This is a genomic window from Poseidonibacter sp., assembly GCF_041821165.1.
Classification (GTDB): domain Bacteria; phylum Campylobacterota; class Campylobacteria; order Campylobacterales; family Arcobacteraceae; genus Poseidonibacter.
Window position 1 is genome coordinate 1 of sequence record NZ_JBGUES010000004.1, and the last position, 49797, is coordinate 49797.

Here is a 49797-nt window from a genome sequence, read left to right on the forward strand (position 1 = left end):
CGGTAATTTTTTCTATCTTTTCTCTTGATTGAATTAAATCTGTATTTAAAAGTACAATTTTATCATCATAGTCTTTTAAAATTGCAGTAACTTTTTTTACTTTTTCATCTGAGATTTTTAAATCTTTATCTTTTTTATCTAAATTTTCTGTTAAGTTCTGCGATAATTTTTTTGCTTCAATAAGTTCAAGATTTGTTTGATTATATAAGTTTTTTGATTTAGCTAATTCAAATGATAAATGTACTTTTTCATCTTGTACTTTTTTAAGTTTTGTATTTATTTCATTTAGTCTTTTCTTTTTACTTAATAGTTCTTCTTCACTTATATCTAATGCTTGTTTTTGTTCTTCTAAATCACTTTTAATTGTAAGTAAATCAGTTTGTGCATAAAGGTATTTTATAATTATTGCACCAATTACCAATATAAATACAAAAAGTAATCCAGCCATTAAATCAGCATAAGATATCCAAAAGTTTTCATCATTTTTTTGTTTATTATCATACATTTTTTGCTACTTTTATAGTTGTTTAAATTCTTTTAAATCTTCTATTATTTTTGCAGTTTCTTCATCTATTGATTCTAAAGAACTTTTTAGTTTATTTGAAAATTTAGTATCGTATTCATCAAGCTCTTTGTTGAATCTCCAACCAATTCTATCCATTTCATTTTTCATAGTTTCAATACTTTTTATGATATTTGTATAAATACTTTCTAAATTATCAGAACTTATATGCTGTAAAGTTTCATTTAGTTCTTGAATATTATCGTTTAAAAGTTTTGTGTATTGAGAGTGTAAATCTTTTTCTTCATTGAAATTTTCTATATTTGCTTGTATATTTGAATTTATAGTTTCAAGCATAGAAGATAGTTTTTTACCATGATTTATATTTTCACCAATTTGCAATGAAAGTTTTAACTCTTTTTCAACAATATCTTCAAGTAAATTTGCTCTTTGCTGTATAGATTCATTTACATTATCTAAAAGATTTTTCGATGTTAATTGTTCAAAAATATTAGTCATTTTTGCAAAGTTTTCTATATTACTTTTTATATGAAGTGATTCAATATCTATTTTTGTCCAAAAGAATGATTTTGTATGTTCTTTTATAGTAAAACAATCATGCTCAAACCTACTCATTCCAAATTTTTCAAAAAATGTCCACCAAATAGATAAAAAAATACCATAAATAGAAACATAAAAAGCAGTTCCAACACCACCTAAAAGTAATGATATCTCTTTTTCCAAAGCACTAGAAGTTCCAGAAGAAAAGTCAGGCATAGAAAAAGCAATAGATATAAAAGTACCAAGAATACCAAGTGTTGGAAATACACTTGAAGCAATTGATGAAAAGTTTGTATTTCTAATATTTGAAGTAAAATCTTTGATAAAATCATCAGCACTACCATTTGCTTTTGTAGTGTTTCCTATTGTTAGAAGGTTGTTGTTAATATAATCTTTTAAATATAAAGTCAATGTTTCATATGAAGTTCTAAATTTACAAGAAACATAATAAGCATTATGTCTAATAAAAAATAGGTAAATAATATAAATAAATCCAATTAAAATAACACTGTGAATCTCAACTTTTAAAGGAAAATGACCTAAATATCCTAATATAACAATTGCAAATAATGCACTAGGAATAGTAAGTAAAGTAAATATTCTTGATGTTGGTTTACATGATGTTTTGATTTTTGTATTTAAATCAATAAAGTCTTCGTTAGTTAACATAAAATACCCCTTATGATAGTAAGTTGTTTTATTATATTAGTTTAGCATAAGATATATACAAACTAGTTAGAATTTTAAAAAAATATACATTAACACTTAATATGTTAAAATCCCGAATGAATACAAAACAAGAAATCCTAAAAAATATATTTGGACATGATAACTTTAGAAGCTTCCAAGAAGAGGTTGTTGATAATATCTTAGAAAAAAGAGATGTTTTGACAATCCTTCCAACTGGTGGTGGAAAGTCTTTATGTTACCAACTTCCGACACTTCTTATGGATGGGGTTACTGTTGTAATTTCTCCTTTAATTGCACTTATGCAAGACCAAGTAAAAGCTTTAAATGATTTAGATATTTCTGCAGAAATGATATCTTCATCACAATCAAATGATGAAAATACATTTACAATGCAAAAACTTCTAGCAGGTGAATTAAAATTTGTTTATGTTGCACCTGAGAGATTTACATCAAATGAGTTTGTAGGGGTATTGCAAAGAATAAATATTAACTATTTTGTAATAGATGAAGCTCACTGTGTATCTGGTTGGGGTCATGAGTTTAGGGCTGAGTATAGAAATCTTAATAGACTTAAACAATTTTTTCCTGAAGTTAGTATTGCTGCATTTACAGCAACTGCAACTAAAAAAGTAGAAGCAGATATTGCAGAGTCTTTAAATCTTGTAAATGCCAAACACTTTAGAGCAAAAACACAAAGAGATAATCTAGAAATTAAAGTAGAACCACGTATTTCAAATGGTAAAACTCAAATACTAAACTTCCTAAAATCACATAAAGGTTTATGTGGAATCATATATACCTTTACAAGAAAAGAAGCAGAATCAACAGCACAATTTTTATGTGATAATGGATATAAGTCAAAAGCATACCATGCAGGATTAAGTGCTGATAGAAAAGATGAAGTATTTAATGACTTTGTATATGAAAATGTAGATATTGTAGTTGCTACTATTGCATTTGGTATGGGGATAGATAAATCAAATATTAGATTTGTAATACATACGAGTTTACCTAAAACACTAGAAAACTATTATCAAGAAATAGGACGAGCAGGAAGAGATGGTGCTATGTCTTATGTATATTTACTTTACTCAAAAGGTGATGAGGTAAAAAGAAAGATACAAATAGAAGAAGCAATAGATAATTCATATAAACAAACAGGACTTGATAAGTTAGAGTATATGTATAGATATTGTGTTTCTAATAAGTGTAGACATAAAATGATAGCTTCGTATTTTGAAGATGAAATATCTGATTGTGAAACTTTATGTGATAACTGTACTAAGGGTGAAATAGCTCAAATAGATGTAAGTGTAGATGCACAAAAGTTTCTAAGTGCAGTATATAGAAGTGAACAGAGATTTGGAACAAATCATATCATAGATATTTTAAGAGGTTCAAAAAATCAAAAGTTACTAGAGTTTGGACATGATAAACTAAAAGTATATGGTTTAGGGTCTAATAAGAGTAAAAATGAATGGGTAGCAATAGCAGATAAACTTATAGATATACAAGCAGTTAATTTAGGTGAATATAGAGTAATAAAACTAAATGCTTTAGGTATGGACATATTAAAAGGAAATCAAAAACTTTTAATAGATGAAGATAAACTAGGAATTGCTATAAAACAAGAACAAACAGATGAGGTATTATCTTTTGATGAGGAACTTTATGAAAAGTTTAGAACATTAAGACGTGAAATGGCACTTTCTTATGAAGTACCAGCTTATGTAATCTTTGGAGATAAAAGTTTAAAAGAGTTTTCTTCAAAACTTCCAACTACAAAAGAAGAGATGTTAGATATAAACGGAGTAGGTCTTGTAAAGTTTGAAAAATATGGAGAAGAGTTTTTAAATCTATGTAAAGATATAAAAGAAGAGTTTAAAGAAAAGATTGAAACAAGAGCACCATTAAAAAAACTAACAAAAACATATACTGATACCTATGAGTTAATACAAGAAGGTCTTAGCTTAGAAAATATTGCTATGAAAAGAGATTTAGGACTTACAAGTGTTTTATCTCATGTGACATTATTAGAAGAACATGGTAAAATACAAAAATCAAAAAAAGAAGAACTTTTAAAACCTCTTGAAATTCCAGATGAAATAAAACAATGGATTGAATCAGGTTTACAACAGACAAGTTTAAAAGAATTAAGACAATACTTGTATTTATATGAGTATATGAAGAAGGAAAGCAATTGAAACAATATTTAGATTTACTAGACCACATCTTAAGTAAAGGTGTAAAAAAAGAAGATAGAACAGGTACAGGAACTACATCTGTATTTGGATACCAAATGAGATTTGATTTAAATGAAGGCTTTCCTTTAGTAACTACAAAAAAAACGCATTTAAAAGCGATTATCTCTGAACTATTATGGTTTATAGAAGGTAGTACAGATGAAAGAAGATTAGCAGAACTTCATTTTGGCGATAAAGCTTCTAATTTAATTGGTAAAAAAACAGTATGGACAGCAAACGCAGATGCACAAGGTAAAGACTTAGGATATGAAAATAGCGATACTGTAAAAGAGTTAGGACCTGTATATGGAGCTCAATGGAGATCATGGATGGGAACTGATGGTAAAGCAATTGACCAATTAGCTGAGTTAATTGAACAAATTAAAACAAACCCAGATTCAAGAAGATTGATATTATCAGCTTGGAATGTAGGTGAATTAGAAAAAATGGCATTACCACCATGTCATACATTCTTTCAGTTTTATGTAGCTGAGGGTAAACTATCTTGTCAGTTATACCAAAGATCTGCAGATTCATTTTTAGGAGTTCCTTTTAATATTGCTTCTTATGCACTACTAACTATGATGATTGCACAAGTATGTGATTTAGAACTAGGGGATTTTGTACATACGTTTGGTGATGCGCATATATACTCTAATCATGAGACTCAAGTAAAGTTACAACTAACAAGAGAACCATTAGCTCTTCCTACTATGAAAATAAATCCTGATATTAAAAATATTGAAGATTTTAAAATGGAAGATTTTGAGTTAATTGGATATGAGTCACACGAAGCAATAAAAGGCCAAATGGCAGTATAAATAAAGGTATTAAAATGAAAATTTCAATGATTGTAGCTTATGGAAAAAATTGGGAAATTGGTTTAGATAATGAAATGTTATGGCATATAAGTGAAGATTTTAAAAACTTCAAAGCTATAACTTCAGGTCATCATATATTAATGGGAAGAAAAACATTTGAATCTATTGGTAAACCTTTACCAAATAGAACATCATTAGTTTTATCAAATAGTGGTTTTGAACATGATGGTGTTCATACATTTAATGATGTTCAAAAAGCCTTTGATTTTGCAAGAGCTTCAGCAGAAGAAGAGTTATTTATAATTGGTGGTGCTAATATATATGAAACTCTATTTCCTTATGTTGATAAGATGTATTTATCAGAAGTAGATTTTGAAGGTAAAGCAGATGCCTTTTTAAAAGAGATTGATTTTTCAACTTGGGATTTAACACAAGAGAAATCTTATGATGCAATTATTGAAAATGAAAAGGTAAAAAGTCCAGCTTGGAAATTTAAAGTTTGGATTAAAAAAGACTAAATTATTTAATTTAGTCTATATCTATGATTTGGAAAGAGTAAGTTTTTTTATCTTTTTTAGGTGTGTTTAAAATTATTTGTTTCTCTTTTTTATTTAAGTTTTGTTCTAAAAATAGTGATTTTCTTAATTTATCAAAGAAATAGTTATAAAGTTCATTATATTCTAAAATAGAAGTATCATCATTGTCTCTGATATTTACACTTATTCTTATATCAAAATCTTGACTACTAATATGATTTATTGAACTAACAATATTTATATTAAGATCTTCTTTTTTTCCTGTTGCACTAATAATTCCTGTGTCATTATCTTAAAAAGTTATATAAAATAACTCATCTTGCATAGTATTAACTATTACTTTTATTAGTTCATTTTGATTTGTATTAAAAAATCTTTTTGTTTGAGCTTGTCTAACTTGTAATTGTGATTTTTCACTAGATATTTTTTTTATATCAGAAAAAGCCAAATTTCTTGAGTTATGACTAGAACAACCAGTTAATATACCAACTATTGAAACTATACATAGTGTTTTTAAATATGATTTCATATTAATTCTTTAAAAAGATGAATACATATAAGAGAAGTCTTTTAACTCTTCATTCTTATTAAAGTCAAGAATTACAGTTAATGTTTTTTGTTGTGTTTCAATAGTTTCATTACTATTAGAACTTAAGAATGTTAATGCACCTACTGAAGCAATTGTTGCAAATAAAATCCCACTACCAGCTGTTGCTGCTACACCACCTGCTGCTGCGATTCCTCCAGCTATTGCAAAGTCATTATTATTCATTCTTACAAAATCCAATTGAACTTTTCCAACAGTTAACTTATTTGTATTATCAATTTTCTCTTGATTTGCACAAGCTGTTAATAATAGTGGTAACGTTGCAATAGCAATACCCTTCATACACGAGTTAATTGTAATTGACATATTCCATTCCTAATTAATTTTTTTATAATGTATATTTTTTTAAAAGAAAAAGATTTTCTAATCTTTTTCTTTTCTATTATTTTTTAATGAAAGGGGATAAAATCTATGTTTAGGAATATTATTAACAATTAAAGCAATAGTTAATAATATAAAAGCGCCAGAAGCAACAGGAGCTATAATATACATAAATCCTAAGTCATGAATCTGATTACTCCCAATTACAGCGATTAAAGCAGTAGCACCACCTGGAGGATGAAGTGTTAAAGTTAATTGCATAAGTAAAATTGAAGTAGCAACAGCAAAAGCAGAACAAAATAAAATATTTCCAGAAAAACATTTAAATGAAACTACACCAACAATTGCAGATAAAATATGCCCACCAATTAAATTTCTAGGTTGTGATAAAGGAGAGTTTACAGCACCATAAACAAGTACAGCACTAGCACCAAATGAGCCAACAAAAAGAGTTAAATCTGCATCGTTTAAAATATCACGATGAAAATATGTAATAGCAAGAATCCCTAAAAATGAACCAATCCAAGACCAAATAATATTTGACTTTTCCATTGGTTCAGAATTTACTTTTTTAAACTGTTTAAAAAATTTTTTCATAATAGCATCTTTTTTTTTAATAAAGTCGAATACTATCAAAAAAAGAAAATTTTATTTTTGACCTAAATCAATACAAGACATTAAATGTCTTATATTTTATAAAATATTTAATTGATGTGCTAAATCAGCAGCAATTCTTTTGTAATTTCTTACATCTAAAAGTCTTCTTTGACCACTTTCTCCAACTTGTGTAATTTCATCTTTTGAAAGATTTATAATATATTCAAGTTTATTTTTTATAGAATCATGAGTAAAATCACATAACCAACCACTTTCATCATCTGTAAAAATTGAAGCATTATTTTCATTATTTGTCATAACACATGGAATTGCACTAGAATAATAATCTAAAATTTTCATAGGAGTTGAACTATTAAATAACTCAATATTTGGTAAAGGTGCAAGACCAATATCAGCTTTTGCGATTAATTGTAATAACTCTTGTTTAGTTTTTGCATCATAAACTTCAATAGAATCTTTTAAGTTTGGATATTTTTCAAACATTTCATTTGCATATTGGGGATCTTTTGTAGAAATCATAAGTTTAAACTTATCATTGTTTATATCGCTAAATGCTTTTAAAACTGTATCAAACTCTCTTAATTTATCTAAAGTTCCTGCATAGAAAAATCTTTTTTCTTCTCCATCATGATGTACATTATGATGCATCACATCAGGGTCGATTGCAGATGGTATAACAAATGTACGAGTTTTAACTGATTTTAAATAATCATCTCTCATTTGTCTTGATGTTGGAAGGAAAATATCACATTCATTTATAAGTGAAGTTTCTTTATATGTTTGGATTTTATTATTTAAAACATCAAAAAAGCTTTTTTTATTATTTGCTTCATCAATTTGCAGTTTAGCAACTCTTTTTGGAAAAGACAATCTAAACCCAACTTTAAATCCATCTTTTGTTTTTTTACCTAAAACTTCTTTTAAAATTGAAGTATCATTTCTTACAACAATATATTCATATTCATTAATATCAATATTGTTTTTATCTAACTCATCTAAGATATTATTTCTTGACTTAATTGGAATAATAAACTTTTTATTATCAATATTTTCAAACTCTTCTTTTGATTTAGAAAAATAAATTATATTAATATGAAAATGTTCATTTAAATATTTTTCAAATAATGGTCCAATAAAACTATGATCAGTATTTTCATTTTGATCTGTTATGTATAAAAATTTTTGCATCTATTAAATCTCCTAAATTTTTTCTTGAAAATAGTAGCATTCAATAGTTGCAATAAAAAAGCATTTTATTTTTTAATAACACTTTATGTTACACTAGACTCTTTTTTAAAGTTCAGTTCTGCAACTAAAGTGGCAAAAACAATTAATATAGCACCATATATTTGAGTAGTTGTTAAAATCTCATTTGCAGCAAAATAAGCAAATACAGAAGCACTTACAGGTTCCATAGTAAAGATAATGGCAGTTTTTGTTGCTGTTGTAAATTGTTGCATATATGTTTGAATTAAAAAAGCATAAACTGTTGCAAAAACAGCAGTTACAAGAACAGCTTTAAAAAATGTATAGTCATACTGCAAATTAAATGTAGTATCATCTAAAATCAATGAAAATGCTAAAGATAAAATTGAAACTGTAATTAACTGAAATAATACAAGAACAAAAACATTAACTTCTTTAGAAAATTTTCCAGTAAATATAATATGTAAAGCAAATAAAAATGCACATATTAAAGTTAAAAATTCACCTTTTCCTAATGTTAAAACACCTGACATTGTAAGTAAATATAAACCTGCAACTGCAACAATAGAAGCTATAAATACATTTTTTCTAACCTTATCTTTAAATATAAAATAGGCTAAAAATGGAACACAAATTACATTAAGTCCTGTAATAAAAGCAACTATTGAACTTTTTGTATAAGCTAAACCAAATGTTTGTGTAGCAAAAGCAGAAAATAAAAATGAGCCTAGAACTACCCCATATAATAGTGTTTTTAAGTTAGTTTCTTTTAAATATTTATAAGCAATAAAAAACATTAAAAATGAAGCTAAAGTAAATCTAAAAAATAAAAATGCATAAACTGGTGTTGAATCAATAGCTTCTTGAACCATTAAAAAAGTAACACCCCATGCAATAGCAACAGATAAAAGTAATAAATCTGCTCTATATTCGTACATCTTTTTTTTAATCATAAATTTGTGTCCTTAAAAGTAAAAGGCGGAATTATATCACAGAATTTGTAAATACAAAAATTATATTTTAATTGCATAATAATTATGAAACTTTTATCAATAAGTTATGGTTAATTTAACTTTAAATAAGTTTTCAGTAAAATTTAAGCTTGATTCTAAAAAAAGAGAGAAAATGAATAATAATATAATCTCAATGACAAATATAAATAAGTTTTATGACGATTTTCATGTACTAAAAAATATAGATTTTAGTGTAAAAAAAGGTGAAATTGTTGTAATTTGTGGACCAAGTGGATCTGGAAAATCAACTTTAATTAGATGTATCAATGGCTTAGAAGATATTGATGATGGACAAATTATTGTTGATGAACTTGATATTCATGAAAGTAAAAAAAACTTAAAAGAAATTAGAAGTGAAGTTGGAATGGTATTTCAACACTTTAATCTTTTTCCTCATTTAACAATTTTAGAAAATATAACACTTGCACAAAATTTAGTTAAAAAAAGAACTAAAGATGAAGCAACTAAAATTGCAAAAGAACTACTTGAAAAAGTAAAACTTGCAGATAAGGCAAACTCTTATCCAAGTGATTTATCAGGTGGACAAAAACAAAGAGTTGCAATCGCAAGATCTTTGGCTATGAAACCAAAAATAATATTATTTGATGAACCAACATCTGCACTTGATCCTGAAACAATTGGTGATGTTTTATCAGTTATGAAAGATTTAGCACAAGAAAACTTTACAATAGTTTGTGTTACTCATGAAATGGGATTTGCAAAAGAAGTAGGTGATAGAATCGTATTTATGGATCATGGAGTAATTGTAGAAGAAAATTCTCCAGAAGAATTTTTCAAAAATCCAAAAAGCGAAAGAGCAAAAAAATTCTTAAATGAAATATTAGTTCACTAAAAACAAGGAAATATTAAAAAAATGATAAAAAAACTTTTACTAGCAATTGTATTAATTATAAATACAAATATTTTTGCTGATGATATAAATTTATGGAAAAATTCTACATTAAATAAAATCTTAGAAAGAGGTGAGTTAAGAGTTGGTTTAGAACCAGGTTACTTACCATTTGAAATGAAAGATAAAAAGGGTAGATTAATCGGTTATGACGTTGATATTGCAAAAGCAATGGCAAAAGCAATGGGTGTAAAATTAGTTATTGAAGAGACTGTTTTTGATGGAATTATTGCTAGTTTATTAACAAATAAATTTGATATTATCATTTCTGGTATGACAATTACACAACAAAGAAATTTAAAAGTTAATTTCTCTGATTCATATATTGTAGTTGGTCAAACTGTATTACTAAGTAAAAAATTAGAAAATACAATTACAGATGCAAAGCAACTTGATTCAAGTGAATATACAATTTCTGCAATTTTAGGTCAAACAAGTGAAATTGCAGCAAAAAAATTCTTTAAAAATGCAAAAGTAATTACATTTGAAACAGAAGGGGAAGCTGTTTCAGAAGTATTAAATGGAAATGCAAGTGCATTTATTAATGACCAACCATTTAACACTGTATTTATGGATGGAAAAGGAAAAGATGCTTTAGTTCATCTTGATAAACCGCTAACTTATGAGCCTTTAGCATTTGCTATTAGAAAAGGTGACCCTGATTTTCTTAACTGGTTAAATAATTTCCTAAGACAAATCAGAGAAGATAAAGTAATAAATTTACAAGACAGATTATATGAAAAATGGTTTGTAGATACGAAGTGGTTAAAGAAAGTTCAATAATAAATTTATAGAAGTTTAATCAAAAAAAAGGAGATGGGAATGAAGAAATTAGTTTTAGCATTTTTAATGCTGTTTACAACTGCAATTTTTGCCGATGATATTAACCTTTGGAAAAAATCAACATTAAATGAGATTTTAGAAAGAGGTGAATTAAGAGTTGGTATGGAACCTGGATATATGCCATTTGAAATGAAAGACAAAAAAGGTCGAATCATTGGTTATGACGTAGATATGGCTAAAAAGATGGCAAAAGATATGGGTGTTAAACTAAAACTTGTTCCTACTTCTTGGGATGGAATAATCGCTGGTTTAGTTACTGGTAAATATGACATTATTATGTCTGGTATGACAATTACTCAGCAAAGAAACTTAAAAGTTAATTTTGCAGACCCTTATGTTGTTGTAGGTCAAACTATGATGATTAGAAAAGAGTTAGCAGGAAAAATTAAAACTGCAAAAGATTTAGATAAAGCTGGTTATACAGTTGTAACTAAATTAGGTGTTACAGGTGAAATTGTAACTAGAAAATTTTTCCAAAATGCAAAAATTATTACATTTGAAACAGAATCAGATGCAGCAAGTGAAGTATTAAATGGTAAAGCAGATGCTATGATTTATGATCAACCATATAATATTTTATTTATGTCAGATAAAGGAAAGAATAGATTAGTTCATCTTGATGATCCTTTAAGTTATGAGCCTTTAGGTTGGGCTATTAGAAAAGGTGATCCTGATTTTCTTAATTGGTTAAATAACTTCTTAAGACAAGTTAAGGGTGATAAAGTTGTCGACTTCCATGAAAAATTAAATAATAAATGGTTAAGAGACACTTCATGGTTAAAAAGAGTTCAATAATACATGGCTAAAAAACAATCATTAGCACAAAATAAAACAGTAGGGCATTTTCTTGCCGTATTGTTTTTTATTGTAGTAGGATACGCATTCTACACAGCAGCAGCAAATATGAATTATGTTTGGAAATGGAATAGTGTTCCAAAATATTTTGCTTACGAAGAGACGAAATCAGTTGAAGCACCTATTGATGGAAAACTAATATTTGAGAATAACAAATACTTTGTTCAAGGTGATGAAAAAGTAGAAGTTAAAAATTTAGATAGTAGTTTTTTATTTGAATATGAAGTTGGTGAAAATCTTTATTCAGGTGATTATATTGCCTCAAAAACAGAGTATAAAGCAGGTCCTGTACTTTCAGGTCTTTGGATTACTTTAAAAATATCATTTTTTGCAATGATATTAACACTAATAATTGGAATAATAGTCGCACTAATGAAACTATCTTCAATGGTAGTATTAAGAGATATTGCAACTGTTTATATTACGATTATTAGAGGAACACCTTTACTTGTTCAAATATTTTTATTCTATTTTATTGTTGCAAATATTTTTGAATTAGAAAGATTTGTTGCAGGTATTTTATCACTTGGAATATTCTTTGGTGCATATATGGCAGAAATTTTAAGAGGTGCAATTCAGTCAATTGACAAAGGTCAACTTGAAGCTGCAAAATCTTTAGGTATTTCTAATTATCAAGCTATGAGATATATTATTTTACCTCAAGCATTTAAAAGAGCTTTACCTACACTTGTTGGTGAAACTATTGCTTTAGTAAAAGATTCATCTTTAGTATCTGTTATTTCAATTACAGATTTAACAAAAGTTGGAAAAGAAATAGTTGCAAATACATTCTCTCCATTTGAAACATGGATTGTTATTGCACTTTTATATTTATGTATAACTTCAACTTTAAGTTATATTGGACATAGAATAGAGAAGAAAATGGCCGCAAAAGGTGGAATATCCTAAGTGGAGAGTTTCTTTTCTAACTTCTTACAACAAGGGATTACATTTTTTGCTATTATGGATCCCATTGGTGTAAGTGCTATGGCTTTATCACTACTTAGTCATGATATAACAAAATCTGAGATAAATAGGGTTGCTAGAAAATCTACAATGACTATTATTATTGCATTTTTTGTTGTACTTATTGGTGGTGATTTTATACTTAAACTATTTGGAATTGGTGAAAATTCACTTAAAGTTATGGGTGGAATTATTCTACTTCTAATGGCAATTTCAATGGTAAATGGTTCAACAGAAGGTAAAAAACCTACAAAAGAAGAGGGTAAAGATCTTAAAGCTCATGAAGATTTATCTGTAATTCCTATTGGAATTCCAATTGCTTTTGGAACTGGTTTATTTACAACTATTGTAATTTTTAAACATCAAGTTGAAACAGCTAGTGATTTATTATCTATTTCACTAGCATTTTTAGTTAATGCTTTTTTATTTTACATAACACTAAAAAACTCTATTTATATAAAAAAATATTTAGGACTTACTGGTCAAAATATTATTACTAAACTTATGGGACTAATAGTTGGGGCTATATCTGTACAATTTATTGTTTCAGGTTTAATCAAACTTTCACAAAGCTATATGTAATGCCAATTGAAATTTTGATAAAAGGTTTTATTGTAACTATCTCTTTGATAGTTGCAATTGGTGCACAAAATGCCTATGTATTAAAACTAGGACTTCTAAAACAGCATGTTTTACTTGCTGTTAGTTTATGTGTATTATTTGATATGCTTTTAATCTCAGCTGGTATTTTTGGTCTTGGATTTTTTATTCAAGGTAATCAACTACTTATAAACTCAATTGCTATTATTGGTATTGTATTTTTATTTGTATATGCAATATTATCTTTTAAATCTGCTTTTAAAAATGAAAGTCTAAAAATTGATAATGAAGTAAAAATAAATCCTTTAAAACAAGTTGTTACACTTATCTTAGTTTTTACATTTTTAAATCCTCATACTTATCTTGATACAGTTTTACTAATTGGTGGAATTGGAGCAAATATTCAAAATGATTTAAAGATTTATTTTTTAATTGGTGCTGTTTGTGCATCTGCTTTTTGGTTTACATTATTAGGCTTTGGTGCAAGATTTTTAATTCCTTTATTTAAAAAACCAATTACATGGAAAATCTTAGATATTTCAATTGGATTTATTATGCTTTTGATTGCTTATACTCTATTAGATTTAATAAAATATTAGTTATCATAAATCCTATAAAGGTTTAAATATGAACAATACAAGTATAGAAATAATAGGCTGTTTTAAGACAGTTTTAGACCCATATAATGGTATTACAATCTCTACAAAAGATTTACCAAACTCAAGTGAAGAGTTTGAACTAAATCTTGACTATCTAATAGAAAATACAAAAAATAGAAGAAACTTAATCTGGATTTATATAGATATAAAAAAATCTGACTTTATACCAATTGCAACAAAAAGAGGATTTATATTTCATTCATGTGATGAAGAGTATGTTTTAATTGTAAGAAGATTACAAAATAATGCAATAATTCCAACTGCTGCAAATCATACTTTAGGAGTAGGTGCAGTTGTTATAAATGAAAAAAATGAATTATTAGTAATCAAAGAAAAGATTTCAACAATTGGATATAAATTGCCAGGTGGACATATAGATAATGGCGAAATGATTTCAACAGCAGCACAAAGAGAAGTTTTTGAAGAAACAGGAATAAAAGTAAAATTTGAATCAATAATTTCATTAGGACATTTTTATCCTCATCAGTTTCATAAATCAAATTTATATATATTATGTATTTGTAAAGCTTTATCATCAAAAATTGATATTCAAGATATTGATGAAATTGCTGATGCAAAATGGATAGATGTGAATAAGTATTTAGAAGATGAAAAAGTATTAGCTTACTCAAAAGCAGTTGTTCTTTCAGCTTTAGAATACAAAGGTTTTAAACTTGCTAATCATGAAACTTTATGTCACATAAAAAAAGATTTTGAGCTATTTTTTCCTATTGAAAATAAATAATTTGACATCAACTTTAAATTGTATATAATACGTCTTTATAATTAAAGGAAGAAAATGAAAGAAATAATATCAACTACAAAAGCACCAAGTGCAATTGGACCATATAATCAAGCTACATCTTTTGAGAAATTAGTATTTTTATCAGGACAAATTCCATTAGATCCTCAATCAATGGAAATTATTGAAGGTGGAGTTTCTGAGCAAACTAAACAAGTTATGGAAAACTTAAAAGCAGTATTAGAAGAAGCAAACTCTTCATTTGATAATGTTTTAAAAACTACTTGTTATTTATCTGATATGGATAATTTTGTAGCATTTAACGAAGTTTATTCACAATATTTTACAGCAGAAGATGCACCTGCACGTGCTACAGTTGCAGTAAAAACTTTACCTAAAAATGTTTTAGTTGAAGTAGATGCAATCGCTTTTAAAAACTAGAGAATTTTTCTCTAGTTTTACTCTTTTTATTTAAACTACAAATATAAATTTCATAATTACTATTTATTAGCTATATTTCACTTTTTAATATAAAAAATGAAATATATCTATTTATATTGAATATATTTCACTTTTATAGTATACTTTATGAAATATTATTAAAATGGATCAATTATGATAGGACGAATCAAAGAATTAAAATTATTATCAAATGCTTGTGAATCAAATAAAAGTGAATTAATTTCAGTATACGGACGAAGACGAATTGGTAAAACTTATTTGATTAATTATATGTTTAAAGAACATAGAAAAGAGTGTCTATTTTTTAGATTTACTGGTTCTTATTTACTTGATTCTAATACACAAAGAGAAAATTTTATTGAATCTATTTATGATTGGTTTGGAGTTGAACCAACAAAAGAGATTAATTCTTGGATGAATGCCTTTAATTTTTTAAAAAGAACAATTGATTCAGAATTTAAAAATAAAAAAGTGAATGAAAAAGTTGTTATTTTTCTTGATGAAGTTCCATGGATTGATAAAAAAAATACTAATGGTTTTTTAGGAGCATTAGGTCACTTTTGGAATGATTATTGTGAAATAAAAGAAAATGTAATTTTAATAATATGTGGTTCAAACTCTTCATGGATTAAAAATAAAATTTTTGAAGATACTCAAGGTCCACTTTATCAAAGACTAACTCATAAAATACATTTAAAACCTTTTACTTTAAAAGAAACTGCATCTTATCTTATTGATGAAAAGAATTTTGACATTGATTCCAAGACTATATTTGAAGTTTATATGGTTTTTGGAGGAGTTGCAAAATACTTAAGTTTTTTAAACCCTAAGTTATCTCTTTCTGAGAATATTGATAATTTATTTTTTAATATAGACGGACATTTATACAAAGAGTATGATGATATTTTCAAATCTCTTTTTCAAGATAAATCAAAGTTTTATACTTCAATAATTCAATACCTTTGCACTAAACAATCAGGATTTACACAAACGCAAATAGCTTCAGGTTTAGATATTAGTATGGGTGCAAAACTAAAAGATGGAATAAATGATTTAATTGAATGTGGTTTTATTCAAGGCTTATCAAAATATAATCAAAAAACAAATGCAAAATATATCATAAGTGACCCATATTGTTTATTTCATAATAAATGGGTAAAAGAACATAGTAAAAATGATATTGCAAATCTTTCAAAACCATATTGGACAAGTATTCAATCATCTTCACAATATTCAATTTGGACAGGTTTTATATTTGAAATAGTTTGTTTAACTAATATTGAAATGTATTTAGACGCAAGAAATACAAAAGGTTTATCAAAAAGTCATAGTTATTGGAATTTTGTATCATCAAATGAAAATGAGAAAGGTGCACAAATTGATATTTTGGTTGAATATCAAAATAATGTATACGATATAGTTGAGTGTAAGTTTTATAATGATGAGTTTGTTATCTCAAAAGATTATAAAGACAATTTACAAAATAAACTTAGTATGTTTAAAAAGTATGGATTAAAAGGCAAGTATGAAATAAAACTAATCATGCTTACAACTTATGGCTGTAAACATAATTCTCATTATAATAGTTTGAATATTGCTGATGATATTACTATTGATGATTTGTTATTTAGGTATTGATTAGTTCAAACTTTTTATTATTTAAACATATAATTAGTATATAAATTTATATAATATTAATATTTTTTAAGTATAATTGAAGTACTTAAAAGCTGACTAGATGTAAATCAGTCCATTGTATGTCTTTTAGGTCTCAAAAGGCTTATACTTAAATTACATATCTCTAAGTTTTATAATTTAGGGTATTTGTAAACTTAGGATTTTTACTTGAATAAAAAAAACTTTCAACAAGTATTCGAATCTTACTTTCATAAAAAATATACATTCAATGATTTTCTTAATACTTTACCACAAGAATCTATAAATTTTAAAACTAATAGATTTGAATCATACTCTTTTATATCATATTTAAAAGATTCGAATAGAGAATTGACTTCTGAAGCTAAGAAACTAAAAGATTTTCATTCATTTTTAAATGTATTGTTATTTAAAGAAATGAAAACACATAATAAAGTTTTTTCATATAGAGAAAATAAAAATATATTCGATGCAGTTTATCTTCATAAAGATAGCAAAAATTATTTTAAAACAGATATTAAAAGCTTTTTCACTTCAATTGATAAAAAATTAATTATGAGAACTTTAAAAGATAATTTAGAAGAATTTGATGTTTTTATTGATAAAAAATATGTTGAACACATAATAAATTTAATAATAATAAACAATCAACTACCTATAGGTTTTATTACCTCTCCTACTATAAGTAATGCTGTATTGTATAATTTTGATAAATATTTTGAAAAATATTCAATAGATAAAAAAATGATATATTCTAGATATTCTGATGATCTTATTTTTTCATCTAATGATTATAAAGTTTTAATAGAATTAGAAAATAAACTTACTAATTATTTTGATAGTTATTATGATGGCTTATTTAAATTAAATTCAAAAAAGACTAAATTTTTGGATAAAACTAGAAAAATTGTAATTTTAGGTTTAGTTATTACTCCAAATGGTCACATAACAGTAGATAAAGAAAGAAGAAATAATATACAAAAATTGATTTATTTTTATAAAACTGATAAACATAAATTTTCAAAACTTTTAGAATTAAAATATGATAATCAATTGAGTAAAGCATATGGTAGTCTAAATTACATTAATTATATAGATAAAAATTTTATAATTAAATTAAGAAGTAAATACGGTAATTACATCATTGATAAATTTTTACATGGAGTTAAACCTAGATGAATACTTTTAAAGTAGTTATAAAAAATATACAACACATAAAATCTTTGGAATATGAGATTGATTTATCATCAAATAAACTACATTGTTTAGTTGGTAAAAATGGAATAGGTAAAACTACATTAATAAAAATAATTCAAAATTTTAAAGAGACAAATACTCTTGATAAAATGTCAAGAGTTAATATTATTAATGATAATAGTAAATTAACTTATACAATAGATAGCAATGATTATAAATTTGATCCTTTTAAAGATGATAGTAGATTTATATTAGACTGCAATAAAGCAATGGATGAAGTTACAAAAAAGGAAATTTATACAGAGTTTCCTATTCCTCTAGGAAGAAGATTTAGTCAATATTCACGATTAGGGGAATATACAGATGATGTTGCAGCTAAATTTTCATCTAATACATATGAAGAAAATCCAAATGAATTAATTGCAATATTAAATAATATTTATCAAGATAATAGATTTAATAATTTAAAAAAAGTAAATGTTAAATCAGAAGATATTTATTTAATACCTTTAAATGATGAAAATTATATAAGAGAAGATGATTTTAGTTCTGGTGAATACATGCTACTTCAGATTTATAAATTAATTAAAACTGGAGCAAAATTTATTGTAATTGATGAGTTAGATATTTCTTTAGATAGTTCAGCTCAAGTAAATTTGATTGAACAACTAAGAATGTTAACAGGGAAATATAAAGTAAATATTTTATTTACTACACATTCTCTTGCCATTATGAAAACAATGAATGATGATGAATTATTTTATATGGAAACTATTGGAGATGAAACTACTGTTAAAAATATGTCGTATAGTTATATAAAGAGTTCATTATTCAAATTTGAAGGTAATGATAAAATCATATTAACTGAAGATAAAATGATTATTGATTATCTAAAAACATTTCTTGATAGTGATAATATATTTTCAAAATATTCAATCATTGATATTGCAGGACATAGTCAAACTGTAGATATAATGGAAAAAAATAAACAAGTTCAATTTTTAGGTACGAATAAAATTCTTACTATATTAGATGGTGATCAACAAAATCATACTAATTATAAAAATAAAACAGATATAAAATTTATTCCATTTGAAAGTATAGAAAAAGACTTATTAACAGCTTACGAGTTAGGAGAATTGGATATATATATAATAGGTGATATTGATAAAGATGATATTAATAGAGCAAATGGACGCGGGAAAAAATCTAAAGCTTTATATTATAGCATTACTCAGAGAGGATATATGAATTTTTCTAGTATTATTACCTTTCTTGAAAATAAATGTCCCTCAAACACACTAACTTTTAAAAATGAAGTTAAATCTTTTTTAAAAAGTTAATATCATTTCAAACTCAAGCCAACTCTCTGTTTATCCAAATCAACACTTAAAACCTTCACTTTTTCCAAATTCTGATTTATACTCAAAACTTCACTTGGGTGATTGATTCTTTTTGCTGATATTTGTGAAATATGAAGTAGGGCGTCATTTTTTAGACCAATATCTACAAAAGCTCCGAAGTCTGTGATATTTCGCACGATTCCACTTAGTGTAAAACCAACTTTAAGATCTTCTATTTTTGTAATATCACTTGCAAATTTTACTTGATTAAATTCACTTCTTACATCATATCCTGGTTTTTTTAGCTCTTGGATAATGTCTTTTATTTTTACTTCACTTGTATTTAATGAAGTAGCTATTTGTGATATCTGATTATCTGTGATTTCTTCAATATTATAGTTTTTTTGTAAGTTTTTTGTAACACTATAATCTTCTGGATGAATTGCTGTATTATCTAAGATTGATTTTCCATCTTTGATTCTTAAAAATCCTACTGCTTGCTCATATGCTTTTGCTCCTAAACCTTTTACTTTTAGTAGTTCATTTTTACTTTTAAATGTTTTAATACTACTTCTATATTCAACAATATTCATAGCTAATTTTTCAGAAATTCCTGAAATAAAAGATAATAGTTTATAAGAAGCTGAGTTTAAATCTACTCCTACTTTATTTACTAAATCCACAGTAGTGTTTTCAAGTTTTAGTGCTAAATCTTTTTGATTTACATCATGTTGGTATTGCCCAATTCCAAGTGATTTTGGGTCTATTTTTACTAAAGTAGCCATTGGGTCACGAAGTCGTCCTGCAATTGAAATAGCACCTCTTATTGTTACATCTAAGTTTGGATACTCTTCTTGTGCTATTTTTGAAGCTGAGTATACACTAGCTCCTATTTCACTTACTATTGCATAGTTTATATCAAGATTATTATCTTTGATTAGATTTGTGATAAATTCAGCTGTTTCTCTTGAAGCTGTTCCATTTCCAATTGCAATAGATGTGATTTTGTATTTTTTGATTAATTCTAATACTTTTTTATTTGAATTTACAATATCTTGCTTTGGTTTTGTTGGATAAATTACACATGAATCTAAATATATACCATTTTCATCAATTACGGCTAATTTACATCCGGATACAAATCCTGGATCCATTCCTAAAATCACTTGATTAACTAAAGGTGCTGTTAAAAGTAGTTCTTTTAAGTTTTTACCAAAAAGGTTAATTGCTTCTTCTGAAGCTTTTTCTTTTAGTTTTGTAAGAGCTTCTCTTTTTAATGTAGGAAGTAATAATCTCTTTAATCCATCTTTATATGCTTCAAAAACAATATCTTTTGATGAATTAGCACTTGATGGAATTTTGTATTTTTTTATATTTTCTAAAATATGATTTTCATCAACTACAAGTTTTATACTTAGTTGTTTTTCATTTACAGCACGATTAATTGCTAAAAATCTATATGATTTAATATATTTTATTTTTTCACTTAAATCAACGAAATTTGCATAAACACCATTTTTGTCAAAAGTTTTCGTAGCTTTTGTTTCTAAAACTGCATAATTAGTAATAATATTTCTAATAGCCTCTTTTGTTCTAAAATCATCAGCATATCTTTGAGCAATAATATCACTAGCACCTGCTATTGCATCTTCTATATTTTTGATATTTTTATTGAAAAAGTTTTTTGCTTTTTGATTTATTTCATCTTTTGAGTATCTAAAAGATTGAATAATATTTGCAAGTGGTTCAAGATTATTATCAATTGCTTCACTTGTTCTTGATGATTTTTTATCTTTAAATGGTGAATAAATATCTTCTAATATTTGTAATGTTTTTGCTTCATTTATTAATGTTTGTACTTTTTCATTTAAGAAGTTTCGCTCTTTTAAAATATTTAGAATTTCTTCTTTTCTTTGAAGCAATTTTACAGAATATGAATGAATTTGTTCAAACTCTCTTAAATCTTCATCACTAGCATTTCCTGTTGCTTCTTTTCTATATCTAGCAATAAAAGGAATTGTTGAACCTTCTTCTATAAGAGTTAGGATATTCTTGATATTTTCTTTTGATAAATTTGTTTTACTTTGAATTAGTTCTATTAAATTATTAGTCAAGAATAACTTCTTTAAAATCACTTCTTGTTTTTTCTAATGATTTATTTTTTGATGCTCTAACTGTATAAACAAATGATATTTTTGCATTATTTGTTTGATTTTACTTGCATGATGAAGTGTTTTACAATGGAAAAGTACGACATCACCTTTTTGTAAATTTTGATGAACTTTTGTTTGAATTAATTTTCTATTCTCTTCATTTTCATCTAAAAAGTTTGAGTGTTCATCAAATCTATCTTTTGAAAACTCTATTTTATGTGATTTAGGAATAAACTCTAAAAGTCCATTTTCTAAAAACTCATCTCCTAAACTTAACCAAACAGATACAAGATTGTCATTTTCAAAATGCCAATATCTTCTATCTTGATGCCAAAAAGTTCTAGTACTTTCATGAGGCATTTTAGTCATAATAGAGTTATGATGAGCTAGAGTTAAAACAGGAGTATCATTTAGAACTTGCTTTAAAATAGGTCTAATATCACTATTAGTCATCCACTCTTTAAAGATTTCTTCTCTATCATAAACTTGTCTTAATCGTCTAACAGTAATAGCACTATCATCAACTTGCATATACTCTTGTTCACTCTCAATTGGTGCTTGTTTTTTTTCTAAATGCTCTTTTGCTTTTTGTAAAATTTCATCACAAAGTTCAGAATTTGCAAAGTTTTTTAAAACTAAAAAGCCATCATTGTTAAACTGTTCTAGTTGTTTTTCATCTAATTTCATGGATACTCTTATGTATTTATTATTTTTCGTATTATAGTAAAATTTGCTTATTATTCACATTATTTTAAACTTAAGTAATTAAATTAAATTTAGTGTATAATTCGTATTAAAATTAAAAAAAGGATATTAAAATGCACATTGCATTTATTATTGAAGATTGGGCTAAAATTGACCCTGTAAATAGTTCTACACTAGCTATTGTAAAAGAGTGTATGCTAAGAGGTTATAAAGTATCAATTTTATACACAACAAATTTAACTGTAAGAAACAATACTGTTAATGGATTTGCAAAAACTCTAAAAATTGAAGGTAAGATTCCAGAATCAATTATTGCTTTTTATAAAAAATGTACTTATGATATAAAACTTATAGCTTTACATGCATTTGATTGTATTATGGTTAGAAAAGATCCTCCAATTTCTCCACTTGTTTTTAATTTTTTAGATTCTGTAAAAAACGAAACTGTTATTATAAATGATGTAGATGGAATAAGAAAAGCAAATAATAAGCTTTATACAACAACATTTCATGACCCAGGAAATACATACTTACCCAAAACTCATGTATCAGGAAGTAAAAAATATATTCACAAAATTATTGAAGAATCAAATGATGAAAAGATGATTTTAAAACCTCTTGATGGTTCAGGTGGTAGAGGTGTTATTGTATTAGAAAAAAATGCTACTTCAAATTTAAATTCATTACTTGATTTTTATATTGATGATTCAGGTGAAAATTATGTAATTCTTCAAGAGTATATTGAAGGTGCACAAAATGGTGATGTTAGAGTTATGATGTTAAATGGTAAAGCAATTGGTGCATATCATAGAAAACCAGCTGATGGTGAACATAGAGCAAATATTCAAACAGGTGGAAGTGCTCATAAATATAGATTAACAGAATCACAAAAAAAGATTTGTGCAAAAGTTGGTAAAAGACTTGTTTCTGATGGATTATACTTTGTTGGTCTTGATATGATTGGAGATAAAATTTTAGAAGTGAATGTTTTAAATCCAGGTGGAATTACAAATATAAATAAATTATCTAAGTTAAAACTTCATAAAGATGTAGTTGATTTTATTGAAGAAAAAGTTCATGAAAAAGTTGAAAAAAGAGTTGAACTTGAGTATTTATTAAAAAGACTTAGTGATTTAAGAGAATAAATTATGAATATTGTAGTAATTGGTGCAGGTGGAATTGGTGCATTTTATGGAATGATTTTACATGATGTTGGCTGTAATGTAAAGTTTGTAGCACGTGGTGAAAATTTAGAGTATTTAAAAAATAATAGTATGAAAATAACTCACCCAAATTATATAATTGAAGATAAAATTGATACTTTAAGTATTGAAGAATTATTAGAATTAAATCCAGAAGATTTTGATGCGATTATAATTGCAACAAAAGCAATGAGTACTCAATCAATTAGTAAATCACTTGCTTTATGGACTAAAGATGCTAAAAAAATTCCATACTATATATCTTTACAAAATGGTGTACAAAATGAAGATGTAATGCTTAAATATTATAATAATGATTATGTAATAGGTGGACTTACAAGACTTATTGTATCTCATACTGTATCTTTAGGTCATGTTCATTGTGAAGGTGAAGTTCAAACTTTAATAGGTGCTTTAAATCATACAAAAGAAAATTCTGAGTTTTTAAATAGATTAAAAGATGTATTAGATAAAACTCAAACTACTACTATTTTATGTGAAAATATAAAATTAGAACTTTGGAATAAATTAATTATAAATAATGGTGTAAATGCTATTTGTGCTTTATTACAAGAGGAATCTGGGCCTTTAATAAGAGATGAAAAAACTTCTAAATTAGTATATGGACTTATGAGTGAAGCAGCATATGCATCAAATGCAGTTGGTATAAATCTAAGTCAAGAAGATGCAAATAAAATGTTTGAACTTATGACGACATTTCAATCTGTAAAACCATCTATGTGGGTTGACACTGAAAATAATAGAGATTTAGAGTTAGATGATATTTGTGGAGTTGTTATAAAAAATTGTGAAAAGTTAGGAGTTGATGCTCCATATACAAGAGCAATTTCTACAATATTAGAGTTTTCTTATAATAAAAAGAGAAAAAGTAAATAGTAAAAAGAAATTAAGATAAAGTTCCTTTATCTTAATTATTTATCTTCTTACTCTATTGTTTCTTCTTTATTTAATTCTTGAAATTCACTTTCTAAGATAGCATTTTCATTAAAATATTCAACTTTATTTTCTGCTGTTTCTAAATTTTTAAATCTAGCAATATGAAAAATTGCATCACCTTCTTGAATTAATGGAATTTCAGATTTACCTATAATTACACCATCAAATTCTGCTTTTATTTCAAAGCTATCATCTCCAAGTGGTTCATCTATATAAGCAATTATTTCATCAGTTTTAACAGTATCTCCTAAAGCTTTGATTGTTCTAATCATTCCACTTTCAGTTGATCTTATCCATTGACTACTTTTTGTAATAATTGGAAGTTTTTTGATTTTTTTAGTGTTTTTTGGAATCATATCTAATTCTCTTAAGACATTTACAATTCCTTTTACTCCAATACGAATAGAAGTTTCATCAAATCTTAATGCTTCTCCTGCTTCATAAAGTAATATTGAAACACCTTTTTCTTGAGCTACACTTCTTAGTGAACCATCTCTTAGTTCAGAGTGTAAAACAACTGGTGCTTCAAAGGCTTTTGCTAGATTATAAGTAAATTCATTATTGATATCAGTTCTAACTTGTGGCAAGTTAGACTTATGAATTGAGGCTGTATGTAAATCTATTCCCAAAACACATTTACTAACAATTTCATCAAAAAAGATTTTTGCAACTCTACTTGCAAGAGAACCTTTTTTTGTACCAGGAAAAGACCTATTTAAATCTCTTCTATCAGGCATATATCTAGATAATGTCATTACTCCATAAGTATTTACAATAGGAATAAGAATGATTGTACCTTTTAGTTTTTTTAAAATATTTAATTTTCTAAATCTTCGAACAATCTCTATTCCATTTAATTCATCACCGTGAATTGCAGCACTTACAAAAATAGTTGGTCCATCTTTTTTACCTCTTAATACTCTAACAGGTAATGATGTTGGAGTATTATAAAGTTTAGGTAATTCAATATTAATAGTTATATTTGTATCTCTTGGTATATTTACACCAGCTAAGACAAAGTTATCACTTATATTACTTGAGTTATGCACCAATATTATCTTTTCTTATTTTTCTTTTTTTCAATGTATCTTTTGGATGAACATTATTTTGGATTAAATCCATTATTTTACCTGCAATATCAATTTGAGTAGATTTCTCAATACCTTCTAAACCAGGAGATGAATTTACTTCCATAACTAATGGACCTCTACTAGATGGAATCATATCAACTCCACAAACACCAAGTCCCATAGCTTTTGCTGCTGCTAATGCTGTTGCTTTTTCTTTTCTTGTTAATTTATGGGCTGTTGCACTTCCGCCTTGATGTAAGTTTGACCTAAAGTCACCCTCAGCACCTTGTCTTTTCATAGCACCAACAACTTCACCACCAACAATTAAAACTCTAATATCAGCACCACCTGCTTCTTCAATGAATTCTTGAACTAATAAGTTTACATCCATTCCGTAAAATGCATCTAAAACAGATTTAGCAGCTTTTTCACTATCAACTAATACTACACCAACACCTTGCGTACCTTCTAAAATCTTAAGTACTAATGGCGCTCCACCACTTAGGGCAATAACATCTTTTGCACTTGATTTATTTGATGCAAATACTGTTTTTGGCATATCAACTTCATGTTTTGATAAAATTTGTAGACTTCTTAATTTATCTCTACTTCTAGAAACGGCTAAACTTCCAGTTACTGTAAAGACATCCATCATTTCAAAGTGTCTAATCATAGCAGTTCCATAGAAAGTTCTACTTGCACCAATTCTTGGAATAATAGCATCAGGAATAGGTAACTCTTCACCAAGATAATTAATCTTTAGTTCACCTTTCATAATTTCAATACTACATTTTAAATAGTCAATTACTCTAACATCCCAATTTCTTTCTTGTGCTGATTCTACTAACCTTTTTGTTGAATATAAATTCGGGTTTCTTGATAATATATAAACTTTCATTTTAAGCCTTTTTCGATAAATTTTCTTTTGATACGTCTACTAGGAATCGGTCTTTTAAAAATCTTCGGCCTATTAACATCGGAAATTTCATATCCGCTCTATTTGTTAATGAAATTACACTTTTATATTTTTTACCAAAAAAATTAACAGTTACTTTTATTGAGGCTCTTTCTTGAACTTCTCCATTAGAACTTTTAACTCTTTTAACTTTATAAAGAGGCATAGTCATTTTCTTGCCATGATAAGAAGGATGAACTTCATCTAATAATCTAAAATGAACATTATTCCCATCTATTACAATATCATCACAATGTAAAGCATTTGAATCAGCACCAGTATCAACTTTTGCATCCAAATCATACAATTCTAAATCTATTATAGAAATAATCTCTCTTCGACCTACAATCTTCATATCATCCATTACTTACCTTTTTTATTAAAATTATTATCTAAATATCCTTACGAAAGTTGTTTTGTAAGAGTATTTAAATCACCCAATACCCAGATGTCAATTATTTTACCATTATTAAATTTAAAAAATGATGCACCATTATATAAAATCTTATTTTGACTTGCTTTATATTCAAATAACTGACCTGTATGTCTTCCATTATACAAAGTTCTAACAGCGATACTATCATTGTTATCCACTAAATGAATTATACTATGAAATAAATTTGGAATACCAGTTAAAATAGTATCCATATATTCACTAAACTCTTTTTTTCCAGTAGTTGAAATATTTAAAGAACCATGAAAAGTAATATCATCATCAAAAAGAATATCAATATACTCTTTTTTTTGTTTATTCCATAACTCTTCATAATATAGTGTAACCAGTTCTTTATTAGTCATCTTTTTCATTGTGTTGCTTCTTCTCACTTATATATTCAATATCAATAAATGCATACTCATCGTATTCATCATAATCAACAGTAAAAATTTTGTTATAACCCATTTTTACTAACTCTATATCAATATTTTCTTCTGTTAGTCTATTTTTTACTTTTTCCATTAAAATATCAATATCTTCTTCTTTTACGCTATTTGCTCTAAGCTCGTAAATAATCGATAAATTCATAATTTATTTCCCATAAATTTATATCTATTTAATATCGTTATCTATATACAATTTTCTAAGCATAAATAAAATTGCTTTTACAGATTTTATTGATGCTGTTTCTTCAACTGTATGATAACCTGTTGTTGGTATTTGAAGCGTAGTTCCTTGAATCTTCTTATTTGATTCTTTTACCAATCTTCCTAATTCTGTACTTCCTAAAGTCATTAATGGAAGGTTTTGCTCTTTTAATAACTTATTTTGCTTTTGTATAAACTCATCTTTACAAGAGTATTTTATATTATTTTTATGACAAAAATTCTTAAGCATTTTTAATAATGGCGATTTAAACTTAGCATTTGCATCTCTATTTCTTAATACAATATCTTGAACATCAGCCTCTGGTCTTGTATTATAAGGGCTTGTATCCAATACTAAAAGTTCACTTGTTGATAAATGTTGTTTTTTAAACCATTCATTAACATATCTCCATGATTTTCCAGCTTCTTCTTGTGCTGTAAAAAATGCAGTTCCTTGATAACCATTTTGGTAAAGATAAATAATAATTGCAGCTGATAAAACATTATCTAATTGTGCTGAAATTAAATCATTATTCTTCTTAAGTTTATCACTAAAAGCAATTGGCGTTCCTGGTAATAAATGCTTAAAACCATCAACTTTAAATATTAAGTTATTGATTTCTTCACATAAATAAACATCTGTTATTTTCCCAATTCCTAAATAACTTCCACCCCAAGGTTCATATGCCTGAACTTGTTGATTTATATATCTTGAGGCAATTGATTCAAACATCTGTTCTGATAAAGAATTTCCATTTAAATCACTTTTATTTTTTTCTAGAAAAGCTGCAAATTGAAACTCATTTGGTCCAGTACAAATTAAACCATGTCGGTCAATATGAGCACTAAACATTCCTCTTGTAGGATTATTTCCTTGTGCAACTAATAGTCCATCATAATATGATGTTTGAATTCCTAATTCCTCCAACTCTCTTTTTAAATATAAAAAGAAAGAGTGTTCTGCTCCCGTTACAGAAGGAATTCTAATTAGTTGTTTTAATAAATCCAAAAAAGGAATAAAGTTCTCAATTTGTTTATCTAGTGTTTTAATAGACAAATCATTCTCCTATGTAAAATAGAATAAGAAGCTTAAAATGTATATTTAACTATTGATTATTACTTTCTTCTTGCTCTTTTAGTTCTTTATCAATTTGACATTTGTCATATAACATTTCACATTTAGCAAAACATGTTTCATTATTAGTCGCTTCATTTGATTCACATTTTAGGCTACATTCATCATATACTGCATCACATGCATTGATTTCTTCTTTATATTCATTTGCAAATAATGCACAAGATAAGATTACTAATGTAATCATGATTTTTTTTAACATTTATACTCCTGTTTAACTTTGAGATAAGTTTCATTTGTTAGTATAAAGGAACTCTATATTTTAGAGCTCAACAATTTACAGAAATTTTCTTTTTATAACGCACGCCACATGCAAAAAACAATTTCTGTAAAGACTTAAAGACGATCCTCTTATTCTATATCGGAATTATAAACTATAAAAAAAGAAAATTTCTTAAAAATTTCTTAAAAAATATTCTTAACCCCAAAAGTCCGAAAAAATCGATATTTTTGCTATATAATTTTAAATATTTTGTATTATAAATTTTTTAAAAAAGCTTATTTATTACAAACATTTTTTTAAAAAAACTAAATAATAATATAATTATTATTTTTAATGCTAAAAACTGATATTATACAAGTTCTAAATACTTGATTAAAATACTATATATTAATATTAGACTTGTAAAACTCTAAAATATGGTAATAGTTTATAATTGATTAAATTAATCAAGATTAATATAATTTATTTCTTAGTAAAAAATGATATAATTATAAAAATTTTTGAAATGTAATAAAATTAAGATATTATAAGTATTTAAACTATTAGGAGTAGAGTATGGCAGAAAACGAATTATCAGCAGTTGAACAATTAAAAGCTTCAAGAAACCCATTAAAAGTTATTGAAGATATATATAAAGAAGCACAAGAAGGAATCCCTTTAAGTGCTGATTATATAGGACTATTAAAATGGTATGGTATGTATCCACATATTAATGGTGATGAAACTGAAGATAAAAAATATTTTATGAAAAGAATCAAATTAGTTGATACTAAGATGAACTTAGAACAACTAGAAGTAATGGCTAAAATAGGGCAAGAATATGCTCAAGGTTTAGTTGATTTTACAGATAGACAAAATGTTCAATTTCACTTTATTCAAATAAAAGATATGCCTGCAATTTTAGATTTATTAGAATCTGTTGGATTAACATCAAGAATGGCATCAGGTGATGGTCCAAGACCAATTATGACATCTGCTATTGGTGGAATTGACCCTGAAGAGATTATTGATGCTTCATATTTAGTAAAAGAAGTTGATACATATTTTGATGCAAATGAAGATAGATTCTGTAACTTCCCAAGAAAATATAAAATTGGTATTTCAGGATGTGGAAGACATACAGCTGCTCATGAAATTCAAGATGTTGCATTTACAGCTTTTAAAAATAAAAATGATGAAGTATTATTTGATTTAACACTTGCAGGTGGACTTTCAAAATCAAAACAAATTGCATATAGAGCAAATAGATATGTTAAAGCTGAGCAAGTAAAAGATGTAGCTGTTGTTTGTGCTGAAATATTTAGAGATCATGGAAATAGAGCTAATAGAAATAAAGCAAGAGTTAGACACTTAGTAAATGAGTGGGGATTAGAAAAATTTGTTGCTGAAATTGAAACAAGATTAGGTTATGAATTACAAGAAGGTTTAGTTGAACCAAAAATTACATCTTTTGAAAATAGAAACCATTTTGGAATTCATGCTGCAAAACAAGAGGGTGAATCATTTATTGGATTTGCTACAAACTCAGGAAGAGTTGCTGGTGAAGACTTTAAAGCTATGAGTGATATTTGTAATAAATATAATGCTGCTGGATTATCTTTAACTTCTACTCAAAACTTTATTATTTATGGTGTAAAAACGCAAGATGCTCAAGCACTTGCAGATGAAATTGATGCATTAGGTTACCCATATAATCCATCACCTTTTAGAGCAAGATTACAATCATGTACAGGAAGAGAATTCTGTAAATTTGGTATTACTGAAACTAAAGAGTATGCTAAAAAGGTTGTTTTAGAACTTGAAGAAAAGAATCCTGATTTTAAAGAGAACCTAATGATTGCAATTTCTGGTTGTGGAAATGGTTGTTCTCATCCTCAAATTTCTGATATTGGTTTTGTAGGAACTAAAGTAAGAGATGAAGAAGGTAATAGAGTTGAAGGTTATGACGTTATCTTAGGTGGACATTTACAAGGTGAAAAAGGAAGTAGAATTGCACATAAAACTGGTGTTAAAGTAACTGCTACTAAACTTGTTGATTTTGTAGGTGATTTAATCGCTTCATACCAAGCTGATAACTTAGGTCAAACTACATTTAAAGATTATTTAAACACTGTTGAATTATCAAAATAGTTTTTAATTCTTAAATCTTTTAAAATTTATAAAAAGAGAATTTCTCTTTTTATAAAGACTTCTTTTATAGACATTTAGCTATTAATTTTATCCCTTTTTTTATATCTTCAAAACTAGAATGTGTAAAGTTAAATCTAATCTCTCCATTTGTTTGTTTATTAATATAAAATTGATTTCCTGGTACAAATACAACTTTTTGTTTTATACATTTTTGAACTAATTCAAATGAATCAATATTTTCAAATCCTCCATAAATAAACATACCACCTTTTGGTTTTTTGTATTTAAATGAAGGAAGATGTTTATCTAACATTTTACAAAAGTAGTCTGCTTTTTGTTTATAATCATCTCTAATATCTTGTAAGTGTTTTTCATACTTTTTTCTATCATTTAGATATTCATCTAAAATATATTGCGAAATTCCACAAGAGTGTAAATCAATACTCTCTTTTATAATCATAAGAGAATCTATTAACTCTTTACTTGCTCTAATCCAACCAATTCTAAGACTTGGAACTAATGTTTTTGAAAAACTTCCTAAGTGAAAACTATTATTTGGAATCTGTGAACTTATACTATTTGGTTTTTTATCAAAAAACAGTTGAGTATATGGACTATCTTCAATTAAAATTCCATTTTGTTTTTTTACAATTTTTGCTATTTGTTCTCTTTTTTTATTTGAGTAAGTTGATGTATATGGATTTTGAAAATCTGGAATTAAATATGCTAGTTTTGTTTCTTTAAAACTCTTTTTAAAATCACTTATATGAACTCCATCATTTTCAAGTTTAATACCTTTCATATTTAAATGATTTAATCTAAATATATTCATAGCACCTAAATATGATGGTTCTTCAATTGTAATATCTTTAGATTCAAAATACTTAGCAATAATATACATAGCTTGTTGGCTTCCTGTAGTAATAAGTATTTCATCTTCATTTGTAGTAAAGCCATCATTTGTATACTCTTGCGCTATTTTAGCTCTTAATTGTTTAATGCCATTACTAAGACCATATTGAAATACTTTTTGTTGACTCATTATTTTATTTGATGCTTTTTGTAAATCTTTAATTGGAAATAGTTTTTCACTTGGTAAACCACCTGCAAATGAAATTGTTTCTTCATCAATTGATTCAAGTATCTCTCTAATAAATGATCTTTTCATAATTAATCCTTTTTTTGTGCTAATAATACTAGAAGTCTATTTTTTATTCTTTACATAAAATGCTTAAATAACTATCTATAATTGCTAATTTTATTTACATAAAATGCTATAATTTTATTATGAAAAATGAAACAATAAAAAAAAGAAGTAAAATTGCAAATGATGTGATGAATTATATTTATCAATATATTGATACTGATATAAATATTGATGAATTAAGTATTGAAATGAATGTAAGTAAATTTCATCTTCACAGAATATTTAAAGATGAATTTGGAAAAAATATTTATGAGTGTATAAAATCAATTCGTTTACAAAAAGCTTCAAATTTATTAATTTCAAATCCATATTCAACTATTACAGATATTTCTAAAATATGTGGATATAGCTCACAAACTTCTTTTTTAAGAGCATTTAAACAAAGATTTGAAATGACTCCAAAAATGTGGAAAAATGGTGGGAATAAAATATATTCAAATAAGATATTAGAAAATTTAATAGATACTTCTGCTAATAAAATAGATTTTTTACAAATAGAACCTACAATAGTAAAAATGCCAAAGATTGAAGGTTTTTATATAAGACATCAAGGTTATGATAAAAGTATTAAAAAAACATGGCAAAAACTTCAAACATGGATATATACAAATGATATTACAAACTATGAACAAATAGCTTTACATCATGATAATCCAATTGTTACACCTCTAAATGAATGCCAATATATTGCAATTATAAAATGTGAAGATAAAGAGATTAATTTACAAAATTCTTCGCTTCCTATTTTAACAATACCTCAAGGTATTTATGCAAAGTTTTCATTAAGTGGAAAATATGGTGATGTTATTAAATTAATACAATGGGTTTATCATACTTGGCTTATAAATAGTGGATATGAAACAACAACAAATCCATCTTATGCTATTTATCATAAAAACCATTTTTTAAGTCAAGATGGAATATTTGAGCTTGATTATTATTTACCTATTAAGTATGTTTAATATAATTTTCCATATAAATCTAAGTGAAGTAAATAAACTCTTAAATCAAACTCTACTTGATGATAATCATCTTGAATAAAAGTACATAGATTGTAAAAAGCCTTGTTATGTTCTTTTTCTTTAAAGTGTGCTAATTCATGAACTACAATCATTTCAAGAAACTTTTCAGGAGCATTTTTAAATATAGAAGCAACTCTTATTTCATTTTTAGATTTTAGTTTACTTCCTTGAACTCTTGATACAAAGGTATGCATTCCTAGTGCATTACTAATTACATTTATTTTTCCATCATATATAACTTTTGAAACCTGAAATTTTTTAAAGTATTCGTTTTTATAATCCATTACATAAGAATATAAAGCTTTATCTGTTTTAATATTATGAGTTTTAGGATACTTTTTTTGTAAATAAGATGTTAGTTTTTTCTTATCAATTAATGTTTGTATTTGGTCTTGAATATGTTGTGGGTAGTGTTGTAAGTATTTCATTTTGTATTATATTTAAAAAGTTTTGTAATGATGCTTTAAAAATTTATGAAAAAGAAGAGTTTAAATCTCTTCTTTTATCTTTTCTAATTCCATAACTTTTTCTAAGTATTGTTCTTTTGTTGATTCAACAAATTTTATTCTATCTTCATTTAATTCTAAATATTGCTCTTTTGAATATTTTGAAATTTTAAATAAGTAGTTTCTTTTTGAAGTTAAGAAATCTTCAATTTTTTCAAATCCAAAATTTGCTTTTAATTTTGTAAGAATTTCATCTTCTCTTGGATGTTGAACAGAAAATCTTGTTGGTTCTTTTTTGTATAACTCTTCTGATTCAAAAATTTGTTGTTCAAAATGAGAAATTGTAGCTTGTGTTGTTTGAATATATGAATATGATAATGCACCATTAAAATATGCAAACTTTTTTCTTAAAGCAGAAATGTTTTCTAAAATAGCTCTATGGAAAGTTCTTAATACATTTTCATAAACTTTTGCAGCAAAGTGTCTTGTATTTGAAAACTCTCTATCTGAAGCAATTTCTCTATGTTTTTTAATTAATTCATATGGTTCTTGCCATTTTTCAACTTCATTTTGAATATTTTTATATACTTCTCTAAATGCATCATCTGCACTTAATTCAATATTTTTTAGAAGTTTAATTGATCTTTTAAACATTTTATCAATTGTTTGGTCATCATAAAATAGATTTTTATAAATACTATCAGAATCAATCCAAAAAGTTTGAAATTCAATTTTTTGAATTTTTTCAGATTTTAAGAAAGAACCTTTTGACTCTTCAAATCTAAATGAAGTTTTTCTTTTTATATTTTTAAATGTTTCATTCGCGATTTTTTCCATAATAGTTTCAAGTGAATTATAAATAGTGAATAACTCTTTTGAATATTTCTTTTGAATATTATCAAATGCACTAACTACTGTTGGTTCACATGATTTAAGAACATTCACAAGTGCATCATAAACTGCGATGATTGTTTCATACTCTTTAATTAAAATATCACAGATACCTTTTAAATCTTTTTTAATTGCATACTCTTTTGATTCTTCTGCTTTTGGTCTTATTGTATTTTCAATAAAATCTAAAACATCTTGGATATTTGAATCATGTAATAGTTTCATATTTGATGTAATATCTTTATATTTTATTTCCATTAAGTTTTTTTGGAAAGAATCAAATTTATCTTTAAAGAAATCAAGTGAATTAGCATCAAGGTTATCATTTAAATCTTTTTTGAAATTTTTCAATATATCATCAACAGAATTTTCAATTAAAACAGATTTATGATGTGCTCTTGAGTCAAGTGCCATTTTTGCTGAAATTGGTGTAACTTGTGCGAAATATTTACCAAATTTTTCAGATACATATTTAGTTGTTGTTTCAACTTGTTCAGGTGTAAATTTATCTTTTTGATTAAGTACACAAAGTGATTTATCTTTAAAGTGTTCCATATACTCTTCTAATACTTCTGCTTCTGATAACTTACCTGCATTATCAATTAGCGTAAGCCAAATAATACCACCTACATCTCTTAAAACACTTCTTGTAGTATCTGTATCCCCTTGTGATTGTGAATTAAGTCCTGGTGTATCTACAAAAGATATATCTTTTAAAATATCCATAGGTGCATATAATGTAAGATATTTAATATCTTTCATTTCATCTTGTCTTTGGTCTGTAAAATCTGAAATTGATTCTATTGGTGCATACTCTTGTGCACCTGAATAATAAGTGATTTTTAGTTTATACTCTTCACCATAGTTAATAAAGTTTACTTTTGATGTTACTGGTGTAATACCTGTTGGTAATATATTTCTAGAAAGTAGGGCATTTAAGAAAGTTGATTTACCAGCTGAAAATTGTCCAGTAATTGCAACTTCCATTGGGTATCTTGCTTTTCTTAATTGTTTATTTAAAATATTTTCTAATTGTCTTGATGGTAAAAATTTTTCATTAAGTAATTTATCTTGAACTTTTTTAATTTCACCAGCTAATGTATCATCATAAACTACTTCTTTTGTTGTATACGTTTCATTAAACTCTTTTATAAAACTTTTTAATATTTTAATATTTTTACTCATTAGTTTAATCCTTTCACATTATCAACAATTAAGTTAAGTTTTTTTATTTTTTTATGAATATCAATTGATAAACTAGCTCTATTTTCATTATTTTGCTCAAATGAAGAAATTTGATTTTGTAATAATTCTTCATCATTTTTTAGTTTTTGTTCAAATGCTTTTAATGGTGCATTTAATGTATCAAAAAATGATTCAATTAAAATATTTGAAATTTTATTAGCTTTATCTTTTATATTATTTTCAATACTAGTAAATTCATTTTTGATATAAGTTTCTATTTCTCTATCTAATTCATTTAGTTTATTTGCTTTTGATTTTGATACAGCACTTGTAATCTGATTTATTAATACTTCATTATTAGAAGTTAAGAAACCTGCTTTAAAATCATCTTGAAAGAATCCTCTTGCATCAAAGTTATCATTTTTATGTCCAATAGAAAATCCAAAATCATGATATTTTTGCTCACATTGTTCACCAATAGTTTGAGATTTTTTAATAAATTTATATCTATAATCTCTAATTACATCAATAATCCCATCTTTTATAGCAGTTTCAACAATAACTTTGATTCTTGCATTTTCAGGTTTTCTTTTTGTTTTTTCAAAAGAGTATCTAACATCTGAAATAACTCTTTGTTTTATAATATTTTGAAGATCTATTAGCTCACTTTGAACAAATGTTTCTAATGATTCTATATAATTTTTTGCATCTTTTTTATAGTAAATAATATCTTCTTTCATTGCTGTAAAGATTCTTTCATTTACTGATTTTTTCTTATTAAATTCTACAAGTTCTTGGTCTAACTCTTCTTTTGATTTTGATAAAAGTTTTAGTTCATAATTTAGTGAAGAAGTCTCTTTTTCAATTGTTTTAATTAATTGTGACTTTCCTGATTGAATAATTAATTCACCTTTTTGTGAATTTGAACCAAATAAAGTTTCATTTAAATAACTCTCAATTTCTAAAATACCTGTATCTTCAAGAGTAAATCCTGCATCTAAGGCTTCTTGTTCTCTTCCTGTTCTATGAAGTAATGCCATTTTTCCAGAGATTGGAATAAACTTGATAGTTTTTAAAATATAGTCAAGTTGAGAATCTTTATTTTGTGCTTTTAGTTGTCGCTCTATTGAAGATTTTGTATAGTTAATAACTTCTTCTAATTGCTCTTTTGAAACAGTATCAGCTCTTGTAATTACAATTAAAAGTTTTGATATATTTTGGTAAAGTAGGGCATCAATAATAAATTCAACATCTTTTAGAGTTGCACTTTGTGATACATTCATTAAATGAAGCATCATATCACAAGCTGAAATATACTCTTTTGTAATCTCTTCTCTTTGAATAACAGGGTCATCAAGTCCTGGAGTATCAACAATTTCAATACCATCAGATAAGAAATCTAAATTTGAACCTAGTTCTACATATTTAACTAAGTTACATTTTTTTCCACTTGCTTCTGCTGATGTATATGAAGATAAATCATTTATATCAACTTCATCAAATCTTGATTCTTCTTTTATATAAGAGCTTAATTCATTTCCAAATATTTTATTTGTTTCATTAACATAATCTCTCATAGATTCTAATTGTTCAGCTGATTTTACAATTCTATCCCATTCAGATTTATTCCAATAAAATACTTTTGCATTTTCACTAGGATTATGTTTAACAATTGTTAAGTTAGCAGTCTCAGGAACAACAGCACTTCCAAGAATTTCTCTTCCCATTAAAGCATTTAACATTGTAGATTTACCAGCATTCATAACACCAGTAATTCCAATAGAGAACTTTTGATTATTTAGATAGTTAGTAACTTCATCTAAATCATTTATAGTTGTAGTATTTGAAGAATCTTCTTTTAATTCATTTACAATATTCTCAAGAGAGTTCTTTAAATCTTTAAATGATGATTTATTTAAGTCCTCACTAATATCAGATTCTACTTGTTCTAAAGTTTCATAATTAACATTTAATTCTTGATGATCAAATAATGAAATTAACTTATCATAGTTTTCAAAGTTTAAAATTGAAGTCTCTTTTAAATAATCAAATGACTCATGTAAAACATCAATATATTGTTTTGACTTATGTTCATTTATTGACTCAACAATATTATGTTGTAAGTGATTTAATTCACTTAAATTGCTAGGTGTTTTAACATTAATTTGTCTACATAAAGTAACAAAAGAACCTAAAGGTAAGAATTTTTCATAATCTTTTCTACTTGCACTTAAGATTAAGGCATAAATAGAAAATGTCTCATTATTAATTGTTGTATCAATTGGTTCTACATCAAGATTTTGCTCAAATGTAATACCGTGATAAAGTAAAAAGTAATCATTAGCTAAACTCATTATATTTCTCCTTGAAATAAAAAAAGTTAAATACCCACACAAAGTAGATACTTAACTTTTTTTATTTATATAATGTTACAAAGGGATAAAATCCCTTCGTAATTATCTTAATGCTACTAGTTTTCTTCTTAAGTAAGCAATTTTATTTTGTAATGGCAAGTGTTTTGGACAGTGATCTTCACAAGCTAGTAAAGACATACAACCAAAAATTCCATCATCATCACCGATTAACTCATAGAAGTCTTCAGCAGTTCTTTTATCATGAGGATCTACTTCAAATCTTGCAACTCTGTTAAGTCCAACAGGTCCAACGAAGTCAGGTCTCATTAATTTTGTACCACAAGAAGCAACACAAATACCACACTCAATACATCTATCTAATTCAAATGTTTGGTCAGCAATATCTGGATCAATTCTTTCTTCTAATTTAGTGATATCATTTTCTTCACCATTATCAACAATCCAAGATTCAACTCTTTTTGACATTGCATCCATCCATTTACCAGTATTAACTGATAAATCTTTGATTAATTCAAATGCTGGCATTGGCATTAATTGTAATGTACCTTCTGGGTAGTTTGCAATTAGTGTTCTACAAGCAAGTGCTGGTTTACCATTTACTACCATTCCACAAGAACCACAGATTCCTGCTCTACAAACGAAGTCAAAAGATAAATCTGGATCATACTCTTCTCTAATTTTCATTAAAGCAATAAAAAGAGTCATCCCTGGAGTTTCTTCTAATTTATAATCAACGAAGTGAGGTTTTGAAACCTTACTTCTTGGATTAAATTTAAGAACTGATATAGTTATTTCTCTACCTTTTTCAATACTCATTATAAATCTCCTGCTCTTTCGTTTTTCTCTCTATAGTTCATTGGTAAATCAAATGGCATTAATGCATCTTGAATTTCATGTCTATCTTTACCTTCTGCTTGCATTTTCTCAGTAATCTCATCAACTTCTGCTTGTCTTTTTTCAGATAATTCATGCTCAATAATCATACCCTTAGCACCATAACCTCTAAATGCTGGAGGCATTTCCATAGTCATAATATCTAATGCTTCATATGTTACTGTTGGTTGAGTTGCATTTGCATCTGGCCAAGAAGTAAGTGTTCTATTTAACCAGTTTGCATCATCTCTTTTTAAGAAGTCTTCTCTGTAGTGAGCACCTCTTGATTCAGTTCTTTCTCTTCCACCTTTAGCAACACAAAGTGCAACTTTAAGCATTCTTGGAACTCTATATGCTTCTTCTAATTCAGGGTTACCAACTCTTTCTTTAGATTTAACATTGATTTGTTTAGTTTTCTTTAATAAGTCTTCTAATTCATCAACTGCTTCAGAAAGTCCAGTTCCATCTCTAAAGATACCAACTTTTTGATCCATTAGGTTTTGCATTCTGTTTTTGATTCTGAAAATATCTTCAGTACCATTGTATGCTAAAATTTCATCAATGTATTTATCTTGAATATCTAAGAATTTTTGAACAGTTTTTGTACCAATTGTAACATCATTAGCTAAACAGTAATCAGCAAAGTAGTTACCAATAATCATACCAGCAACAACTGTTTCAGATACTGAGTTTCCACCAAGTCTGTTAAATCCGTGCATATCCCAACAAGCAGCTTCACCACATGCGAATAAACCATTTAAGTTTTGAGATTCACCAGTTGGTTTAGTTCTAATTCCACCCATAGAGTAATGTTGCATAGGAAGAACTGGAGCCCAACCTTTTTTACCCTCATCAGCAGGATCAATACCATTAAAGATTTGACAAATTTCTTGAACATCTCTTAAGTTCTTTTCAATATGTTCTCTACCTAAAATAGAAATATCTAACCAAATGTGATCACCATATGGAGAAGGTACACCTTTACCATTTCTAATGTGCTCAATCATTCTTCTTGAAACAACGTCTCTTGAAGCAAGTTCTTTCTTTTCTGGTTCGTAATCTGGCATAAATCTATGACCATCAACGTCTCTTAAGATTCCACCATCACCTCTACAACCTTCAGTTAATAAAATCCCTGATGGTACGATTGGTGTTGGGTGGAATTGTACAGCTTCCATATTTCCTAAAGTTGCAATTCCAGTTTCAAGTGCAATAGCAGCACCGATACCTTCACAAATTACAGCATTAGTAGTTTGTTTAAATACTCTTCCGTATCCACCAGTTGCGATACAAGTACCTTTTGCAACATAAGCTTCTAATTCACCAGTAATTAAATCTCTTACGATTGCTCCATAACATCTTCCATCTTCATGGATTAATGATAAAGCTTCTTTTCTATCTCTAATATCAACGTCATGTTTTAATGCTTCATTAGCCACACCAAATAACATAGTATGTCCAGTTGCATCAGCTGTATAACATGTTCTCCATTTTTTAGTACCACCAAAGTCTCTAGACATAATTAAACCATGTCTATCAGCATCTTCAGTAATAGTAGTTTTCTTAGCATTGATTACAGCTTCTCTTGAACCTTCTCTAACTCTAGTCCAAGGCACACCCCATCCTGCTAATTCTCTAATTGCTTTTGGTGCAGTATGTACGAACATTCTTGCAACTTCTTGATCACATCCCCAGTCAGAACCTTTTACAGTATCAGCAAAGTGTAAATCTTCATTATCACCATCAGACATTTTAGAGTTACCTAAAGATGCTTGCATACCACCTTGTGCAGCAGCACTGTGAGATCTTTTAACAGGTACTAAAGATAATACTACTGTATTTAAACCTTTTTTTTGTGCAGCAACTGCAGCTCTTAGACCTGCAAGTCCTCCACCAATAACTAATGCATCACAGTAATTAATTTTCATTATGCAATTCCTCCAACAGTTTTGTTTGTTAATTTATATTCCATTATTTGAGCAGTTGGTACATATTTTTCACCAGCTTTATCAGCGTGCTCGATACCAATTTTCATATATGCAACTAAAGTAGCAAAACCTAATGCAAGGAAGAATATTGTTAATGCCCATTTAACTTGTTTTAATTTTTTTCTAGTTTCTCTTGGATTTTCTCCATCAAACCATCCCCATTTAACACATAATCTATATAGACCAATTGTTCCATGGAACTCAACTGCTAATAATAAAAGAATGTATAACGGCCACATCCACTCAGACCAAATTCTATCTGCACTTGCGTAAGGACCAATATCTGCTGAGTTTGTCATAATAATATATAAATGAACAGAACCTAAGAAGAACATTACAAAACCAGTAAATGCTTGTGTAATCCATAGTTTTGTATCATCATGATTCATACTTTTAGAATGAGCTCTCATAACTTGATACTGTTTAAAGTTACCTGGTAATTTTCTCATACCTAAACCAGCATGTGTGATAAACACAATGAAAATTATTGCAGCAAAAATAGTAACTAATAATGGATTACCACCTTCAAAAATAAAACTTCCCTCTAAAAGTTTCGTAACTGTATACATGAAGTCTTTAGATACTAATATCGAAGATACTAATAACATATGTCCCCACATAAATAATGCTAAGAAACCACCTGTCGCACTTTGAAGGTAATCAAGTTTAGCTGGTAATCTACTCTTTTTTCCCTCAACTGTTTTCCCTAAATAACCTTCTATTAGGTCACTCATATTTTATCCTTTCTTATGCTTAAGATTATTTGATTAATAGCGTGATAATAGCTTAAGTGAGCTTTGCTTTTGTTTATAATTTATATTATATATTTGTATATGAAGTATTACTAAGAGTAAAAGATGATAGTTCTAAAGCCCAAGTAACGGGCTTTAATTATAAAATTTGCTTTAGAAAAAATTTATTTCATTATTAAAAAAATGTTACTTATTAACACATATTATTTTAAAAATAATGATTGAACTGCTGTTTGTGTTAGGATAATAATTTCATCAATATTCATAGCTGGAATAAAGAATACAATAGCTGAGCCAACTCCACCTAAAATTGTTAATATTGCAACAAATGCAATAGCATATGTTGAAACTCTTCTATCATTAAATTCAACAGATATACACTCATCTTTAGTAGGGTAAAAATACATTACTGCAATTAGTTTAAAGTAATAGTAAATTGATACGATAGTAGCTAATACTGCTAATATTGTAAGTTCTGTATAACCTGCGTTTATTGCTTCTGTAAATACATAAAATTTACCAATAAAACCAATTGTTGAAGGAATTCCTGCAAGTGAGAATAAAAATATAGTCATCATTGCAGCTAAAAATGGTCTTTCTTTTGCTAAACCTTTAAAGTCATCATATGTAACTCTTACATTAGTTTCTGAAATAATATGAGAAGCTAAACCAAATGCTCCAAGTGCAGAGAAAAGATAAGCAATTAAATAAAACATAGTTGCATATGCAGAATCAATATTTATAACTTCACCATCTTTATAAGATAAAGCTATAAATGCTAATAATAAATATCCTGTATGAACAATAGATGATGCTGCTAACATTCTTTTTACAATATTTTGAGTTATAGCTAACCATGTTCCAAATACTAAAGTAAATACAATAATTACTGAAATAATAGTATCCCAAAAATCAATAATAGGAGCTAGGTCTTGTAATATTGCACGCATAAAGAATGAGAATATCGCAATTTTAAATGTTGATGCCATATATGCAGTAATAACCATAGGTGCACCTCTATATACATCAAGAACCCATGATTGAAATGGAAATGCTGCAATTTTGAAAAGGAAAGTAAATAAGATTAAAGTTAATCCAATATAAACTAAAATCATATCATCACCACTATGAGTTGTAATATATGTTCCTATTTCACTTAAATTTGTAGTTGCAGTTGCACCATAAACTAAAACAACACCTAATAAATAAAATGCTCCAATAAATGAACCTAATACTAAGTATTTAAATATTGCTTCAACTCTTTTAGAATTTTCAGTATTAAAACCAACCATAATATAAACAGCAAATGAGGCAATTTCAAGTGCAATATAAGCAGTTACAAGTTCATTTGCATGAGCTAATAACATCATTCCAAATAGTGCAAAAAGTAAAATTGAGAAAAATTCACCTTTAAAATATGATCTATGTTGAAAATAGTGTTCACCTATTAATAAAGTTAATATAGTTCCTAAAATAAGTAATATATTAAAGAAATTTGAGAAAGTATCAAATATTAATACATTATTTATAAGATCATTAAATGGTCGTACAGAATAAGATTCTGTAAAATCTGCTAATGAAAATCCTAAGGCAATAAATAAAAATATTGTTGCTATAACAATAAAGTTTTTAACTGTAAACTTTTCATACATACTCATAAACATAAGTACAAGTGCACCAATAAGTACAGTTAATGCTGGAATTAAATAGAAAAATTCACTCATTTTGTAGCTCCAATATGTAAGATGTCATTTATATAATGTGTAACAGTAGGCTCAAATTTATTAATAAAAATATCTGGATATAAACCCATTAAAAATACTAAAATAACCCATGGAGCTAATCCAATAATTTCTTTAATTTTTAAATCTCTCATTATTAAAGTACTTGAACCTTCTGGTCTATCTTGTAATATTGCTCTTTGAAACATCCATAACATATAAGATGCACCAATAACAACTGTTGTTGCCGAGATATATCCAAGAGTATGATTGAATTCATATATACCAAAAATAATTAATAATTCTGATACGAATCCATTTGTTCCAGGTAATCCAACATTTGCAAATAACATAATGGCAAAAATAAAAGTTAAAATTGGAGCTTGTTTTGCAATTCCACCTAAATCTTTAATAGTTTTAAATCCTGTTTCTTCATGAATTAAACCAATTAATAAAAATAAAGCACCAGTTGCAATAGCATGTGCAATTATTAAATATAATGCACCATTTATTCCATACTCATTTAATGAGAAAATACCAGCAGCAATAAAACTTAAATGTGATGCTGATGAATATGCAAACATTCTTTTTATATCATCTTGCATAAGTGCAGCAATTCCAAAATATACAAGACCAAATAGTCCAATAGCTACAAAATAAACAGAAAATTCTATATAAATATCTGGGAAAATAGGAATCATAAATCTTACAATTGCATAAACTCCAAGTTTTGCCATAATAGAAGACAATAAAAATACAGCACCAGTTGGTGCATTTTTATATGTTTCCATAATCCATGTATGTAGAGGGAAAATTGGAATTTTAATAGCAAATGCAGCTAGGAACCCTAAAAATAACCATACTTTTGTTGAATACTCTATTGTAGTTATTTTCATTAATTCATTATATGCAAATGACCATGTTCCAAATTCACTATGATAAGCAACACCTAAATATAAAATTGCAATAAACATTAATAATGAACCAAGCATTGTATAAACAGTTACTTTAATAGTAGTTGCAACCTTATCTCCAAATCCATATGCACCTATCATTAAAAATACAGGTAAAAGCATAACTTCCCAAAAGAAGTAGAATAAAACAATATCAAGTGAAAGTAAGGTACCTGTAACACCTGTTTGAACTAATAACATATTAATCCAATAACCTTTTGTTCTACCTTCCCATAATAGTAAATATGAAGTAGGAATTAAAATAGCAATCATCATTAAAATTGTTAATGAAAAACCATCTAAACCAAGATAATAGTTAATACCATATGTTTCAATCCAAGGTACATTTGTAACAAATTGCATACCAGCACTTGGTTGGAACTCAATATAGATTTTTAATACTAAAGCTAAAATTACAGTAGTAGTTAAAAATGCAATATTTCTAATTGTATTTACATCTCTTGTTGTAATCATTAAACCAAATGCAACAATCGCAGGTAAAAATATAATAAATGAAAGAATATCTGAACTCATACTATAATCCTAATGTAATATATATATAAACAAATACGCATGTCATACCAATTAGCATAAATGCTGCGTAAAATCTAACATTTGCATTTTGAAGCATTGCGACTTTTTTACCTAAGTTTATAAAATTACTTGATGTGTTCATAATAAATCCATCAATAATCTTATCATCAAGTACTTTATCTATAAATGTAGATAGTTTTTTTGATGATTTAACAAATAAAACATCATAAAGTTCATCTATATAGAATTTATTTCCAATTAATCCAATTTCTTCTTCTGGTTTTGATATATCAAAGTTAGCATATTTCTTATATGCTACGTAAATACCAGCTGATGCAACAAGAATTGAAGCTATCATTAAAATATATTCAGTTGAATGACTTAAGTGAATAGTTTTAGAATTTAATTGATTTAACCATGTATCAACTAAATGCTCACCTCCAAATACTGCTGGATAGTTTAAGAATCCTGCACCAATTGCACCAATTGCTAAAATTACAAGTGGTAGTGTAATTGTTTTAGACGTATAAACATATTTTCCCGATGATTTAGTTGGTGCAATAAAAACAATAAAGTACATTCTAAACATATAAAATGCAGTTAAAAATGCTGTAAACATTGCAATAGCCCAAATTAAATATTGACCTTCTTGAAATGCTGCGGCTAAAATTGCATCTTTTGAAAAGAATCCTGAAAATGGAGGAATACCTGAAATTGCAATAACACCAATTAAAAAAGTTATTGCAATAATTGGTAATGATGCTCTATGCTGAGCAATTTTAAAGATATTTTGTTCATGATGTAATGCCATTATAACTCCACCTGCACCCATGAATAACATTGCTTTAAAGAATGCATGAGTAAATACGTGAAATAGACCAGTTGAGTAAAAACCAAGTCCAACTGCAATAAACATATATCCTAATTGACTCATTGTAGAGTATGCAAGAATCTTTTTAATATCAGTTTGTTTTGTTGCAATAATTGCAGCAAATAATGCAGAAAAAGCACCAATATATGCTATAAATAGTCCAATTTCTTCAAGTCCTGAATATAAGAAGTGAAATCTTGCAACCATATATACACCAGCTGTTACCATAGTAGCAGCATGAATTAAAGCTGAAATTGGAGTAGGTCCTGCCATTGCATCAGGAAGCCATACATATAAAGGAATTTGTGCTGATTTTCCCATAGCTCCAATAAATAGTAAGAAGCCAGAAAGTAGTAATAAATCAGAAGAGGCATTTGATAAATTTGCTTCAATAGAAGTAAAAGATAAATCAACTTCTCCTAAAGCAAAAAATAGAGTTACAACACCAAGTAAAAAACCAAAATCTCCAACTCTATTTGCAATAAAAGCTTTATTTGCAGCAATTACATTTTGTGCATTTCCATAATAGAATTTAATTAAAAGGTATGAACAAACTCCAACACCTTCCCAACCAATAAAAAGAATAATTGGATTATCAGCTAATACTAAAATCAACATAGAAGCTAAGAAAAGATTGAAATAAGCAAAGAATTTACCAAAACCTTTATCACCTCTCATATATCCAATAGCATAAATATGAATTAACCAACCAACAAAAGTTACGAACATTGTCATAAAAATTGATAAATTATCTGCTAATAAACCCATATTTATATTTAGTTTATCAATACTTAACCATGTGAATAACTCTTGTTTAAAAATTATTCCTTCTTCATTCATTCTTAAAAATAAATATAGTGTTATTAAAAATGAAATTAAAGGTGTTCCTGTTCCAATTATAGAAAAAACTAAATCAGAAACTTTTTCTTTTTTAATATGATAAAAATAAAATCCAGCATTTAAAACAGCACCAAGTAAAGGAGCTAAAATAATCCATACTAACAAGTTAGAATTCATGATTTTTCTCCTTGTGTTAATGTTGTAAAGATATCTGTATCAAGAGATTTTCTAGACCTAAATAAAAGAATAATTACAGATAAGAATATTGCAGCTTCAGCAGCAGCAATTGCAATAACCATAACAGTAACAACTTGTGGATCCATATTAAAATGATATCTTGCAAATGTAACTAAAAATAAGTTAACACCATTTAGCATCATTTCAATTGACATATATATAACAAAGATATTTCTTCTTGCTATTACTCCAATTGCTCCAATAGAAAAAAGCATCATTGCTACAAAGGCATAAGATGTTAATGAAATCATTATTGTTCTCCTGCTTTTTTTATTTTAGAAGTTCTTTTTTTAGCAAGAACAACTGATCCTATTAATGCAACTAAAAGTAAAATTGAGATTAATTCAAAAGCAACTAACCAATTATTATATAGTTGCATACCAATTGGTTTTATTCCACCAAAATCACCTTCTGTTATTGTTAAATCTTTTGCAGGTAATTTTGAAACTGCTTTTAGAATTAAAACATTTAAAGGAATCATAATAACTGCACCTAATGCAATTAATTTGAATTTTTTAGGCTCTTTTGGTAAATCTTCTTCTCTAATATTTAAGAACATTAAAATAAATAAAATCAAAGTCATAATAGCACCAGCATAGACAATAATTTGAACTAAAAAAAGGAAAGTTGCATTTAATAAAGCAAACATTCCTGCAACACTTAACATAGAAATTAATACACCTAATGCGCTATACATTGGATTTGCATAAACTATCATAGCTATTGCACCTGAAATTGCTAAAAAAGACAGTGCTATAAAAAGTAAATCAGTCATCGTTCAAATCCTTTGATCTTTCATTTGCCATTAAAGCTTTTTTATCTAAAACAAACTCTTCTCTAGTTCCACCTGTTAAAGAAAATATTCCTGTATCCATTCTAATTGCATCACATGGACAAGCTTCTACGCAGTATCCACAAAATACACACTCTAATAAATCTATTTTAAACTCTTTTGGTCTTTTTTCATCAACACCATCAAATCGCTCTTGCGCTTCAATAAAAATACACTCAGCAGGACAAGCCGTTGCACACATAAAACAAGCAACACATTTTTCACTACCATCATCATGTTTTGTTAGTCTGTGAACACCTCTATATCTTTCATTAAGATCATTTGGCTGAACTTCTGGATATTGCATTGTTTTTAAATTGTTTACATCTTTTATATTTTTTACAAAATGTTTAAAAGTTGTTTTCATTCCACCTGCAATTGCTGGTAAAAAAAGTTTGTCTTTAAAAGAATTACCATGTCTTTTTACTACTTTAATTCCCATCTTAACTTCCTTGTACTACGATAAATGTAGCTGTTACAACTATGTTTAATAGTGCTAATGGTAATAATACTTTCCAACCTAACATCTGTAATTGGTCATATCTAAATCTTAATACTGTCCATCTAACCCAAATATATACAAATGCCATCATAAAAAATTTAACTAAAAATGTTCCAATTTGAAGAACGGCTGTTGCAATATTTACTCCATTACTACCAAGTCCTGTTGTAAGAAATAATACTAATAAAGCTACTACAACAAAAGCAATTAATGAAAATGCAATTGTTAATATCTTTGTTTCTTTATCTCTTGATGTATCAGAATCTTTTGATCTGTTATTTTTCTTCATCCATTTTACAAAGAAAAATACTTTTAATGGTAATAAAACAATAATAGCCATCATAATATAGTTCATATTTGATTGAACTTCTGCTGTACTTAACCATGGAATTTGATAACCACCAAAAAATAAAGTTACAATAATTGCAGCAGAAGCACTCATAGCAGCATATTCGCCAACTTGGAAAAGTCCAAATCTCATTGCTGAATACTCTGTATGATAACCAGCAACAATTTCTGATTCACCTTCTGCTATATCAAATGGTGCTCTATTTGTTTCAGCAAATGAACAAACTATAAATATAATTGCAGCGATTGGTTGAATAAAAATTCCCCACATTGGAATTATTCCAAAAAATGTACCTTGTTGTGCATTTACAATATCTGTTAAGTGAATTGAACCATATGATAAAATCATTGAAATAACTGCTAGAACCATTGCCGCTTCATAAGAAATAACTTGTGCTGCTGCTCTAATTGAACCTAATAAACCATATTTACTATTAGAAGAGTAACCTCCTAAAATAATTCCATAAATTGATAAACCAGCAAATGCTAAAAACCACATAATTCCAAGTTCATTTGGAACAGCTTGCATAATATGAGCTTTTCCATCAATTACTAAATTATCAGCAAAAGGAATAGTTGCAAATGTTAAAAATGAACATATAAAAACTAATGCAGGTGCAATAGAAAATAAAAATTTATATTTTATATGTGCAGGTGTAAAGTCTTCTTTAAAAATAAGTTTTAACATATCTGCAAAACTTTGAATTAATCCACCAAGTCTTAAAGGCCCAATATTACATCTATTAGGGCCTGTTCTATCTTGCATAAAAGCAGAAATTCTTCTTTCCCACCAAACAAAAAGTGGAGTAAGTCCAACTGCTAAAAATGCAGCTAAAGAGATGTTTATAATTAATATAGCTGTTGTTGAAGTACTCATAGAGTTCCTTTTTCAATCATTTCTTTTAGATTTTCAATTATAGATGTAATTGTTCCTAAAGGATTGTTTTTTTTCATCTTACTTACAACTTTTTGTTTAATACCATCAGTATTAATATATGTTCCTGATTTTTCATAAAAAGAGGAAATTGGTATAGCAATATTTGAATTTTCTATTGTTTTTGAATTAATATGACTAAACATTGAAATTACTTTTTTATCTTTTAATAAATCAATATTTTCTTCAAAATAGTTATTATCAATTATAATTACAAGTTTTGAATTTGTAAGCCAATTATTAAAGTCATCTTCATTTTCACTTATTTCAAGCTCTTTAAATGCTTTTCTATTAGCAGTTTTATCACTATTTCTTAAGTAAT

At 26.8% G+C, this 49797-nt stretch carries 48 protein-coding genes and 1 pseudogene; 18 read left to right on the forward strand and 31 right to left on the reverse strand.

What is annotated here, in order from left to right; genetic code table 11:
- Both ACERKK_RS00870 and ACERKK_RS00875 read right to left on the reverse strand, forming a co-directional pair.
- Positions 1-505 (reverse strand): annotated as a pseudogene (locus ACERKK_RS00870) (hypothetical protein); the annotation flags it as partial.
- Positions 506-517: 12 nt separating this feature from the next.
- Positions 518-1732, reverse strand: coding sequence for a MotA/TolQ/ExbB proton channel family protein (locus tag ACERKK_RS00875; protein ID WP_373771177.1), 1215 nt, complete (start codon positions 1730-1732; stop codon positions 518-520).
- Positions 1733-1848: 116 nt separating this feature from the next.
- On the opposite strand from ACERKK_RS00875, the gene recQ reads away from it, so the two are divergent.
- The 3 genes from recQ to ACERKK_RS00890 are packed head-to-tail and all read left to right on the forward strand — an operon-like array spanning position 1849 to position 5335.
- The gene (recQ, locus tag ACERKK_RS00880; RefSeq protein ID WP_373771178.1) at positions 1849-3957 is read left to right on the forward strand and encodes a DNA helicase RecQ; all 2109 of its coding nucleotides are present in this window, start codon (positions 1849-1851) and stop codon (positions 3955-3957) included.
- Complete coding sequence (locus ACERKK_RS00885; RefSeq protein WP_373771179.1) at positions 3954-4817, forward strand: thymidylate synthase; 864 nt, start codon at positions 3954-3956, stop codon at positions 4815-4817. Before recQ ends, ACERKK_RS00885 begins: the two co-directional genes overlap by 4 nt.
- A 14-nt stretch (positions 4818-4831) precedes the next feature.
- Positions 4832-5335 carry a dihydrofolate reductase gene (locus ACERKK_RS00890; protein WP_373771180.1) on the forward strand — a complete coding sequence of 168 codons (504 nt, stop codon included), beginning with the start codon at positions 4832-4834 and terminating at the stop codon, positions 5333-5335.
- 310 nt (positions 5336-5645) lie between these two features.
- Here the strand turns inward: ACERKK_RS00890 and ACERKK_RS00895 are convergent, their stop codons facing one another.
- The 5 genes from ACERKK_RS00895 to ACERKK_RS00915 all read right to left on the reverse strand — a co-directional run bounded on the left by ACERKK_RS00895 (position 5646) and on the right by ACERKK_RS00915 (position 9058).
- Positions 5646-5882 (reverse strand): hypothetical protein, encoded by a 237-nt coding sequence (locus tag ACERKK_RS00895; RefSeq protein WP_373771181.1) that lies wholly within the window; start codon positions 5880-5882, stop codon positions 5646-5648.
- Between the two features lie 9 nt (positions 5883-5891).
- Complete coding sequence (locus ACERKK_RS00900) at positions 5892-6266, reverse strand: hypothetical protein (protein WP_373771182.1); 375 nt, start codon at positions 6264-6266, stop codon at positions 5892-5894.
- A gap of 57 nt (positions 6267-6323) precedes the next feature.
- A complete protein-coding gene (locus ACERKK_RS00905) occupies positions 6324-6878 on the reverse strand; it encodes an HPP family protein (RefSeq protein WP_373771183.1) in 555 nt (184 codons plus the stop codon).
- Between the two features lie 96 nt (positions 6879-6974).
- Positions 6975-8087: a glycosyltransferase gene (locus tag ACERKK_RS00910; RefSeq protein ID WP_373771184.1), complete on the reverse strand. Its 1113-nt coding sequence runs from the start codon at positions 8085-8087 to the stop codon at positions 6975-6977.
- A gap of 83 nt (positions 8088-8170) precedes the next feature.
- Positions 8171-9058 carry a DMT family transporter gene (locus ACERKK_RS00915; RefSeq protein WP_373771185.1) on the reverse strand — a complete coding sequence of 296 codons (888 nt, stop codon included), beginning with the start codon at positions 9056-9058 and terminating at the stop codon, positions 8171-8173.
- Between the two features lie 184 nt (positions 9059-9242).
- Here ACERKK_RS00915 and ACERKK_RS00920 point away from each other — a divergent pair, with 184 nt between their 5' ends.
- The 11 genes from ACERKK_RS00920 (at position 9243) to ACERKK_RS00970 (ending at position 19351) form a co-directional block, all read left to right on the forward strand.
- The gene (locus ACERKK_RS00920) at positions 9243-9971 is read left to right on the forward strand and encodes an amino acid ABC transporter ATP-binding protein (RefSeq protein ID WP_373771223.1); all 729 of its coding nucleotides are present in this window, start codon (positions 9243-9245) and stop codon (positions 9969-9971) included.
- 21 nt (positions 9972-9992) lie between these two features.
- Positions 9993-10811, forward strand: coding sequence for a transporter substrate-binding domain-containing protein (locus tag ACERKK_RS00925; RefSeq protein ID WP_373771186.1), 819 nt, complete (start codon positions 9993-9995; stop codon positions 10809-10811).
- 39 nt (positions 10812-10850) lie between these two features.
- Positions 10851-11666 (forward strand): transporter substrate-binding domain-containing protein, encoded by an 816-nt coding sequence (locus tag ACERKK_RS00930; RefSeq protein WP_373771187.1) that lies wholly within the window; start codon positions 10851-10853, stop codon positions 11664-11666.
- Between the two features lie 3 nt (positions 11667-11669).
- The gene (locus ACERKK_RS00935; RefSeq protein WP_373771188.1) at positions 11670-12635 is read left to right on the forward strand and encodes an amino acid ABC transporter permease; all 966 of its coding nucleotides are present in this window, start codon (positions 11670-11672) and stop codon (positions 12633-12635) included.
- Entirely contained in the window at positions 12636-13274 is a 639-nt protein-coding gene (locus tag ACERKK_RS00940) for a MarC family protein (protein WP_373771189.1), read from the forward strand.
- Positions 13274-13891, forward strand: a complete 618-nt coding sequence (locus tag ACERKK_RS00945) for a LysE/ArgO family amino acid transporter (RefSeq protein ID WP_373771190.1) — start codon at positions 13274-13276, stop codon at positions 13889-13891. The genes ACERKK_RS00940 and ACERKK_RS00945 overlap by 1 nt, the downstream gene beginning before the upstream one ends.
- 28 nt (positions 13892-13919) lie before the next feature.
- Positions 13920-14696: an NUDIX domain-containing protein gene (locus ACERKK_RS00950; protein ID WP_373771191.1), complete on the forward strand. Its 777-nt coding sequence runs from the start codon at positions 13920-13922 to the stop codon at positions 14694-14696.
- A gap of 54 nt (positions 14697-14750) precedes the next feature.
- Positions 14751-15134: a RidA family protein gene (locus tag ACERKK_RS00955; RefSeq protein WP_373771192.1), complete on the forward strand. Its 384-nt coding sequence runs from the start codon at positions 14751-14753 to the stop codon at positions 15132-15134.
- Between the two features lie 174 nt (positions 15135-15308).
- Positions 15309-16793 carry an ATP-binding protein gene (locus ACERKK_RS00960; protein ID WP_373771193.1) on the forward strand — a complete coding sequence of 495 codons (1485 nt, stop codon included), beginning with the start codon at positions 15309-15311 and terminating at the stop codon, positions 16791-16793.
- Between the two features lie 207 nt (positions 16794-17000).
- Entirely contained in the window at positions 17001-17990 is a 990-nt protein-coding gene (locus ACERKK_RS00965; protein WP_373771194.1) for a reverse transcriptase domain-containing protein, read from the forward strand.
- Positions 17987-19351 (forward strand): AAA family ATPase, encoded by a 1365-nt coding sequence (locus ACERKK_RS00970; protein ID WP_373771195.1) that lies wholly within the window; start codon positions 17987-17989, stop codon positions 19349-19351. The genes ACERKK_RS00965 and ACERKK_RS00970 overlap by 4 nt, the downstream gene beginning before the upstream one ends.
- 2 nt (positions 19352-19353) lie before the next feature.
- Here the strand turns inward: ACERKK_RS00970 and ACERKK_RS00975 are convergent, their stop codons facing one another.
- Positions 19354-21465: a helix-hairpin-helix domain-containing protein gene (locus ACERKK_RS00975; protein WP_373771196.1), complete on the reverse strand. Its 2112-nt coding sequence runs from the start codon at positions 21463-21465 to the stop codon at positions 19354-19356.
- Between the two features lie 33 nt (positions 21466-21498).
- Positions 21499-22191 carry a phytanoyl-CoA dioxygenase family protein gene (locus tag ACERKK_RS00980; RefSeq protein ID WP_373771197.1) on the reverse strand — a complete coding sequence of 231 codons (693 nt, stop codon included), beginning with the start codon at positions 22189-22191 and terminating at the stop codon, positions 21499-21501.
- A gap of 131 nt (positions 22192-22322) precedes the next feature.
- Between ACERKK_RS00980 and gshB the strand changes: the two genes are divergently transcribed.
- Both gshB and ACERKK_RS00990 read left to right on the forward strand, forming a co-directional pair.
- A complete protein-coding gene (gene gshB / locus ACERKK_RS00985; protein WP_373771198.1) occupies positions 22323-23354 on the forward strand; it encodes a glutathione synthase in 1032 nt (343 codons plus the stop codon).
- Positions 23355-23357: 3 nt separating this feature from the next.
- Positions 23358-24308, forward strand: a complete 951-nt coding sequence (locus ACERKK_RS00990) for a ketopantoate reductase family protein (protein ID WP_373771199.1) — start codon at positions 23358-23360, stop codon at positions 24306-24308.
- 47 nt (positions 24309-24355) lie between these two features.
- Here the strand turns inward: ACERKK_RS00990 and ACERKK_RS00995 are convergent, their stop codons facing one another.
- Genes ACERKK_RS00995 through ACERKK_RS01025 form a run of 7 tightly spaced genes read right to left on the reverse strand, consistent with a single transcriptional unit; the run spans position 24356 to position 28813 of the window.
- Positions 24356-25417 carry a succinylglutamate desuccinylase/aspartoacylase family protein gene (locus tag ACERKK_RS00995; RefSeq protein ID WP_373771200.1) on the reverse strand — a complete coding sequence of 354 codons (1062 nt, stop codon included), beginning with the start codon at positions 25415-25417 and terminating at the stop codon, positions 24356-24358.
- Entirely contained in the window at positions 25410-26336 is a 927-nt protein-coding gene (gene rimK, locus ACERKK_RS01000; protein WP_373771201.1) for a 30S ribosomal protein S6--L-glutamate ligase, read from the reverse strand. Before rimK ends, ACERKK_RS00995 begins: the two co-directional genes overlap by 8 nt.
- 1 nt (position 26337) lies before the next feature.
- Complete coding sequence (locus ACERKK_RS01005; RefSeq protein ID WP_373771202.1) at positions 26338-26757, reverse strand: ATP-dependent zinc protease; 420 nt, start codon at positions 26755-26757, stop codon at positions 26338-26340.
- A 38-nt stretch (positions 26758-26795) separates the two neighbouring features.
- Complete coding sequence (locus tag ACERKK_RS01010; protein WP_373771203.1) at positions 26796-27200, reverse strand: ester cyclase; 405 nt, start codon at positions 27198-27200, stop codon at positions 26796-26798.
- Entirely contained in the window at positions 27184-27417 is a 234-nt protein-coding gene (locus ACERKK_RS01015; protein WP_373771204.1) for a hypothetical protein, read from the reverse strand. The genes ACERKK_RS01010 and ACERKK_RS01015 overlap by 17 nt, the downstream gene beginning before the upstream one ends.
- 24 nt (positions 27418-27441) lie before the next feature.
- Positions 27442-28527 carry a peptidase M42 gene (locus ACERKK_RS01020; RefSeq protein ID WP_373771224.1) on the reverse strand — a complete coding sequence of 362 codons (1086 nt, stop codon included), beginning with the start codon at positions 28525-28527 and terminating at the stop codon, positions 27442-27444.
- 55 nt (positions 28528-28582) lie between these two features.
- A complete protein-coding gene (locus ACERKK_RS01025) occupies positions 28583-28813 on the reverse strand; it encodes a hypothetical protein (RefSeq protein WP_373771205.1) in 231 nt (76 codons plus the stop codon).
- A gap of 576 nt (positions 28814-29389) precedes the next feature.
- Here ACERKK_RS01025 and ACERKK_RS01030 point away from each other — a divergent pair.
- Positions 29390-30964, forward strand: coding sequence for a nitrite/sulfite reductase (locus ACERKK_RS01030; protein ID WP_373771206.1), 1575 nt, complete (start codon positions 29390-29392; stop codon positions 30962-30964).
- A gap of 64 nt (positions 30965-31028) precedes the next feature.
- On the opposite strand, the gene ACERKK_RS01035 is transcribed toward ACERKK_RS01030, so the two are convergent.
- On the reverse strand, positions 31029-32132 hold the full coding sequence (locus ACERKK_RS01035; protein ID WP_373771207.1) for a PLP-dependent aminotransferase family protein: 1104 nt from the start codon (positions 32130-32132) through the stop codon (positions 31029-31031).
- A 119-nt stretch (positions 32133-32251) separates the two neighbouring features.
- Between ACERKK_RS01035 and ACERKK_RS01040 the strand changes: the two genes are divergently transcribed.
- On the forward strand, positions 32252-33133 hold the full coding sequence (locus ACERKK_RS01040; RefSeq protein WP_373771208.1) for a GyrI-like domain-containing protein: 882 nt from the start codon (positions 32252-32254) through the stop codon (positions 33131-33133).
- Here the strand turns inward: ACERKK_RS01040 and ACERKK_RS01045 are convergent.
- From ACERKK_RS01045 to ACERKK_RS01110, 14 genes are all read right to left on the reverse strand, one after another.
- Positions 33130-33621, reverse strand: coding sequence for a M48 family metallopeptidase (locus ACERKK_RS01045; protein WP_373771209.1), 492 nt, complete (start codon positions 33619-33621; stop codon positions 33130-33132). The genes ACERKK_RS01040 and ACERKK_RS01045 overlap by 4 nt on opposite strands.
- A gap of 60 nt (positions 33622-33681) precedes the next feature.
- Positions 33682-35715: a dynamin family protein gene (locus ACERKK_RS01050; protein WP_373771210.1), complete on the reverse strand. Its 2034-nt coding sequence runs from the start codon at positions 35713-35715 to the stop codon at positions 33682-33684.
- Positions 35715-38069 (reverse strand): dynamin family protein, encoded by a 2355-nt coding sequence (locus ACERKK_RS01055; RefSeq protein WP_373771211.1) that lies wholly within the window; start codon positions 38067-38069, stop codon positions 35715-35717. The genes ACERKK_RS01050 and ACERKK_RS01055 overlap by 1 nt, the downstream gene beginning before the upstream one ends.
- 102 nt (positions 38070-38171) lie before the next feature.
- Complete coding sequence (locus tag ACERKK_RS01060) at positions 38172-38906, reverse strand: fumarate reductase iron-sulfur subunit (RefSeq protein ID WP_373771212.1); 735 nt, start codon at positions 38904-38906, stop codon at positions 38172-38174.
- A complete protein-coding gene (locus tag ACERKK_RS01065) occupies positions 38906-40891 on the reverse strand; it encodes a fumarate reductase flavoprotein subunit (RefSeq protein WP_373771213.1) in 1986 nt (661 codons plus the stop codon). The genes ACERKK_RS01060 and ACERKK_RS01065 overlap by 1 nt, the downstream gene beginning before the upstream one ends.
- Positions 40891-41685, reverse strand: coding sequence for a fumarate reductase cytochrome b subunit (locus ACERKK_RS01070; protein WP_373771214.1), 795 nt, complete (start codon positions 41683-41685; stop codon positions 40891-40893). Before ACERKK_RS01070 ends, ACERKK_RS01065 begins: the two co-directional genes overlap by 1 nt.
- Positions 41686-41906: 221 nt before the next feature.
- Positions 41907-43427: an NADH-quinone oxidoreductase subunit N gene (locus tag ACERKK_RS01075; protein WP_373771215.1), complete on the reverse strand. Its 1521-nt coding sequence runs from the start codon at positions 43425-43427 to the stop codon at positions 41907-41909.
- Positions 43424-44911 (reverse strand): NuoM family protein, encoded by a 1488-nt coding sequence (locus ACERKK_RS01080; RefSeq protein ID WP_373771216.1) that lies wholly within the window; start codon positions 44909-44911, stop codon positions 43424-43426. The genes ACERKK_RS01075 and ACERKK_RS01080 overlap by 4 nt, the downstream gene beginning before the upstream one ends.
- Before the next feature lies 1 nt (position 44912).
- On the reverse strand, positions 44913-46799 hold the full coding sequence (nuoL, locus tag ACERKK_RS01085) for an NADH-quinone oxidoreductase subunit L (protein WP_373771217.1): 1887 nt from the start codon (positions 46797-46799) through the stop codon (positions 44913-44915).
- Positions 46796-47110 (reverse strand): NADH-quinone oxidoreductase subunit NuoK, encoded by a 315-nt coding sequence (gene nuoK, locus ACERKK_RS01090; RefSeq protein ID WP_373771218.1) that lies wholly within the window; start codon positions 47108-47110, stop codon positions 46796-46798. Before nuoK ends, nuoL begins: the two co-directional genes overlap by 4 nt.
- Positions 47110-47634 carry an NADH-quinone oxidoreductase subunit J gene (locus ACERKK_RS01095; protein WP_373771219.1) on the reverse strand — a complete coding sequence of 175 codons (525 nt, stop codon included), beginning with the start codon at positions 47632-47634 and terminating at the stop codon, positions 47110-47112. Before ACERKK_RS01095 ends, nuoK begins: the two co-directional genes overlap by 1 nt.
- Entirely contained in the window at positions 47627-48133 is a 507-nt protein-coding gene (locus ACERKK_RS01100) for an NADH-quinone oxidoreductase subunit I (RefSeq protein WP_373771220.1), read from the reverse strand. The genes ACERKK_RS01095 and ACERKK_RS01100 overlap by 8 nt, the downstream gene beginning before the upstream one ends.
- A gap of 1 nt (position 48134) precedes the next feature.
- Positions 48135-49418 (reverse strand): NADH-quinone oxidoreductase subunit H, encoded by a 1284-nt coding sequence (locus ACERKK_RS01105; RefSeq protein WP_373771221.1) that lies wholly within the window; start codon positions 49416-49418, stop codon positions 48135-48137.
- Positions 49415-49797: molybdopterin-dependent oxidoreductase (locus tag ACERKK_RS01110; protein WP_373771222.1), on the reverse strand; the 383-nt coding region annotated here is incomplete at its 5' end. The genes ACERKK_RS01105 and ACERKK_RS01110, both read right to left, overlap by 4 nt.

Excerpts from the sequence above, each read along its gene's own strand:
- ACERKK_RS00945 (WP_373771190.1), top strand. The coding sequence starts at position 13,274 with ATGCCAATTGAAATTTTGATAAAAGGTTTTATTGTAACTATCTCTTTG.
- ACERKK_RS00950 (WP_373771191.1), top strand. The coding sequence starts at position 13,920 with ATGAACAATACAAGTATAGAAATAATAGGCTGTTTTAAGACAGTTTTA.
- ACERKK_RS01100 (WP_373771220.1), bottom strand. The coding sequence starts at position 48,133 with ATGGGAATTAAAGTAGTAAAAAGACATGGTAATTCTTTTAAAGACAAA.
- rimK (WP_373771201.1), bottom strand. The coding sequence starts at position 26,336 with ATGAAAGTTTATATATTATCAAGAAACCCGAATTTATATTCAACAAAA.
- ACERKK_RS01055 (WP_373771211.1), bottom strand. The coding sequence starts at position 38,069 with ATGAGTTTAGCTAATGATTACTTTTTACTTTATCACGGTATTACATTT.
- ACERKK_RS01045 (WP_373771209.1), bottom strand. The coding sequence starts at position 33,621 with ATGAAATACTTACAACACTACCCACAACATATTCAAGACCAAATACAA.
- ACERKK_RS00895 (WP_373771181.1), bottom strand. The coding sequence starts at position 5,882 with ATGAAATCATATTTAAAAACACTATGTATAGTTTCAATAGTTGGTATA.
- ACERKK_RS01035 (WP_373771207.1), bottom strand. The coding sequence starts at position 32,132 with ATGAAAAGATCATTTATTAGAGAGATACTTGAATCAATTGATGAAGAA.
- ACERKK_RS00960 (WP_373771193.1), top strand. The coding sequence starts at position 15,309 with ATGATAGGACGAATCAAAGAATTAAAATTATTATCAAATGCTTGTGAA.
- ACERKK_RS00990 (WP_373771199.1), top strand. The coding sequence starts at position 23,358 with ATGAATATTGTAGTAATTGGTGCAGGTGGAATTGGTGCATTTTATGGA.
- ACERKK_RS01105 (WP_373771221.1), bottom strand. The coding sequence starts at position 49,418 with ATGAGTACTTCAACAACAGCTATATTAATTATAAACATCTCTTTAGCT.
- gshB (WP_373771198.1), top strand. The coding sequence starts at position 22,323 with ATGCACATTGCATTTATTATTGAAGATTGGGCTAAAATTGACCCTGTA.
- ACERKK_RS01025 (WP_373771205.1), bottom strand. The coding sequence starts at position 28,813 with ATGTTAAAAAAAATCATGATTACATTAGTAATCTTATCTTGTGCATTA.
- recQ (WP_373771178.1), top strand. The coding sequence starts at position 1,849 with ATGAATACAAAACAAGAAATCCTAAAAAATATATTTGGACATGATAAC.
- nuoL (WP_373771217.1), bottom strand. The coding sequence starts at position 46,799 with ATGAATTCTAACTTGTTAGTATGGATTATTTTAGCTCCTTTACTTGGT.
- ACERKK_RS01040 (WP_373771208.1), top strand. The coding sequence starts at position 32,252 with ATGAAAAATGAAACAATAAAAAAAAGAAGTAAAATTGCAAATGATGTG.
- ACERKK_RS01010 (WP_373771203.1), bottom strand. The coding sequence starts at position 27,200 with ATGAAAAAGATGACTAATAAAGAACTGGTTACACTATATTATGAAGAG.
- ACERKK_RS01095 (WP_373771219.1), bottom strand. The coding sequence starts at position 47,634 with ATGACTGATTTACTTTTTATAGCACTGTCTTTTTTAGCAATTTCAGGT.
- ACERKK_RS00935 (WP_373771188.1), top strand. The coding sequence starts at position 11,670 with ATGGCTAAAAAACAATCATTAGCACAAAATAAAACAGTAGGGCATTTT.
- ACERKK_RS01050 (WP_373771210.1), bottom strand. The coding sequence starts at position 35,715 with ATGAGTAAAAATATTAAAATATTAAAAAGTTTTATAAAAGAGTTTAAT.
- ACERKK_RS00905 (WP_373771183.1), bottom strand. The coding sequence starts at position 6,878 with ATGAAAAAATTTTTTAAACAGTTTAAAAAAGTAAATTCTGAACCAATG.
- ACERKK_RS00925 (WP_373771186.1), top strand. The coding sequence starts at position 9,993 with ATGATAAAAAAACTTTTACTAGCAATTGTATTAATTATAAATACAAAT.
- ACERKK_RS00915 (WP_373771185.1), bottom strand. The coding sequence starts at position 9,058 with ATGATTAAAAAAAAGATGTACGAATATAGAGCAGATTTATTACTTTTA.
- ACERKK_RS00890 (WP_373771180.1), top strand. The coding sequence starts at position 4,832 with ATGAAAATTTCAATGATTGTAGCTTATGGAAAAAATTGGGAAATTGGT.
- ACERKK_RS01065 (WP_373771213.1), bottom strand. The coding sequence starts at position 40,891 with ATGAAAATTAATTACTGTGATGCATTAGTTATTGGTGGAGGACTTGCA.
- ACERKK_RS01060 (WP_373771212.1), bottom strand. The coding sequence starts at position 38,906 with ATGAGTATTGAAAAAGGTAGAGAAATAACTATATCAGTTCTTAAATTT.
- nuoK (WP_373771218.1), bottom strand. The coding sequence starts at position 47,110 with ATGATTTCATTAACATCTTATGCCTTTGTAGCAATGATGCTTTTTTCT.
- ACERKK_RS01080 (WP_373771216.1), bottom strand. The coding sequence starts at position 44,911 with ATGAGTTCAGATATTCTTTCATTTATTATATTTTTACCTGCGATTGTT.
- ACERKK_RS01075 (WP_373771215.1), bottom strand. The coding sequence starts at position 43,427 with ATGAGTGAATTTTTCTATTTAATTCCAGCATTAACTGTACTTATTGGT.
- ACERKK_RS00900 (WP_373771182.1), bottom strand. The coding sequence starts at position 6,266 with ATGTCAATTACAATTAACTCGTGTATGAAGGGTATTGCTATTGCAACG.
- ACERKK_RS01070 (WP_373771214.1), bottom strand. The coding sequence starts at position 41,685 with ATGAGTGACCTAATAGAAGGTTATTTAGGGAAAACAGTTGAGGGAAAA.
- ACERKK_RS00970 (WP_373771195.1), top strand. The coding sequence starts at position 17,987 with ATGAATACTTTTAAAGTAGTTATAAAAAATATACAACACATAAAATCT.
- ACERKK_RS01005 (WP_373771202.1), bottom strand. The coding sequence starts at position 26,757 with ATGGATGATATGAAGATTGTAGGTCGAAGAGAGATTATTTCTATAATA.
- ACERKK_RS00930 (WP_373771187.1), top strand. The coding sequence starts at position 10,851 with ATGAAGAAATTAGTTTTAGCATTTTTAATGCTGTTTACAACTGCAATT.
- ACERKK_RS00910 (WP_373771184.1), bottom strand. The coding sequence starts at position 8,087 with ATGCAAAAATTTTTATACATAACAGATCAAAATGAAAATACTGATCAT.
- ACERKK_RS00955 (WP_373771192.1), top strand. The coding sequence starts at position 14,751 with ATGAAAGAAATAATATCAACTACAAAAGCACCAAGTGCAATTGGACCA.
- ACERKK_RS01030 (WP_373771206.1), top strand. The coding sequence starts at position 29,390 with ATGGCAGAAAACGAATTATCAGCAGTTGAACAATTAAAAGCTTCAAGA.
- ACERKK_RS00875 (WP_373771177.1), bottom strand. The coding sequence starts at position 1,732 with ATGTTAACTAACGAAGACTTTATTGATTTAAATACAAAAATCAAAACA.
- ACERKK_RS01015 (WP_373771204.1), bottom strand. The coding sequence starts at position 27,417 with ATGAATTTATCGATTATTTACGAGCTTAGAGCAAATAGCGTAAAAGAA.
- ACERKK_RS00980 (WP_373771197.1), bottom strand. The coding sequence starts at position 22,191 with ATGAAATTAGATGAAAAACAACTAGAACAGTTTAACAATGATGGCTTT.